The organism is Marinactinospora rubrisoli (assembly GCF_042664915.1).
GTDB lineage: Bacteria > Actinomycetota > Actinomycetes > Streptosporangiales > Streptosporangiaceae > Marinitenerispora > Marinitenerispora rubrisoli.
The window spans coordinates 55096-112542 of sequence record NZ_JBHTBH010000004.1; the positions used below are offsets into that span (position 1 = coordinate 55096).

Below are 57447 nucleotides of genomic sequence, written 5' to 3' on the forward strand. Positions count from 1 at the left end.
AGCAACTCGTCCAGGAAGCGGCGGCGTTCCCCCGGATCGCCCTTGACGAGGGAAAGGTCCTCCGGCGCGAACAGCACGGTGCGCAGGATGCCGAGGACCTCGCGGGGCCGCGACACCGGGGAGCGGTTGAGGCGGGCGCGGTTGGCGCGGCCGGGCGTGATCTCCAGCTCGACCAGAGCCCGCCGGTCACCCCGGACCACCGCCGCGCGGATGACGGCGCGATCGGCCCCCTGACGGACCAGCGGAGCGTCGGTGGCCACTCGGTGGCTGCCGAGCGTGGCGACGTAGCCGATGGCCTCGACGAGGTTCGTCTTGCCCTGGCCGTTGGGCCCGACGAACGTGCTGATCCCGGGATCCATCGCCAGCTGGACGGACTCGTAGGACCGGTAGTCGGCCAGTTGCAGGTGCGAAACGTACATCTGGCCTCTCCCATCGTCGGCAGGTCGGGGGTTCCGGTGCGGGTGCGGCGCTGACAACCAATCACCCCGTGCCGGGCGGTGTCCTTGGTTTCACGTGAAACCGAAAACACCGCCCGGCACGGGGTCCGAGTCTCTGGCGCCCGGGTGCGGGCGAAGCGCCGCCCGGTGCCCGGCTACGCCGGGTCGCCGGCGCTCTTGGTCACCGCGTGGCCGCCGAACTGGTTGCGCAGCGCCGCGACCACCTTCATGGCCGGACTGTCGTCCTGGCGGGAGGCGAACCGGGCGAACAGCGCCGCGGTGATCACCGGTGCCGGGACCGCGTGGTCGACGGCGGCCTGCACGGTCCAGCGCCCCTCACCGGAGTCCTGGGCGTAGCCGCGGATTCCCTTGAGTTCGGGGTCCTCCTCCAGGGCCCGCACGAGCAGGTCGAGAAGCCAGGAGCGCACGACCGTGCCCTCGCGCCAGCTGTCGAAGGTGCCGACGACGTCGTCGACGACGTCCGAGGCGGCCATGAGCTCGTAGCCCTCCGCGAAGGCCTGCATCATGCCGTACTCGATGCCGTTGTGCACCATCTTCACGAAGTGCCCGGCGCCGACCCCGCCGGCGTGCACGTAACCGCCGCCGGAGTCGGGGGTGAGGGCGTCGAAGATGGGCTTGGCGTGCGCGACGTCCTCGGCCGCGCCGCCGACCATGATCCCGTAGCCGTTCTGCCGGCCCCAGACCCCACCGCTGACGCCCGCGTCGACGTAGCGGATGCCCTTGGCGCTGAGCTCATCGGCGTGCCGGCGGTCGTCCACGTAGTGCGAGTTGCCGCCCTCGATGATGAGGTCGCCCGGCGCCAGCAGTTCGGAGAGTTCGGCGATGGTGTTCGTCGTGGGACCACCGGCCGGGACCATCAGCCACACGGTCCGTGGGGCGGCCAGCCGGTCGACGAGCTCGGCGAGGGAGGCGACGTCGCGCTGGTCCGGAGAGCGGTCGTAGCCGACCACCTCGTGCCCCTTCTCGCGGAGCCGCGCGGCCATGTTGCCGCCCATCTTGCCGAGGCCGATCAAACCCAGTTGCATGCTCGTCACTCCCCCTGTGCGACCCGTGGCTTTGTGGACAAATCTACGTGGCGACCTGTCGCCGGATCGACTCAGCTCGACAGCCGGACCGGCATGATCAGGTACCGGTAGTCGGAGCTCGCGCCGTCCTCCACGGGCTTGCCGGTGATGATCGCCGGCTTGGTCGAGGTGGTGAACTGCAGGCGGGCGATGTCGGAGTCGATCGCGTTCAGACCGTCCAGCAGGAACGCGGAGTTGAAGGCGATCTGAATGTCGTCGCCCTCAAGTCCGGCGTCGAGCACCTCCACGGCCTGGGCCTCGTCGCCGGTGCCCGCCTCCAGGACCAGCTGGCCGTCGCTGAAGGCCAGGCGCAGCGGGGTGTTGCGTTCGGCGACCAGCGAGACGCGCTTGACCGCCTCCACGAACTCCGACTTCTGCACCTCGGCGACCGAGTTGAAGCTGTCCGGCAGCAGCGCCCGGTACTTGGGGAAGTCGCCGTCCAGGAGGCGCGTGGTGGTCCGGCGGCCACCGCCGGAGAAGCCGATCATGCCCTCGGCGGTCTTGGCGGTAGAGAGCGCGATGGAGACCTCGGCGCCGGTCGTGAGCGACTTGGCGGTGTCGGCGAGCGTCTTGGCCGGAACCAGGGCGACCGCGGAGAGGTCGGGGTTCTCCGGCTTCCAGGTGAGCTCACGAACCGCGAGCCGGTAGCGGTCCGTGGAGGCCAGCGTGACGGTGTCGCCCTCGATCTCGACGCGTACGCCGGTGAGCATCGGCAGCGTGTCGTCCCGCCCGGCCGCGATGGCCACCTGGCCGACGGCGGCGGCGAACACGTCGCTGCCGACCGAGCCGGTGAGCTGCGGCATGTCCGGAAGCGTGGGGTAGTCCTCGACGGGCAGCGTCAGCAGCGTGAATTTGGCGGACCCGCAGGCGACGACGACCTTGGCGCCGTCGGTGCTGATCTCCACCGTCTGCGGCGGCAGGTTGCGGGTGATCTCGGCCAGCAGCCGGCCCGAGACGAGGGTCGTGCCCGGTTCCTCGACGTCGATCTCGACCGACACCTGGGCGGAGACCTCGTAGTCGAAACTGGAGAGCTTCAGCCGCTGCTGACCGTCGTGCTCGCCGGCGTCCAGCAGCATCCCGGCCAGAACGGGGACGGAAGGCCGGACCGGCAGGGTACGAGCGGTCCAGGCGACGGCGTCGGCGAGCACGTCACGTTCGACCCGGAACTTCACTATCCGACTCTCTTTCCTCAAGGACGACAGGGCCGGAGGGCACGGCATACCCCCACGTCATCGCTGGACACACAGGGTGTGTACGGGTCGCGGCCCGATGGTGTGCGGTCCCGGGGTCGGGTTCCGCCACCGGATGCATCAGGGGGACAGGTCCCCACGGTACCCGGATTCCGGGGGCGGCGCTGCCCACCACACCCGATTGGCCGGTACGGAAACCCGCGAGCGGGGCGGGAACACCCGCAGGTGACCCGGGATGGCACCGAGGCGGCCACCGTGGACGCGGAGACCGGTGGCGCGTCGTCGTGCTCGGTGCCGATGTCCCCAAGGAGAGCCAACGGTTCCCCGTCGAGTCATCGGGTTGTCCACAGAAAGGGCCCAACCCTGATTTCCACGCGTCATCGGTCTATCTAAGGGGCGTCGTAGTAGTAGGGGCTGTGGATAATGTGGATAACCAGTGTTTCCGCAGGTCACCCCCTAGATTTTTGTCCACTGCCCCTGTGGGTGACGGCTGGGGACAACTCGTCCCGCTGTGGACGGCGGAGTTGTCCCCACAGTGGATCCACAGGTTATCCCCTGGTTATCCACCGGTTATCCACCGCCAATACACAGAGGTGGTGATCGGGTGATCGGATCTCCGGCCTGTCGGTCCACACCCTGTCCACAGGTTTCCCACAGCTTCGACGCGGTTATCCGCAGGGTTGTCCACCGGTTATCCACAGGGGTGGGGACAGTGGAACGCGCCTTCCCCCGGTGGAAAGGCGCGTTCGGCGCGGGATTCCGCACCCCTCCCGGCGCGGCGTGCGGGCCGCGGAACGGCGGCCCGCACGGGTCATACGTCCCGCGACTGCTGCTTGATGCGGTTGGTGAGTTCGGTGACCTGGTTGTATATCGACCGGCGTTCGGCCATGAGGGAGCGGATCTTGCGGTCGGCGTGCATGACGGTGGTGTGGTCCCGCCCGAACTGCTGACCGATCTTCGGCAGCGACAGGTCCGTGAGCTCCCGGCACAGGTACATGGCGATCTGCCGGGCGGTGACCAGCACCCGGGAGCGCGACGTTCCGCACAGGTCGTCGGTGGTCAGGCCGAAGTACGACGCGGTCTGCGCCATGATCGCCGAGGCGGTGATCTCCGGTCCCTCGTCGTCGGGGATCAGGTCCTTCAGCACGATCCCGGTCAGATGGAGATCCACCGATTGCCGGTTCAGGCTGGCGAACGCGGTGACCCGGATGAGCGCGCCCTCCAGCTCCCGGATGTTGGTGGAGATCTTGCTCGCGATGAACTCCAGTACCTCCGGCGGTGCGGCGAGACCTTCCTGGGCCGCCTTCTTGCGCAGGATGGCGATCCGCGTCTCCAGTTCGGGCGGCTGGACGTCGGTGATCAGGCCCCACTCGAACCGGTTGCGCAACCGGTCCTCCAGGGTGACCAGCTGCTTGGGAGGCCGGTCGCTGGAGATGACGATCTGCTTGTTGGAGTTGTGCAGGGTGTTGAAGGTGTGGAAGAACTCCTCCTGCGTCTGCTCCTTGTTCTCCAGGAACTGGATGTCGTCCACCAGGAGGACGTCGATGTCCCGGTAGCGCCGCCGGAAGCCATCGGCCTTTCCGTCGCGGATCGAGTTGATGAACTCGTTGGTGAACTCCTCGGAGCTGACGTAGCGCACCCGCGCGCCGTCGTAGAGGCGCTGGGTGTAGTGGCCGATGGCGTGCAGCAGGTGCGTTTTTCCCAGGCCGGACCCGCCGTAGACGAACAGCGGGTTGTACGCCTTCGCCGGCGCCTCGGCCACCGCGACCGCCGCGGCGTGCGCGAACCGGTTGCTGGAGCCGATGACGAACGTGTCGAAGGTGTACTTCGGGTTCAGCCGGGCCGGTTCGGTGGACGTCGGCTGCTGACCGGTGTCGGCGCCGTCACCGGTGAGAGGGCCGGGCGGCAGCGCCGTGCCGTCGGCCGGATCGGCGTCGCCCCAGCTTTCCGCCCCCGCTCTCTGGCCGGATCGGGGCGCACCACCGGAGCCGCCGGAGTTCGGCTGTTCCCAGGCCGGGGTCTCCCACCGGTTCGGCGCGTCCCACCGCGGCGGCTCGGTCCACCCGCGGTAGCGGGGATCCTGCGACTGCTGCGACTCGTGGCGCCGCTCATCGGCGAACCATCCGCTGCTCCCGTGCACTGCGGGGTCGGTGAGCCGCTGCGGGCTGGTGTCGGACGGGCCGGCGAGGAGGTCGTCGCCGCGGCGGTGCGCCGGGTAGCCCCCGGTGCCCAGCCGTGGGCCGGGGCCGGTGGCGTCGTTCCGCGGCTCGCGGTGGGAGCCGCCCTGCGGGTCCGGCTGACCGAACTGGCCGTCCGGCAGCGCCTCGGCGGCGGCGGAGAGGTCCGGAACGTCTTCGGACGCGATCGCGGGCTGCTGCCACCCGCGGGCGGGCGTGCCGGGGTCGTCGCCCTGGTCGTGGCCGCGGGTGGGGTCCGGCTCCGGACGGCGCATGGCGGGGGAGGGGCCGGTACGGGCGTAACCCGGCTGCGCCCCTGACGGTTCCGCGCCGGGGAGGCGGTGCGCCCCGGTGTCGGATCGAGGTGCCGGCTGCCCGGTGGCCGGCGTGGCCGGGCCGTAGCTCGATGGCGGCGGCGCGGGCTGGACAGCGGTGGGGTCGACGGTGACCGCGACCCGGATGTCCCGGCCGAGCGCGGCGGAGAGCGCCTGGCTGATGGCCGGGCGCAGGCGGGTCTCCAGGATCTCCTTGGCGAACTCGTTGGGGGCGGCCAGCAGGGCGGTGTCCTCGATCAACCCCAGCGGCCTGGTCTGCGGCAGCCAGGCCCGTTGTTGCGGAGGCAGCGTGCTGTTGTCCAGGGTCTCCAGCACGCTCGTCCACACCATTGCGAGGTTGACCGGTGCCTCAGACACGGTGACCTGCCATGGTTCGCCCCCTTCGTACGTTCTGCTGGTGCTGTTGGCCGCACGCCGACGTGTCGGCCGGCCGGGCCGACACGGTCACGGGACCGCGCTCCGTCCCCGCGTCCAGCGCCATGTGGGCCAGTGGAACCGATCGGCGCCGCTCACGCGGTCGCGGCACGGCCCGGCGTCCCATTCTCCCCGCATTCGCGGCGGGGGGACACGCTTCGGCCGCCCGGGTGGGGCGCACCGCGGGCGCCCTGTGGATGGCCAAGGGTATTTCTGTGGAGAGCATGTGCATGACCAATCAGCGTCGGCAGGGGACGATGTGCCGGGACCCCACTCGGATGTCCACAGGTTCGGGGCTTGTTCCACATGTTTTCCACGGGGTTGTGCACAGCCTCGCAGATCTGCCGCCGACCCGGTTCAGTTATCCACAAGTCGCAGGTCAGGGCGGTTATGGCCTGGGGGTAACCGGCGGAGGAGCGAGCGGTCGCCGCCGACGGTCCGGCCGTCGGTCGACTTCGAGGTTATCCACAGCCGGGGTGTTGCCGCTGCAAGCTCACCGCCTGTGGACAATGCGTTTCCTGCTTGTCCACAGGTCGCGTTCGCCTCCTCGCTCCGCTCCACCGGCGCCGCGGGAGGGGCCTGCGGCAGGGGGCGGCGCCGCCTGCGCTCGCTCGTCGGCTCACCGCTCCGTTGCCCACAGGTCGCGTTGCATCCACCAGAAGACGGAGGGGGACGGCGAACCGGCGAGGCGGAGCGAGGTGCGGGAACAGGTCGGCGCATGGGGCCCGAACCGCGCGGGGAGAGTGGGCCGGACGGGCGCGATCCCCGGTACCGTGGCGGGACCGCTCTGGTGCGTCGGCGCGTCGGCGCGGATTTGACCGGGCCCCAGGCAGCCCGTATGTTCTTTATGCTTAAGTCGCTATCTCTCTGTGCGGCCCTGGAGCGCGTGGCCATCGAGTCCCGCCCGGCAAGGACACGGAGACGGCGACCCGAGCGGGCGATGTTCCAGCTGAGCGTCCCCGCGACAGCAGCAGGAACAGGGTCCCGCCTCGGTGGGGCCGCAGTCGGTAGTACTTCACTCAACGCCCTGGAGCCCAGCAGTGAGCAAGCGTACCTTCCAGCCGAACAACCGGCGTCGCGCGAAGACCCACGGTTTCCGGTTGCGCATGCGCACCCGCGCGGGGCGCGCGATCATCGCCGCGCGCCGGCGCAAGGGGCGCGAGCAGCTGACCGTGAGCCACTAGTCGCTACGAGTCGATCGTCACAACGGACCGGTCTGCCCCTCCCGGCAGCCGGTCCGCTTGTTGTGTTCGAGGACTGATCCGATGTTGTCCCCTCAGCACCGCATGCGGCACAGCGCCGAGTTCGCCCTTGTGCTGCGCCGTGGCCGCCGTGCGGGGCGGGACGCGCTCGTCGTCGGATACCTGCCGCCGCGTGACGACGCCGGCGCCGGCGCCCCCCGGGTGGGGTTCGTCGTGAGCAAGGCGGTCGGCGGGGCGGTGGTCCGCAAACGGGTGCAGCGTCGGCTACGGCACCTGATGCGGGAACGGATCGGGCGACTTCCGGCAGGTAGCCTGCTAGTAGTGCGGGCGAAACCCTTGTCCGCCGACGTAGGGCACACCACGCTGGCCGCGCAGCTCGACAGCGCCCTGGACTCCGTCCTTCGCGCCCGCAGTGGCGGGACGCGCCGTCGCCGGGACCGGCGGGACCAGGAACGCCGTACGTCCGAGAGATCGTCGGACGGAGCGACCCGGCCCGGCGCCACCGAACCGGCCCCGGCCGCCGGGCGGCGGGACCCCGGAGGGCGAGCGAGACCATGACCGACGGCAGACCGACTCTCGCGGCGCGTGCGCTGATTCTGCCCATCCGTGGCTATCAGCGGTTCATCAGCCCGCTCTTCCCACCGGTCTGCCGGTTCTATCCCTCGTGCAGCGCGTACGCGGTTGAGGCACTGCGAGTGCACGGCGCGCTCCGGGGACTGTGGCTCGCCGCCCGCAGGATCGGGCGGTGCCACCCCTTCCACCCCGGGGGCATCGATCCGGTGCCGCCTCGTAAGGGCGAGAGCGCCCGGAAAGCGAACGACTCGGGACCCGGGACGGGCGGGTCAGCCCGAGCGGCTGCGGAGCGGGAGAATTCAGCCCGAGCGGCTGCGGAGCGGGAAGATAACCCTCCCGGCCCATCAGGCCTGTAGCTGGACTGAAGTAGAGGGAGTTGGCCGGTGCTGGACTGGCTGTACAACATCGTCGCGTGGGTCCTGATCCAGATCCACTCGGGTCTGACCTTCCTGGGACTGGATCCCGACAGCGGCTGGGCGTGGGGCCTGTCCATCGTCACGCTGACAGTGCTCATGCGGCTGATCATGGTTCCGCTGTTCGTGAAGCAGATGCACACGCAGCGGAAGATGCAGGAAATTCAGCCGCAGATGCTGAAGGTGCGTGAGCGCTACAAGAACGACAAGCAGCGCCAGCAGCAGGAGCTGATGAAGCTCTACCAGGAGAGCGGCACCAATCCGGTCATGGGCTGCCTCCCGTTGCTGCTGCAGATGCCGGTGTTCTTCGCACTGTTCAGCGTGCTGCGCAGCGTCGCCCAGGGCAACGCGCAGTACGGCTTCACCGAGGAGCTGGTCCACAGCGCGCAGGGCGCGCTCATCTTCCACGCGCCGATCGCCGCTCAGTTCACCAGCTCGGCGGCCGAGCTGGAGCAGTACGGCGCCGCGGACCCGATCATGGCGAAGATCGTCATCGCGATCGCCTGCGTGATCATGGGCACCACCACCTTCATCACCATGCGGCAGAGCATCAAGCGCAGCGCGGCGCAGATGGCCACCATGCCGGACAACCCCATGGTGCAGTCGCAGAAGATCATGATGTACATGGCGCCCGCGTTCGGCCTCTTCGGCCTGGGGATGCCGATCGGTGTGCTGATCTACTGGGTGAGCTCCAACATCTGGACCATGGGCCAGCAGCACTTCCTGTACAAGAGGATCCCGGCGCCGGGGGACGAGCCCGCGGCCGCCAGTGCGTCCAAGCGGGGACTCGGCCGGGCGAAGGATACGCAGCCGGAGCCGGGGGAACAGCCTAAGATCGAGCGTAAGCAGCCGAAGAAGCAGCCGCGGTCGAAGCGCAGCGGCGGTAACCCGCAGAATCGGCAGTAGAGACCACTGATCACGGGAATCACCCTGCGGGGGTCGGTGCGCAGGCGTTCGCCCCGGACGCGTACCGGCCGCAGGATCGCGACCGAAGGAGACATCCGCCTGTGAGCGACAGCAAGACCGACAGCGTGGCGGAGAGCCGCGCCAGCGTCGCCGTGGTCGACGCCCCCGAGTCGGATGACCCGGCCGAGCCCGGCACCGACATCGAGGCGCTGGAACAGGAAGGCGACATCGCGGCCGACTACATCGAGGGCCTGCTGGACATCGCGGACTTCGACGGCGACATCGACATGGATGTCGAAGGCGACCGTGCGATGGTCTCCGTGGTGGGCGCCACGTTGGACGAGTTGATCGGCGAGCGCGGCGAGGTCCTGGAGGCCCTGCAGGAACTGACGCGGCTGGCCGTGCACCGGACGACGGGCACCCGCAGCCGGCTGATGCTGGACATCGGAGGTTTCCGGGAGCAGCGTCGCAAGACGCTCACCCGGATCGGCGCGGACGCGGCCGAGGAGGTCAAGAAGACCGGTGAGGTCAAGCCGCTGCAGCCGATGACGCCGTTCGAGCGCAAGGTCGTGCACGACGCCGTCGCCGCGGCCGGTCTGCGGAGCGAGTCCGAAGGGGAAGAGCCGAACCGCTTCGTGGTGGTGTACCCCGCCGACTGACCCCGAGGCCGTCCACAGCCGCGGTTTCACGTGAAACATTCGGCGCCCCTCACGCATAGGATCGTGAGGGGCGCCGTTCCATGTATTGCGACGGTCGCCCGACGAACGCAGTTCCCGTGGCAGCAGGCGGATTTCCGGAGCCGCCTCGGCGACTCGGCCACGAGTCGACCTGTTGACATGGCGATCAGACGACCTGCGGATCTGGCGATGTGCACATCAGTCGATCTGGAACGAAAGGGCCTGGGTGGTAGTCGATGACCGCTCGTCGAGACTTCGCCGCGCGAGATCTCGGGGTGGGGCCGCACCACCGGGGGGACGAGAAAGCCGGCCAAGAGAACGTATCCGCGGGGGAAGACCGGCCCGGCGACGCGGCCCGGCCCGTCGAGAGCACCCCGGAGGGTGAGCCGCAGTCCGGCGCGGGGCCCGCGCCGGAGGCGGCGCGTGGGCTGTTCGGCGCGGCGCTGCCGCTCGCGGAGCGCTACACCGAACTGCTCGCCGACGCCGGGGTGCAGCGCGGCCTGATCGGACCGCGCGAGGTGCCGCGCCTCTGGGAACGGCACGTGATGAACTGCGCGGTCGTGACCGAGTTGGTCCCCGAGGGAGCGGACGTCATCGACATCGGGTCGGGCGCCGGTCTTCCGGGGGTGGTCCTGGGGCTGCTGCGCCCTGATCTCTCCATCACACTGCTGGAGCCGTTGCTGCGCCGCACCGTTTTTCTGGAGGAGTGCGTCTCGCTGCTCGGCCTGGAGAACGTCGCCGTGCGGCGCGGCCGGGCTGAGGACGTACGCAAGGAGTTGCGAGCGGATGTGGTGACCGCTCGCGCGGTGGCCCCGTTGCCGCGGCTGGCGGGGTGGGCGCTGCCGCTGCTGCGGACCGGTGGCAGCCTGCTGGCGCTCAAGGGGGAGCAGGCGGAGGCGGAACTCGCGGCCGCCCGGGCAGATTTGGCCGAACAGCGTCCTTGCGTCGCCGATGTGATTCGGGTGGGGCACGGTAAAGTCGTTCCGGCTACCACGGTCGTTCGTGTCACGGTGACCACCGCGAGCGATCCGGCCGCCTCACCCAGGACGCGGCGTGCGCCGGGTGGGAGGAAGAAGCGCGGACGGAAGAGGTGAACTCATTCGTGCCCCAGAACCAGTCCGATGGCGCCTATGTTTCACGTGAAACCAGCCCGGTTTCACGTGCGGAATTCTCACTGGGGTCACCTCCGGACCCCTATGTTTCACGTGAAACATCCAACTGGGATGGTGCGCCCTCGGTCGAGGTTTCACGTGAAACCGTCGTCGAGAACGGCGGCGGTGCCCCGGAATCGGGGTACAGCGGAGAGCTTGACACCCCCATCGCGCGGGCGGCTCGTGCCGCAATGTCGGTTCGGGGGCGTGGCGAGGAGTCGTGGCCGCGTCCCGATCGCTGCCGCATCGTCAGCGTCGCCAACCAGAAGGGCGGCGTGGGGAAGACCACGACGACGGTGAATCTCGCCGCGTCGCTGGCCATGCACGGTAACCGAGTGCTCGTGGTGGACCTGGACCCGCAGGGCAATGCCTCCACCGCGCTGGGGATGGAGCGCGGTACCGACGCGCGTTCCATCTACCACTGCCTGGTAGAGGACGAGGAGCTGCGCGATCTCGCCCGGCCGGTCCCCGACATCCCGAACCTGTGGTGCGTGCCGGCCACCATCGACCTCGCCGGTGCGGAGATCGAGCTGGTCTCCCTGGTAGCCCGGGAATCCCGGCTGAAGCGGGCGTTCGCTGCGTACGACTACAGCGACCTCGACTACATCTTCATCGACTGCCCGCCCTCGCTGGGGCTGCTGACCGTGAACGCGATGGTCGCCTGTGAAGAGGTGCTGATCCCTATCCAGTGCGAGTACTACGCTCTGGAAGGGCTCGGCCAGCTGCTGCGCAACGTGGAGCTGGTGAAGTCGCACCTGAACCCGCACCTCACCATCTCCACCATCCTGCTCACGATGTACGACGGACGGACCCGGCTGGCTTCACAGGTCGCCGATGAGGTTCGGTCGCACTTCGGCGACCTCGTGCTGAGCACGATGGTGCCGCGCAGTGTCCGGGTGTCGGAGGCGCCTAGCTATGGGCAGTCGGTGATGACGTACGACCCGGGTTCCACCGGTGCCGTCGCCTACATGGAGGCGGCACGTGAGATCGCCTTCCGCGCGAAGGCGGTCGTCGGAAGCTGATGTTGCCTCGTGAAGGGAGTCGGTGGTGAGCCAGCAGCGGCGCGGTCTGGGTAAGGGACTGGGCGCGCTTATCCCCCAAGGGCCGGTGAACGGAAACGGAGCCGGGCCGACGCCGCCTGGGCCGCAGCCCGTGGCGGCTCCAGAACCGGTCGACGGCGCGTATCTGGAGGAGATCGCGCTCAGCTCGGTCACCCCCAACCCGCGTCAGCCACGCCAGCACTTCGATGAGGAGGCGCTCGCCGAGCTGACCGCCTCCATTACCGAGGTCGGGCTGCTCCAGCCGATCGTGGTGCGCAAGCTGGACGGCGGCCGCTACGAACTCATCATGGGGGAGCGGCGCTGGCGGGCCAGCCAAGCGGCCGGCCTGCGGCAGATCCCGGCCATCGTGCGGGAGACCAGTGACGACGACCTGCTTCGGGACGCGCTGCTGGAGAACCTGCACCGCCAGCAGCTCAACCCGCTGGAGGAGGCGGCGGCCTACCAGCAACTGCTCGACGACTTCGGCGCGACGCACGACGAGCTCGCGAAGCGGATCGGCCGGTCGCGTCCGCACATCACCAACACCCTGCGGCTGCTCAACCTCTCGCCGGCGGTGCAGCGTCGAGTGGCGGCGGGCGTCATCAGCGCCGGCCACGCGCGGGCGCTGCTATCGGTCGACGACACCGAGGCCCAGGACCGCTTGGCGCAACGGATCGTCGCCGAAGGTCTCTCCGTTCGGGCGGTGGAGGACATCATCACGGTGGGGGACGACACCCCCGCGCCGACCGATCGGCGGAAGCCGGTGCGACAGGAGACTTCTCCGCAGATCGAGGAGTTGGCAAGTCGACTTTCCGACGTCTTCGACACCCGGGTGAAGGTCAACATGGGCCGGACGAAGGGCAAGATCGTGGTCGAATTCGCCACGATGGAGGACCTGGAGCGCATCATCGCCACCATGGCTCCGCCGACCCAGGAGGACTGACGAGGCACGACCGGTGGCGCCGTCGGCACGGTGACCTGTCGACACGGCGACATGTCATTGCGCCGTCCGGCGCAGCGTCGGCCTGAGCAGGCGGATGAGGGAGGGGCACCACCGCAACGACGCGGTGGTGCCCCTCCCTCATCCGCCCACCGAATGGCCGGAGCCGGTCGTGTAGCCGAACCGTCACTTTGCACTGCCATTCTCGGCAGCGGCTCCTGGCTCGGCCGGAGCCGCTGCGCGGGACCGCCGCCGGGGCGGTGCTCGGGCAGCCTCCGCTCTACCCCAACAGAACGGACGGGCGATGCGACGACGACAGTTCATGACCCTCGGGGCGGCGGCAACGGTGCTCACGGTCGGTGGCGGACTCGACCTGGCGGCACCTGCTCCCGTCGCGGCCGGAAGCGGTCGCACCTTTCCGCGGACCGTGACGGAACGCCAGGGCGCGGCCTCCGGCCGGGTCCGGCCGGAAGCCGCGTTCGACCACGTGGCGGTTCGGGCCGACCCGGCCCTGCACGGCGGGCGGATCAGGTTCGACCAGGCGAACGGGGACGCGGAGTGGCGTCCGCTGCATTTCGCCGACCACGCGCGCGACGACCGCCCGGCCGAGCCGGTCGCCTTGGTGGCGGCTCCGGCGGGAGCGGTGGCCTACGAGGTCCGGCTGCCGGACGGTGCACCGGCCGAGACGCTGGCGATCAACACCCGGGACGGTGCCGCGCTGCGTGTGAGTGGAGAAGCGACCGGACGGCTGTCCGCCACCGGTGGTGGGGACGGCCGGGCGGGTTTCCGTTACCTCTCCCGCGCCGGCTGGGGCGCCGACGAGTCGCTGCGGTACGACGAGTCGGGTCAGGAACTGTGGCCCCGGGAGTACTACCCGGTGCAGGCGCTGACCGTGCACCACGCCGCCATGCCGGTGGCCGCTGATCCCCGTGAGTCGGTGCGGGCGATCTACCACCTGCACGCGGTGGAGCAGGCATGGGGCGATATCGGATACCACCTGCTGATCGACCCGGCCGGCACGGTCTATGAAGGCCGCTACACGAGGGAAGGCGGGTTGCCGATCTTCGACACCTTCCCGGTGCCGGGCCGGGCCCGGTCGGTGACCGCCGGGCACGTCGGTGGCTACAACAGCGGGAACATCGGCGTCTGTCTGCTGGGCGATTTCACCGACTCGTTGCCGACTCCCGCGGCTCAGGACAGTCTGGTACTGGTGCTCCGGACCCTCGCGGGCCTCACCGGGGTGGACCCGGTGGCGCAGATCGAGTACGTCAACCCGGTGAACGGGGCCACCCGCACGGTGCAGGGTCTCTCGCGGCACCGCGACTGGCTGACGACGGAATGTCCCGGCAACACCTTCGCGGAGGAGTTCGAGGCGATCCGGGACCGGGTCGCCGGCTGACCGCCGATTCGCGCGTCAGCTGGGCGACGTGCGAGTGGGGACGCCCACCGATGTTTCACGTGAAACGGCGACCTGTCGGTGAGTCGACTCACCGATCTGACGATCCGTCGCCGGTCAGGCGATGAACTCTTCGAGTGCCTTCAGGAGCTGCCGCTTGGGGTGCGCGCCGGTGATCTGCTTGACCACCTGACCGTTCTGGTACACGTTCATGGTGGGGATCTGCATGATCCCGTACTCTCGCGTCACGTTCGGCTGCTGGTCGGTGTTCAGCTTGACGATGGTCAGCTTGTCGCCGTGCTCGGCGGCGATCTCCTCAAGGATGGGGGTGACCATCCGGCACGGCCCGCACCACTCGGCCCAGAAGTCGACCAGGACGGGCTTGTCGCTCTTCAGGACATCGGCGGCGAAGCTGTCGTCGGTGACCTCTTTGAGGTTGGCCACGGAAACTCCTTACAAACGGGTGGACATGGAACAGCGGTGACGTCCCCACCGGCCGCACCGACGGTCGACCCGAGCGGCTGCGGTGCGGGAGGGACGTCCGGACATGTCAGTCGGTGAGTTCGGCGAGGTACCGCTCGGCGTCGATCGCGGCGGCGCACCCGGTGCCGGCGGCGGTGATGGCCTGCCGGTAGCGGTGGTCCACGACGTCGCCGCAGGCGAACACTCCCGGAATCTTGGTGTGCGTGGTGGGAGAGGCGACGGCCAGGTAGCCCTCGTCATCGAGATCGAGCTGGCCCTGGAACAGCTCCACCCGAGGGTCGTGCCCGACCGCGATGAAGAGGCCGGTGATGTCCAGCGTGCTCACCTCGCCGGTGACGCGGTTGCGCACGCGGACTCCGGAGACCTTCTTGTCGCCCAGGACCTCGACGACCTCGCTGTTCCAGAGGAACGAGATCTTGTCGTTGCTCATGGCGCGGTCCTGCATGATCTTGCTGGCGCGCAGTTCGTCACGGCGGTGGATGACGGTCACGGAGCGGGCGAACCGGGTGAGGAACGTGGCCTCCTCCATAGCGGTGTCACCACCGCCGACCACGGCGATGTCCTGGTCGCGGAAGAAGAATCCGTCGCAGGTGGCGCACCACGAGGTGCCCCGGCCGGAGAACTCGTCCTCGCCCGGGACACCGAGCTTGCGGTGCTGCGAACCGGTGGCGACGATCACGGACCTGGCGAGGTAGGTTTCGTCGCCGACCTTCACCACCTTCGGGTCGGCGGTGAGGTCGACCTCGGTGACGTCGTCGGCCCGCAGTTCGGCGCCGAACCGCTCGGCCTGCTTGCGCATGTTGTCCATGAGGTCGGGACCCATGACGCCGTCCGGGAAACCGGGGAAGTTCTCCACGTCGGTGGTGTTCATCAGCGCGCCGCCAGCGGTGACCGAGCCCTCGAACACGAGCGGCCGCAGTTCGGCGCGCGCGGCGTAGACGGCTGCTGTGTACCCTGCCGGCCCCGACCCGATGATGATCACGTTTCGGACGTCGCTCACGTGCGCAGGCCCCTCACTCGTACGGTCGCTCGGCAGAGCGACGGGAAAGTCGTTCACTTCCAACAGATGGTAGGTCCCGGCCATTCCCGTGGTGGTGGGGCCTGGAAGAACACCACCGATCGGTGCGGCCCGGGTCCGGCCGATCGCCGGACCCGGGCCGTGACGCGACGCGATTCCGTCGTGTCCCGCCCCGGGCACACGCGAGAAGTCGCGCCCGGCGCCCTCAGTAGCGCTGTGCCGGACCGGGAGCCGGACGGGGAGCCCGTGTGACCGCTGACGGGGATGGGGTTGCCGCAGCGGCGCTCTCAGGAGCTCCAGGCCGGTCAGGTCAGGAGACCGGGACGGTGGCCTCGGCGAGCACGGCGTCGTCGGCTCCGCCCGCGGTACCGCACTCCGGCGCGACCACCCGCACGGTGTACTCGTGCGGCGTCCCGGTGCCGTCCGGCGGTGTGCCGAAGACCATGATCCACGCGGGGGCGCCCTCGTAGCTGGCCAGATCGATCACCTTGGGACGCTGCTGGCCGTCGACGTCGATGCGGTGGACGCACGCCGAGAGGTCGGAGGGCAACGCGGTCGGGGACGGCAGCGGATCCGTACCCGGCGCGCCGCCGGTGCCGCTCTCGTCCGCGGCGCCCTGCACGCCCGCGCGCTGGATCAGCACGCCGCCCTGGTCGGCGAGCGTGGCGGCGGTGTAGTCGGTGCCGGTGCTGACGACAATGGGATAGTAGGCGAGCGCGGCGTCGGGCCCGGTACTGCTTCCGGGTTGCGGTGCGGACAGCGGGGCGTTGGCGGAGTCGGGTGTCATGACTTCCCGCAGGACCGCGGTTCCGCCCCCGATGACGAACACCGCGGCGGCGGCCGCCGCCAGGTAGGGCAGCCACCTCGTGGGACCGCTCCGGCGGCGCAGCGGGACGACGGGGGCGATGTCCTGGGCCGGCGGTGCCGCCTCGTCCGGCGGAGCGGCCGCGCCGCGGTTCTCGGCCTCGGCGCGGAGCGCGTCGTCGATCCGGGCCACGACGGCATCGGGAAGTGGCGTCGCCGGCACCTCCGCCAGCACTCGTGAAACGTCGGCGAGCGCGGTCAATTCGTCGGCGCACCGCTCGCATTCGCCCACGTGAGCCTGAACGGAGTCCTCCTCGTCACCCTCCAGCAGTCCTTCGGCCAGTAGGGCGAGGGTCTCCGTGTCGACATGAGACGTCACGATTTCCTGCCACCTCCTCTCGGAGATGTGACGTCTTGCGGCGGCTCTGGGTTCCTCAGGTGGACGAGAAGTGGCAGAAGCCGCGCCCGTCCGCGGGCGCATCTGCTCTTCACGGTGCCGGCGGCGACCTCCAGGATCTCGGCCGCCTCGTCGACCCGGTAGCCCAGCATGTCGACCAGGACGAGGGCCAGGCGCTGTTCGGTGGGCAGCCGCTCCAGGGCGGCGTGCACGTCCAGCGCGGCGTCGGTGCGGCTCGTGGGATCGGGTGAGGTGCCCTTGTAGCGCTCGTTGGACAGAACGTCGAGGTTCGCGTCGTCGGTGGGGATGGCGGGGCGCACCATCTTGCGGCGCATGCGGTCGTGGCAGGCGTTGACGACGATGCGGTGCAGCCAGGTGCTCACCTGGGCTTCGCCGCGGAACCGGTGCGCACCGCGGAACGCGGACAGGAAGGCGTCCTGCAGGGCGTCCGACGCCTCCTCGGGATCTCCCAGGACGCGGATCGCCACGGCCCACATGCGTTCGCGATGACGGCGCACGAGCTCGCCGAACGCCTGGTCATCGCCTTGAGCATGTCTGGACAACAGCTCCTTGTCGGGGAGCTCCTGAACCGCGTCCATCACCGTTGTCACGTATTCCCGCGCAGCTCGACCTCGTTGATAGTGCCCCGGTACGCGCCGCCGCCGTCGGGGGGTAGCTCATTAGTGAACCACACCACCACATACCGTGCCGTAGTGGGCTCGGCCAGCTTAACGGTAACCTCGCCCGACGCCCCACTCTGTTCTGCCGCGGGAGTGAGCGCGCTCTGCTCGGGCTGGTCTCCCATCAGGATCTCGAAATCGTAGGGTCCACCCCCGAAGTCGATGGTGGCCTCGTGGACCTCCACGGGGTCGCCCATGTCGAGAATGAGACCGACTCCACTCTTGAGGCCGCCGAAGTCGGCCCGCATGTAGCCGGTGGTGTTCCATCGGGTGCTCGGGTCGCCGTCGATGGCGTTGGGGGCCTTGTCGGAGTGCTCGTCGTCGCCGGTCTCGGGATTGAATCCGGCCGCGCCCGCGGGTTCGAGCACGGTGAGTTCGACGTCGCCGTCGGTCGACGCCTGCTGTTCCTCCTCGTCCTGCGGCGTGGTGCCGGCCTCGTTGCCGCCGCTGCTCATCACGCTGCCCAGGGTCCACGCCCCGAGCACCACCGCGACGAACACCAGGAGCGCGACGACACCGACCAGCGCCTTGGTGATCCGGGAGGACGACGGGCTGGGGCGCAACGCGGCCCGGCGGGAGCCGGCCGGCCGTGCCGCGGGACGCGGGGGCGCCGGCTCGCCCACCTCACGGGCGGCGGCCTGTTCGCGGGGCGCGGGCGCGGGGCCCGCAGCGGGCGTCGTGGGCATGGGGACCAGCCGCGGCACATCGGCGAGGGCGTCGGCGATGGCCTGTGCGCTGCTCAGCGGTCCGCCCCGGCCGTGCGTCTGGAACGCGGCACGGCAGCTGACGTCGTTCAGGCGGCCGGGGATGCCGGCCCGGATCTGGCTGGGCTCGCAGGGACGGCCGGAGATGACCGGTGCCGGCCGCAGCCCACTCTGTTCACCGCCCGGCCAACGGGCGGTGAGGGCGGCGTACATGAGGCGGCCCAGTCCCTGGGCGTCGGCGAGACCGGGCTGCTGCGCGGTGATGCCGCGCAGAGCGGCGTCCACGCCGATACCGGTGACCTTCACCGCGCCGCCGGCACTCCACATGAGATTGCTCGGGGAGAGGCTCAGGTGGTAGATGCCGGTGGCGTTGGCCGCCGCGACCGCTTCGGCGGCCTCGGCGATCAGCCCCGCCGCACGCTCGGGCTCCAGTGGCCCCTGCGCGAGCAGTTCGGTGAGTGACTGGCCGACGACCCACTCCTCGACCACGTAGGCGGTGGGGCCGGAGTCGTCGGCGTCGAAGACCTGGGTGACGCGGGCGTCCGCGACGCGGCTGGCCGCACGGGCGGCGCGCACCACTTCACCGGTCCGGGGGAATCCCTCGGCGAACGTCCAGACCGCGACCAGGCGGGCCAGCGTCTCGTCGGTCGCCTTCCACAGCGTGGCGCCGCTGGTCTCGCTCACCAACTCGTCGAGTCGGTAGCGGCCGGCCAACCGCGCACCTGGCTCAATCATGAAGGTGCTCATACCGGGAGTGACGGACGCGAGGGCTGGGCAGCATGGGTGGGAGGTACGGCGGGGTGCATCGTGCCGACCGCCATGCACTGCTCAGCCATGTCGCCTGTCCCCAACCTCCCTTCGGGCAGCTCAGAAAAATGGGGGCGATGCGGCAGAGAATTGCCGTTCCATGCTAGGACGCTTGACGCACGCCTCCGGAGGACAAACGATTCCGACTTCACCTGCACGGCCATCCTTTCGCTGGTTACCCACGGTCATGCGTTCCTGGTGATCAGCGGCGTAGCAGCCGGGTGCGGACCATGTCAAGGAAGGTTGTGACTTCCGTCACACCACAACGTTTGGCGACCAGGATGAACAGCACCGCACCTCCGGCGCCGCCGACCGCCATTGAGAGCAGCGACGACCACACGACTCCGGGAAGCAGATCGAACGCCAGCACCATCGCGATGCCGAAGAGCGCACTCGGGATCGTAGCCACGTGCAGCAGGACCAGGGTGCGCAGGGTGCGGCGGCCGTCCAGGCCGTTCAGCGGCCGGCGCAGCATCCACCAGGCGAGGATCGCGCCGACGATGTAGTACAGGCCGTACGCCACCGGAAGGCCGATCACGACCCGCTCCGGCGGCGCCAGGAACAGCAGCGCGATCGCCGTCACCGCGTGCGCGACCTCCGCCGGGATCGCGATCAGCGACGGGGTGCGGGTGTCACCGAGCGCGTAGAAGACCCGCATGAGCAACTGGAACAGCGTGAACGGGATGAGCATCACGGCGAAGACCATGAGAATGAGCCCGATGCCGCGCGCGTCCTCCACCGACGTGCTGCCTCGCGCGTAGACCAGCACGCAGAACGGGATGGCGAACACCATCAGCGCGATCGAGATCGGCACGATGAGCACCGCGGACAGCCGGAATCCGCGGGAGAAGTCCGAGCGGACCAGGTCCTTGCGCCCTTCGGCCACGTGCGCGCTCATCCGCGGCAACAGCGCGGTGATCACCGAGACGGCGATGATCGCGTACGGGAGCTGGAACAGCTGTGAGGCGTACTGGTAGGCGGTGATGCCCGCGCCCGACGCCGACCCGCCGATCTCGGCCGCGCGGACCCCGGCGCGGGTCGCCACGTTGGTGGTCACCAGCAGCCCCGCCTGCGCGATGCCGATGTAGACCATCATCCACGAGGCCGTGCGCAGCGCCTCGCCGAGGCCGGAGCCGCGCAGGTCCAGCCGCGGCCGCCACCGGAACCCGGCCGCCGCCAGCGACCAGACCAGCACCGCGCACTGCGCGAGCTGCCCGGCGGTGGTGCCCAGGCCCAGCAGCGTCAGATCCGACCGGGTGACCGAGTCCGGGGTGCTGCCCGGCCCGGCCACCACCAGGAAGAGCACACCGACCGAGATGATGGCGATGTTGTTGAGCACCGGGGCCCACATCGGCGCGCCGAATCGGTTCCGGCTGTTCAGCATCGCGCTGGCGATGCCGCTCACCCCGATGAAGAAGATCTGAGCCAGCAGGAAGCGGGCGAGCGTCACCGCCACCTCGTGCTGGGCGGTGGCGAACTCGCCGGCGTACAGCCGGATCAGCCACTCCGCCGCCAGAATCGCCACCACGCTGAGCAGGAAGAGCGCCACGACGACGACGGTGAACAGGCGCTGCTCGGTGGCGGCGCCACCGTCGGGGTCGAGCTTCTTGCGCTTGACCAGGAAGGGCACGAACACGCTGGCCAGCAGCCCGCCGATCAGCAGGTCGTAGACGGCGAACGGCACCATGTTCGCGGTCTGATAGGCGTCGCCGAGCAGCTGCGTGCCCAGCGCCGCGGCCAGCACCACGGTCCGGATGAAGCCGGTGGCGCGCGAGACGACGGTGCCGACCGCCATGATGGCGCTGGACCGCATGAGGTCGGCCGGCGCGCTGTGGGCGGCCCCGCCGATCTCGTTGCCCTCTTCGCCCGGGCGGTCGGCGGTGCCGAGGTCCCCGACGTCACTGGGGTCCCGGCGCGGGACGAGGCCGGGCTCGGGGGCGCCGGGCGGCTCGGCGCGCTCGACGGCGTCCAGCACCTCCTCGGGCATGAGGAGGCGCCGCGGGCGGCGAGGGGCGGCGGCCGGGTCGGCGGTGGCGGAGTCGGCGGTGGGACGGGGGGTCCGGGGATGGTTCGACACCGTGTGCATCTTCCTCTTGTGGCCCACGGCGCCGTGTCGCGGGGGCAGGGAGGATCAACGGCGCCGATGTCGGCGGGGCCCGGAACGGCCCGGGTGCTGCGGAGCGGGTGGAATCGTTCAGCTGCTGGCCGCCGGTGGCGGGTGCGCCATGCTACGGCGCACCCGCGTTCGCCTGAGGTGCCGGACGACGCGGAGAACCGCTAGCCGCGCCGCAGCACGCGGGCGCGCACGAGGTCCGTCACCGACCGCAGCTCCTGGATCCGCAGCAGCCACGCGAAGAGCACGAACAGCAGCGCGCCCGCCAGGCAGCCGACGACCGGGGCGCCGATGTTCGTGACCAGCCCGTCACCGAACCGGCCCGTGAAGAACCACAGAATCCCGGCACCGGCGACGGCGCTCGGAACCGCGGCCAAGTGCAGCCGCAACAATGTGCCAACGACCCGCCGCCCGTCAAGCCCGCCGAGGCGGCGGCTGAGCACGAAGCCCGCGATGAGCAGGCCCGAAACGTATGACGTCATGAAGCCGGCCGCGACGCCGACCACCACCTGGTCGGGCGGCAGCAGCAGGTAGGCGGTGGCGGCCAGCAGGCCGTGCACCGCGACGTTGGCGATGCTGATCAGCGCCGGGGTGCGGGTGTCGCTCATGGCGTAGAACACCCGGAGCATGAGCTGGAAGATGGTGAACGGCACCAGGCCGAGCGCCATCACCGCGAGCACCACGCCGATGTTGCGGGCGTCATCGACCGAGGTGTTGCCACGGGCGAACACCAGCACCGACAACTGGGTGGCGTACAGCGCGATCGCCACCGCCAGCGGCACCAGCACCAGGGCCGACACCCGGAGCGTGCGCGAGAAGCCGTCACGGACCTCGTCCCAGCGGCCGTCGGCGGCATGCCCGCTCATCTGCGGCAGCAGCACGGTGATGAGCGAGACCGCGATGATCGCGTACGGCAACTGGAAGAGCTGGTAGGCGTAGTTGTAGGCGGTGATGCCCGCGCCCACGGCGGCGCCGCTCTCGACGCTGGCCACACCGGCGCGGGTGGCGATGTTCGTGGTGATGAGGAAGCCGAGCTGCGTCATGCAGGTGTAGAGGAACATCCAGCCGGCGGTGCGCAGCGCCTCGCCGAGGCCGGAGCCGCGCAGGTCCAGCCGCGGCCGCCACCGGAACCCGGAGCGCCACAGCGAGCCCAGCAGCACCACGGTCTGCAGCACCATGCCGCCGGTGGTGCCGAGCCCGAGCAGCGTCAGCTCGCCCTGCGAGACGGTGTCGGGCGTGCGGCCGGGACCGGCCACCCACAGGAAGGTGGCGCCGACCCCGATGATCACCAGGTTGTTCAGCACGGGCGCCCACACCGGCGAGCCGAACCGGTCACGGGTGTTCAGCATGGCGCTGACCAGCCCGCTCAGCCCGACGAAGAAGATCTGGGCGAGCAGGAAGCGGGCGAGGTAGACGGCCACCTCGGCCTGGGACGGGGCGAACTGTCCCGCGTACATCCGGATCAGCAACTCGGCCGCGGCGATCGCGACGACGGTCATCGCGCCGAGCAGCAGCACCGCGCCGGTGAACAGCCGGTTCTCGGTGGCCCGCCCGCCGTCGGCGTCGCGCTTGCGGCGCTTGACCAGGAACGGGACGATCACGCTCGCCATCAACCCGCCGATGAGCAGGTCGTTGATGATGAACGGGATCGTGTTGGCCGTGTTGTAGGCGTCGCCGAGCAACTGGGTGCCCAGCGCCGCGGCCAGCACGATGGTCCGCACGAAGCCGGTCACCCGGGAGACCATGGTGCCGACCGCCATGACGGCGCTGGACCGCAGCATTCCGCCGGCGGAACGCCGCGAGGTGGCGGCGGGAGCCGGCTCGCCGCTCGGGCGCGGCGGACTCGCCGGGCCGGCGCCCTGGTCGCTGCCGTCCGTGGTGTCGGTCGCCACCGGCATCGGCTCCTCTCGGATTCGGTTGCGTCCGCTGGCGCCTTCGCCGCCTACGCCTGGGGGTGAGGTCATGCGTCGTCCGTCTCGCTCATGGCCCCGCGGTCGGCCGGTGGGCACGGGGCGGGGGCGCGTCTCGGGCGGCGAACGCGAGGCCGGGAACGACTCAGGTCCGGGGGCCGTCCGCGGCGTCGCCGTCGGTGCGGCCCTGGTCCGAGTCGGCGCCGACCGGTTCGCCGGGCCCTCCGGCATCGGTGCGGCCGGTGGTCGCATCGCCGGTGGAGTCGGCGGGGCCGCTCTGCCACTCGCCGGACGGGCCACTGCCATTCTGCTGCATCCGGCCCCGTGCGGCGTCCCGGCCGGTGACGATGATGGTCGCGGCGTGGTACTCGGCGGGCTCGGCGTCGTCGCCGGCCGCGGCGGAATCGCCGGACGCCGCGCCGGTCTCGGCGCCGGGAGCGTCGCCGGCCTGCTCCGCCCGGCGGCGGGCCCACTTGCGCAGCGCACGGGGCGCCAGGGCGACGACCAGCACCAGAGCGGCGGCGCCGCTGATGAGCAGCGCGGTGGTGCCCATGCCGGTGACATTGACCGGGGTCAGGGTCTCCTGGGCGCTGATGGGCTCGCCGTCGGCGTTGTGCACGCTCATGTGCAGCACGGTGCGGCCGTTGACCCGGGCCGAGAGCGGGACGTAGACCGTGGTCTTGCCGCCCGGGCCGATCTCGAAGGTCTCGCGTTCGTCGTCAACGGAGAGACGTTCGGAGTTCTCGGAGAAGATCGACAGGCGCACGGTGACCGAGTGGTCCGGCAGGTCGTTGGCGACCAGGATGCCGAGCGTGCCGCTCTTACTGGCCAGAGTGACCGGTTCGCCGGGCATGACGCGCACCAGGGCGGTGGTCTCCTCCACCGCGGTCGCCAGCCGCTCACGTGCCCGGGCGATCTGGGACTCGTCGCGCCAGGCCGCCGACTCCACGCGCAGGACCGCCGGCCGGAACGGGTCGTCGTTCTCGGTGAGCACGCTGTTGAACAGCCGGATGTCCCGCCGGACCGCCTGCAGCTCGTCAAGGTGGCCGCCGGTGACCAGCGACCCGGTGCCGCGGTCGGGGAAGGTGAGACCGCGCCGCTCGTCCGCGGCGTCGGAGTCGGCCTCGACCTCGCCCAGCGCCACGGGGTCCAGCCAGGCCAGGCTGTCGGTGGCCTCCAGCAGGGATTGCGCGAGCTCCGGGCTGGGGTCCCAGTCCCGTGGCGGCGTGACGACGAGCGTCCGGTCGCCGCCGGGCTGCTCGGCGGCGATGAGCGCGGTCTCGGCGACGAACCGCTGCTGGGCGAGCGTTGCCGCGCCGGGGGCCCAGCTGTCGGTGTCGAGCGCGCGGGTGAGCCTGCTGTCCGTGAGCAGCGCGGTGCCGTTCTCGTCGTCGGGGAGCGCCAGCGGCGCGGCTCCGGTGGGCGTGTGCGTGACGTGCGCCTGTGCCGGCATCGCGGCGTCGCTGAGCAGGAAGTTCGTGGCGCCGTGCTCGGCGAGCAGGTCGCGGGTGGGGTCGTTCATGACGCCGGCGGCCGGCCAGGCGTAGTCGGGGTCGGCCGTGCGGCCGAGCGCCCGCTCGATCGTCTCGTCGCCGAGGGTCAGGGCGGCCTCGGCGTCCTTGCCGAGGTCCGCCGCGAGCAGGGCGGGCAGGTCGGCGTCGGCGTAGGGGGTGGCGATCAGGTGGGCGTCCTCGTTGCCGAGGACGGTGCGGGCCTGCGTCAGCCACGCCTGCGCGTCGGTGCTCGCCTCGCGGTCCACCAGGGCGTCCGCGGAGACGTCGGAGCCGGCCGTGTCGGGGTCGGGCAGTACCTGGTAACCGCCCTCGGCCGTGAGCCGTTCGACGTCGTCGAGCAGGGCGGGGTCCACCGCCCAGGTGATGGGCACGGCGTCGTCGGAGGGAGTGGGCGCCGCGCTGGGCTCGGCGTCGGGCTCGTCGGGGCGGCCGGCCTGCCGGACGTCGCCGGTCTGCACACCGGCCCACAGGAGGCGGCTCAGGCGGCCGTCCGTGGCGACGTCCTCGGCGAGCCCGTCGTCGACGAAGGTGTCGTCGTCGATCCGCTGCGGCTGGTCCATGAGCGGCCAGACCCAGGCGATGCGCAGCGGATCGACGTCACGCGACTGGGCCGCGTAGGGAAGGAAGGTGTGCTGGACGCCCACGCGCGAGCCCGCGCCGTCCACGGCGTCGACGGTCAGCGGGTAGACGCCGAATCCGCCCAGCCCCAGGTCCTCGGCCGGCACCTTCAGTTCGTATTCGGCCGAGGCGCCCGGAGCGAGGTCCTCCTCAAGCGTGATGGTGGGGCCGAAGGTGCGCGGCTCGCCGCCGTCGCCCTCGGCGTAGGCGGCGAGATCCGACCGGGAGGTGAAGGGCATGGTGGAGTACCGGAACCGGACGGTCACCTCCGAGAGCGGCCGTTCGGTGGTGTTGGTGATGCGGCCGGTCACCCGGACCGTGCTGCGCGTGCCGACGGCCTGAGGAGTGATCTCCTCGATGATGAGGGGCGCGGCACCGGACGGTCCGGTGGCCGCCGAGGGGTCGGCGGCGATGCTGCTCGCCGGCGCGGCGGCGGCCGCGGACTGGGCGGAAGGGCACGCGGCCAGTGCCGGTGCCAGTGCTACGGCCGTGGCCACGACCGCGCCAACATGAGCAAATCGACGCACGCCTCTGGGCTTCCGGGTCGGGTTCGACGATGGTCAGCCGCCGGCACACGGGATGACGACACGGTTCATCCCGAGCACACGGTCGACGGTCCGCAGAATACGGACACCGCCATAAGACCGCTGTGAGCCGCGGGCGAGCCGGACGGGACGGTCGTCGGCTGGACATCGCGTTCGAGTGGACAGGGCGGCACGTCGGGCCTCTCCCACGGGGACCGGACGAGCACCGCGTCGGCGTGCCACCGCCGAGGACGATCGCCGTCCGGAGAACACCGCGGGCCGATCGCGCCGGCCACGTCCGACGATACCGCTTCGGCCGCCGTCTTCCGAAGAGTTCTCGATTCGGCGGGTAGCGGTTCCGTGTCGATTCGCGCGACGAGCGGCGGCCGGAACCGCGGATGCGTCGGATCCCGGCCGGGCCGCGCGGCGGCCGATTCGCACGAGACCGCCCGGCCACCTAACCTCAGTGCCTGTGCCGAACAGTGTGTTTTCCGGGCAGGAGCCCGGCCGTTCCACCGGTGCCGCGGGCGCCGGGGCCGAGCTGACCGACGACCAGCGCACGGCGATCGGGGCGCTGCTGAGCGCGGTCGACTCCGTCACCGGCGAGTTGGGGGAGCGGTTCGCCGCCAGCGGGCACGAGCTGGCCATCGTGGGCGGACCGGTCCGCGACGCCCTGCTCGGCCGGCCGTCGCAGGACCTGGACCTCACCACCGACGCCGTCCCGCAGCGCATCCTGGAGATCGTGGACGGCTGGGCGGACGCCGTCTGGACCGTCGGGATCGACTTCGGCACCGTGGGGTTGCGCAAGGGCGGTCACCAACTGGAGATCACCACCTACCGCAGCGAGTCCTACCAGCCGAAGTCGCGCAAGCCCGAGGTGAGCTACGGCCATTCCCTGCACGCCGACCTGGAGCGCCGCGACTTCACCGTCAACGCCATGGCCGCGCGGCTGCCGGGGCACGAGTTCGTCGACCCGTTCGGTGGCCTGGCCGACCTCAGGGCCGGGCTGCTGCGCACCCCCGGACGCCCCGAGGACTCCTTCAATGACGACCCGCTGCGCATCATGCGCGCGGTGCGGTTCGCCGCCCAGCTCGGATTCACCCTCGCGCCCGAGGTCCGGGAGGCGGCGGCCGGGATGGCCGACCGGCTCACGATCGTGTCCGCCGAGCGCGTCCGTGACGAACTCACCAAGCTCATGCTCAGCCCGAACCCGCGCGTCGGCATCGAGCTCATGGTCGACCTGGGCATCGCGCGGCACGTGCTGCCCGAGGTTCCGAAACTGCGGCTGGAGATCGACGAGCACCACCGGCACAAGGACGTCTACGAGCACTCGCTGACCGTCCTGGACCAGGCCGTCGACCTGGAGCGGGCGCGCGGGATGGCGCCGGATCTCGTGCTGCGCCTGGCGGCGCTGCTGCACGACGTCGGCAAGCCCAAGACCCGCGCGTTCGAGGAGGGCGGCCGGGTCACCTTCCATCACCACGAGGTGGTGGGCGCCTCCATGAGCCGCAGCCGGCTCGGCGCCCTGCGGTTCCCCAAGGACGTGGTGACCGACGTAGGCAAGCTGGTCGCCCTGCACCTGCGGTTCCATGGGTACGGCAAGGGCGAGTGGACCGACTCCGCGGTGCGCCGGTACGCACGCGACGCGGGGCCGCTGCTGGAGCGGCTGCACGTCCTCACCCGGGCCGACTGCACCACCCGCAATCGCCGCAAGGCGGCGGCTCTGGCACGCGCCTACGACGACATCGAGCGGCGCATCGAGCGGCTGGCCGAGGAGGAGGAGCTTAACCGGATCCGGCCTGACCTCGACGGCAACGAGATCCAGGAGATCCTCGGCATCCCGCCCGGTCCGCTGGTCGGCAGGGCGTGGCGGTTCCTGCTGGAACTGCGCCTGGAGAACGGACCGATGGAGAAGGACGCCGCGGCGGAGGAGCTGCGCCGCTGGGCCCGGGAGCACGTGAAGTAGCGGCTGCGCCCGGCGCGGACGGTTCCGTCTGCCCCGGGCGGGAACCGGCCGGGGCACCGCCGCGTCTCAGGCATGCGGGCGCGGACGCGGCCCGCGTGGGCGCGGCCCGCCGGCGCGTGCCCACCGCTCACCTTCGGCAGAGAGGCAGGCAGCGCGATGGCGGACGACGGCCCCACGATCCGGACGGCTGCTCCGGGAGGCGCGAAAGCGGCGCCGGCCCCGGCTTCCCCGAAGGGACGCCCGCCCGGGCAGGGCACAGCGGCGGCCCGTTCCAGCGCGCGCCTGACCGCGGCCCGGATGCGCGCCCACCAGGCGGCCCGGCGCCGTCAGGGCCGAGGCCGGATCTGAGCTGATCCATGAACCGGGTCGCAGACCCGCAGGAGAGGCACCGGTGCACGAGAACGCGGACGAGACCAGAGACCACGGACTGCGCTTCGGGGTGATCGCCCATCGCACGGTGGCGGCCGGCGAGCAGCCGGTGCGCGGCGTGCTGCACGATCACGACGGCAGCTGGATCCTGCTGGACCACATCGACGCCGGATGACCCGGCGACACTGGTCCTCTGCCAGGCGGCGGCCTTGGTGGCCGCCGATCCGGCCCTGGGTGAGGTGTTCCGCCTTCCGGCCGGACACTACCTCGCGCGGGAGCACCCCGGGGCGCGGTGGACCTTCGGACGGCTCACTCCCACCGAGTGACCGACCGGCGGCGTCCGGAGCGGGCGCCGTACGACCGCCGCCCGTGACCGGTGAGACCGTACAGCGCACCGCGAGAACGGTATGGCGCCGAATCGATACGTCGGCGCGGCGCCATGTCGACCCGGGAAGTCGACCCGGGAATAGGTCAGGCCCGACGTCCGGTGACGGCGAACTGGGCGCCCAGGCCGATCATCACGGCCCCGGAGACGGCCCCGGTCACGGCCATCCGGCGCGGCACCCGGACGAACCACCGCCGCACGGTACCGGCCAGCAGCCCGTAGCAGGTGTCGGTGAGCACCCCGATGGTGACGGCGAGGGTGCCCAGCGCCAGCATCTGGACCGGGACCTGCCCGGCCCCCGGGTCGACGAACTGCGGGAGCACCGCCAGGAAGAACACCAGCGTCTTGGGATTCGTCGCCCCGACTACGAACCCGTCCCAGAAGGCGCGGCGCGGCCGACCGGCGGTTTCCGGCGCGGCGTCCAGCGACTCCGCCAGCCGGTGGCGGTGCCGGATCGCCTGAACTCCGAGGTAGATCAGGTACGCCGCTCCCACGAGTTTGACGGCGACGAAGAGCGGTGCGAACCGGGTGACGAGCGTGCCGAGGCCCACCGCGACCACGAGGACGGTGACCATCCCGCCGAGACCGTTGCCCAGCGCCGTCCGCACCGCCGTGCGGCGGCCCGCCACGAGGGCGCGGCTGACGACGAACAGCACGCTCGGTCCCGGGATCAGGACGATCACGAACACGGCCGCCACGAAGGCCAGTAGCGTGGTCGGTGTGGGCATGATCCCTCCTCGGTGACGCACGGAGCATAGCGAGGGGACAGCGGCCCGCGGCGCGCGGTATGTCGCTTGGCCTGCCTGCCGACACGTCGACATGACGCCACAGCGCCACGGCACCACGTCGACCTGACCGCAGGTCGCCACTCGGCTGGAGCGTGGACGTCGGCACGGTGGTGGCCGTGCTGACCAGGGCCAGGTACATGTCCGAAATCCGCCAGTACCACCCCGGGTGGATGGGTCAGGATGGGAGGCGTGATGGACGACGAGCACTGCTACCGCGCGATGAGCAGCAAGGACGGCAGGTTCGACGGCTGGTTCTACGTCGCGGTCACGAGCACCGGGATCTACTGCCGCCCGAGCTGCCCGGCGGTCACGCCCAAGCGAGAGAACACCCGCTTCTTCCCCACGGCCGCTGCGGCCCAGTCCGCCGGGTTCCGGGCCTGCAAGCGATGCCGGCCCGACGCCACGCCGGGCTCGCCGGAGTGGAACGTCCGCGCCGATGTCGTGGGCCGGGCCATGCGGATGATCGCCGACGGAGCCGTCGACCGGGACGGTGTGAGCGGCCTGGCGGCGGCGCTCGGCTACAGCGAGCGCCAGCTCCACCGGCTGCTCGTCGCGGAGGTCGGCGCGGGGCCGCTCGCGCTCGCCCGCGCGCGGCGGGCCCAGACCGCGCGGGTGCTCCTGGAGACCACCGACCTGCCGGTCTCGGAGGTCGCGTTCGGCGCGGGCTTCGCCAGCATCCGGCAGTTCAACGACACGGTGCGGGAGGTGTTCGCGCACAGCCCGACCGATCTGCGCCGGCGCGCCGGCCGGCACCGCACGGCCGGGCCGACCGGCGGGATCACGCTGCGGCTGCCATTCCGCCCGCCGATCGATCTGGACCTCATGTTCGGCTACCTGGCCGCCCGCGCCGTGCCCGGCGTGGAGGAGTACACCGACGGCCGGTACCGCCGCGTGCTCGCGCTCCCGCACTGCACCGGCGTCGTGGAGCTGTCCGGCGGGTCCGGCGCCCACGTCTGGTGCACGCTGCGGCTGGACGACATGCGAGACCTCGGCGCCGCCGTCCAGCGGTGCCGGCGGCTCCTGGACCTGGACGCCGATCCCGTGGCCGTCGACGAGCGGCTGGGCGGCCGCCCGGAGCTCGCGCCGCTCGTGGCCGCGGGCCCGGGGCGGCGGGTGCCCGGCGCCGCCGATCCCGCCGAGCTCGCGGTCCGGGCGGTGCTCGGCCAGCAGATCTCGGTCGCCGGCGCGCGTACGGTCGCTGGGCGGCTCAGCGCACGGTTCGGCAAGCCGCTGACGGCGCCCGCCGGATCGCTGACGCACGCGTTCCCGACGGCCACGGAGCTGGCCGCGGCCGATCCCGGCGACCTGCCGATGCCGGCCGCGCGGGGGAGCGCCCTGCTGGCCCTCGCCGAGGCGCTCGCCATCGGCGCCGTCGATCTCGGCCCCGGCGCGGACCGGGACGAGAGCGAGGCGCGGCTCCGCGAACTCCCCGGGATCGGCCCGTGGACCTCCGGCTACATCCGAATGCGCGCGCTGGGGGACCCCGACGTCTTTCTGCCGACCGACCTCGGCATCCGCCGCGGCCTGGAGCGGCTCGGCCTCGACGGCGCGCCCGCGGCGGCCACCGCGCTCGCCGAGTCGTGGCGACCGTGGCGGTCCTACGCCATGCAGCACGTCTGGGCGGTGCCGCGGCCGGACGCCCCCGCCGCGGCCGCCCGAGTACCAGCGACGAGGAGTTGACCGAGATGTCCACCCACGCCTACCCGTCCGCAGCGGTTCAGGACGCGCTGCCGCTACCCGTGCCGGAAACCGAGGAGGTGCCGGCGGTGGAGTTCGCCGCCCCGGCGCCGGGACCGGTCCGCTACACGCTGGAGCCGTCGCCCGTCGGCGAACTGCTGCTCACCGGCGACGGCGCCGCCCTGACCGGCCTGTACATGCGCCCCGAGAAGGGATGGGCACCGCCTCCGCCGGACTGGCGGCGCGACGACGCCCTCTTCGCCGAGACGAGGCGGCAGCTCGCCGCCTACTTCGCGGGCGAGCTGCGAGAGTTCTCGCTGCCGCTCGCCCCGAGCGGAACCCCGTTCCAGCTTCGGGTCTGGCGGGCGCTGACGACGATCCCGTACGGCCGGACCACGAGCTACGGCGAGATCGCGACCCGACTCGGCCGGCCCACCGCTTCGCGCGCCGTGGGCATGGCGAACGGCCGCAACCCGATCTCGATCATCGTGCCGTGCCACCGGGTGATCGGCGCCAATGGCTCCCTCACCGGCTACGGCGGTGGGCTGCCGCGCAAGGAGCGACTGCTCCGCCTGGAGCGCTCGCGGCACGACGCGGCGTCCGGCACCGTCGGCCGCTGACGGACGCGTCGGCACGGACCGGTCCAGCGGGCGGGCCGGCCCGGCCCCGCTCCGTCAGCGCTGGGGCGCCGCCGCTTCGCCGTGAACACTGCGACCACACGTTTCCCCGCTCTCCTGGCCCCGGGTGGACCACGGGCCGCGGCGGCCGCCATGACCGTGTCCGGTGGACGGCCACACCCGATGGGCATGGGTCCACTGTGCTCCTGGGCGGGAGAGTTTCCAGATCCACCCCAGGCGGCGCAGGCCCAGGCGGGCGGCGACCCGCTGGGAGGACGTGTTCTCCGCGGACGTGCTGTAGAACAGTCGGCGCCGGTCCTCGGCGAACTCGGTGGCCCAGTGCGCGGTCACGGACGCGGCGTGCCCACGGCCCCGGTGGCCCGGATCCACGTGGTCATCGCCGCGACTCGCCAGGTCGAGCACCTGGTCGGCGAGGGCGGGGGGCACCTCTTCGCCGACCGCGGTGGTCCGTCCGTCCTCGGCCACCCCCATGACCAGGTGGTGGCCCCCGCGAAGCCGCCCCTGCCGGTCGGTGTCCCACAGCGTCGCCATCTCGACGCGGAGGAGGTCGACGTCGCGGGGCTGCGTGCCGTGGTCCGTCTGCATGGCGGCCGAGAGTACCGAACCGGTCCACGACCGGCGATCCGCGTCCCGGGGACGGGCGCGTCCGGTCCGGCGCACTGCGCCCCGCTACCCGGCGTCCGCCGCCCTGACCGGATGGGTGGTCCGCGCGGCCCGGGCGGGCCGCAGCCACGCGGCGCTGAGGACCGCATACCCGGCCGCCATGGCGACCGCCACCGCCGCAGAGACCCCCGAAGGCGGCACCACGAGGGCGGCCACCGCGGCGGCGGCCACGAACATGGCGTTGAAGAGCATGTCGTAGCAGGAGAAGACGCGTCCCCGGTAGGCGTCGTCGACATGTCGCTGGACCAGTGTGTCGACCGAGACCTTGACCCCCTGCGCGACGATCCCGAGAGCACAGCCGGCCACCGGGAACAGCACCGGGGAGAACGGCAGCCCGAACAGCAGCAGCGCGGCGCAGCCGAACGCCAGCAGGCCGCCGATCCAGGTCTCGGTGCGGATCCGCGCGGTGGCCCACGGCGTGGCCACGGCACCGATGGCGTAGCCGGCCGCCGAGGTCGCCAGCGTGACCGAGAAACCGGCGAGACCGGCCACGCCGCCGGCCGTGAACGTGTTGTTGTACAGCAGCAGCGTCATGATGGTCGAGACGCCATAGAGGAACCGGTGCCCGCCGATGGTGGCGAGCGCCCCGGCGGCGGTCCGGCGGGCCCAGATGTGCCGGACACCGTCGGCCAAACCGGCGAGCACACCGCGGACGGCCTCGCGAACCTCGGGCGGCTCCGCGGTGAGGTCGGGGCCGAGTTCCGCGCGGCGCAGCGTCATAGCGAGCAGACCCGCCGCGGCGAAGCCGCCGCCGGCCGCCAGCAGGATCAGCGCGGTGCCTCCCGCCCCGTCGCCGCCCAGGATCCGCAGACCGGCGCCGATCCCCGCGCCGGCGAAGGCGGCGAAGGTCCCGCAACTCGGGGTGACCGCGTTGGCCATCATCAGCCGGTCCCCGGGGACCACGTGCGGCAGCGCGGCCGACAGGGCGGCGAGGAAGAACCGGTTGACACTGAGCAGGCAGAGCGCCGCGAGCAGGAACAATGGGCCGTCCGCGCCGGTGCCGACCATGACGGCGGTGAGCGCCGCGAGCACGGCCTTGACGAGCGCGGCCACCAGGAGCACCTGCCGCCGGGACCAGCGGTCGATGAAGACTCCGGCGAACGGTCCGACGACGGAGAACGGCAGCAGCAGCGCCGCGAACGCCCCGGCCACCGCCCCGGCGGTGGTGTGCTGCTCGGGGCTGAAGAAAACGTAGCCGGCCAGCCCGGCCTGGTACATCCCGTCGGCGCACTGCGAGACCAGGCGGGTGCCGAACAACCGGCGGAACCGCGGCCCCTTCAGGACGGCACGGAGATCTCCGTAGAAGGACACCCGGTAAGGGTAGGTCGGCGCGGCCGTCCTCGTCTCCGCTGGGGTTTCACGTGAAACGTGCGGGAGCTGAGACGCCGGTGCCGGCGCGGAACCCCCACCGCGCCGGCACCGGACGGCCGCACTCCGCCGCGATGACCCGCCGACGTATCGGCAGGCCGCCGGATCGGCGGTGCGATAGGGCGACGTGTCGACCGGCCGCCCCGCGATTCAGCTCTCGACCTCGCCGGCGATGAACCGCTCGACGAGGTCGTGCGCCTCGCTGTCGCTGTACTGGCGCGGCGGCGACTTCATGAAGTAGGAGGAGGCCGAGAGGATGGGGCCGCCGATTCCGCGGTCCTTCGCGATCTTGGCGGCCCGGATGGCGTCGATGATGATCCCGGCGGAGTTGGGGGAGTCCCACACCTCCAGCTTGTACTCCAGGTTCAGCGGCACGTCGCCGAACGCGCGCCCTTCCAGGCGGACGTAGGCCCACTTGCGGTCGTCCAGCCACGGCACGTGGTCGGAGGGGCCGATGTGCACGGAGCCGGCGTTCAGTTCGTGCGGGATCTGGGAGGTGACGGACTGGGTCTTGGAGACCTTCTTGGACTCCAGTCGCTCCCGCTCCAGCATGTTCTTGAAGTCCATGTTGCCGCCGAAGTTCAGCTGGTAGGTGCGGTCCACGATGACCCCGCGGTCCTCGAACAGCTTGGACAGCACTCGGTGCGTGATCGTCGCGCCGACCTGGGACTTGATGTCGTCGCCGACGATCGGCACCCCGGCGTCGGTGAACTTCCGCGCCCACTCCGGGTCGGAGGCGATGAACACCGGCAGGGCGTTCACGAAGGCGACGCCGGCGTCGATCGCGCACTGGGCGTAGAAGCGGTCGGCCTCCTCCGAGCCGACCGGGAGATAGCTCACCAGCACGTCGGCCTTCGCGGCCTTGAGGACGGCCACGACGTCCACCGCGTCCTCCGCCGACTCCTCGATCGTCTCGCGGTAGTAGCGTCCCAGACCGTCGAAGGTGGGGCCGCGCAGCACGGTGACGCCGGTGGGCGGTACGTCGCAGATGGTGACGGTGTTGTTCTCGCTGGCGGCGATCGCGTCGGCGAGGTCCTGGCCCACCTTCTTGGCGTCGACGTCGAAGGCGGCGACGAACTCGACGTCGCGCACATGGTAGGGGCCGAACTCCACGTGCATCAGCCCCGGAACACGCGCGCCGGGATCGGCGTCCCGGTAGTAGTGCACGCCCTGCACGAGTGAGGCCGCGCAGTTTCCCACGCCCACGACGGCTACGCGTACCGAACCCATTGGCCCAGCTCCTTTTCGTCTGCTGACTTCACCTGTACGGCGCGGCCGGCTGGCGCGCGCCGCGGCCGGTCAGGACGCAGGCGCGGGTCACGACGCAACCGGCCGGCCGGGGTGCCGTCGGGACACCCGGTGGGCGAAGCGTGGTGATTGCATACGGTTTGTAGGTTGTTGTACGACGTTGTACGTCGTGCACCTTATCGAAGCGGTTCTTCGCGTCCGGGGATTCCCTCGCCGACCACTCCGCCCGGACATTCGGAAGGGTGACCTCGATCACGCCCGCGTGAGCTGGTGGGACGCGCATCCGTCCGAACTTCCCCGCGACCGACGCCCGGCGGCCAGCCGACACGCCGTACGCTGGCCCAGTGGGTTCGCGGTCATCGACACGGAACGAGGGCGCCGCGCCTGCCGGTACGCTCGCGCTGGGTTGTGCTATAAGGCGGGACCGCCCTAACGTAACGATCGTTTTCGTCGCGGGCCCCACCCCCGGTGCCCCGGTGTGAACCGGGGCGCGTCGCCCTGCCGCGGCCGGCGGGTCCGTCGTACGGCGGACCGATCCAGGAGGGAGCGACGGCGAGGTAACCACGCCGGATGGTGACCTACCCCCACGGAGAATCCCGCATACCTGGCCGTCGACCCGGCGGTGCGGGGCGGGTGACGGTTCTCTCACCACACCCGGTGTGGAGCCGGCGTATCGACCAGTCCATCGACCATGGGGCCGAGAACAACGAGGAGGCACGAGGAGCAGCCGCTTCGGCGGCACGAACAGCGAGGAGCACCAGCGTGCAGCAGTGGGGGACCACTCCCACTCGCAAGGAAAACCCCCAGAGTGCGTGAGGCGTCTTTACAACGCCTGGACTCCCCACCCCCGGGGCATTCTGGCTGCATCGCCGCATTGTTCATCAATGGTCGGATCTGTGCCACCCGGGGCAACCACTTGCCCCGCCCCCGCAGTCGAAAGGCCGATCGGCCGTATCACTAGGTAACGAGGACGCGTGAGTACCGAAAGACGACGGAGCGCTGGCGGTCGCCGCCGGGCCGATGGCCCGGCCGGGGACCCGCGCGGCAACGGCGGCAGGCGCGGCTCGGGTAGCCGCGTCGAGGACGAGCGCGCTGCCGGTCGCCGCAGGGCCAGGGAAGACGACGGTTTCTGGGACGACGACCGAGAGCGTCGCCCACGCCGTGCACGTGACGATCACGACGACCACCGGGAGCGCCCGCGCCGCCGGGCCGCGGCGGCGGCCGGTGCGGCCGCCGCGGCCGAGGGGGTCCGGCGGCGTCCCCGCGACGACGAGGACGACCTCGGCCCCCGCCGGTCGCGCCGGGCCCAGGAGGAGCGCGGCGGCCGGCGCCGCGCCGGGGCGCACGGGGCCAGGTCCGAAGGGGCCCGCCGGGCCGCCGGCGGCCGCCGGCGCGCCGACCACGACGATGAGGAGCACGACGAGCGCGGCCCGGTCCGCCGGTTCTTCGCCAAGGTGTGGAAGCCGGCGCTCATCGTGTGCGGTGTCGGTTTCGTCGCGGCGGTGGTGGCCTTCGGCGTCGCCTACGCGCAGATGCCCGACGCCACCGAGATGGAGGCCCAGGCCAGCGTCCGGACCGCGTCCAGCTCGATCCGGTACGCCGACGAGGAAGAGGCCACCACTTTCGGTGAGGTCAACCGGTTCCTGGTGACCCGGGAGCAGATTCCGGAGACCGTCGTCAACGGTGTGCTCGGCTCCGAGCAGCGCACCTTCTACGAGGACCCCGCCATCTCCCCGGTCGGTCTGGGCCGCGCCGTGCTGTCCGGCGGCTCGGCCGGTGGTGGTTCCACCATCACCCAGCAGATGGCGCGGAACTACTACGACGGCCTGTCCCAGGAACGCTCCTACCTGCGCAAGATCAAGGAGATCCTGATCTCGCTCAAGGTGGAGCAGTCCCTGAGCAAGGACCAGATCCTCACCCAGTACCTCAACACCATCTACTTCGGCCGGAACGCCCACGGAATCCAGGCCGCCGCGCAGGCGTACTTCGGCAAGAACGTCGAGGACCTCGACGCCGCGGAGGGCGCCTTCATCGGCGCCATCATCCAGCAGCCGAGCAACTTCCAGAACGTGCAGCCGGGCTCCGAAATGGAGGACGTCCTGCGCGAACGCTGGGAGTACTCGGTCAACGGCATGGTCGTCATGCACGAGGACAACCCCGAGCGCGGGATCTCCCAGGAGGAGGCCGACCAGCTCGAATTCCCGGAGGTCCTCCCCTACGAGCCCGGTGACAACTACGCGGGCTACAACGGCTACATCATCGAGGCCGTGAAGCGCGAGTTGCGGGTGCGCTACGACCTCACCGACGAACAGATGGCGGGTAACGGCTACACCATCAGCACATCGCTGGAGCAGAAGTACATGGACGCCGCCGTGCAGGCCGTCCAGGAGGAGGTCCCCGAGGGCACGCCCGAGGAGACCAACTTCGGTCTGGCCGCGGTCGTCCCGCAGACCGGCGAGATCAAGGGCTTCTACGGCGGCGATAACGCGCTCACCGACACCGACAACTCGCTGATCCAGCGCGGGCAGGCGGGTTCGGCGTTCAAGCCGTACGTGCTCGCCACCGGGCTCGCACAGGGCATCGGCCTGCGGAGCACCTTCGACGGCGACTCCCCGCAGGAGTTCCCCGGCGTCGGCGAACCCATCCAGAACGACAGCAACGAGTCGCACGGCACCGTCGACCTCATCTACTCCACGGCACGCTCGGTCAACACCAGCTTCGTGGAGCTGGCCATCCGGGTCGGGCCGGAGAACGTGGTGGAGACCGCGCGGGCCGCCGGCATCCCGGACGCGCAGTTCGAGACCGCCGAGCTCGGCCCGAACATCGCACTGGGCACCTACCAGGTCACCGCGCTGGACCAGGCGGCCGGCTTCGCCACCTTCGCCAACGAAGGCGTGCACGTCCCGCAGCACATGGTCACCGAGGTCCGCAACAGCGAGGGCGAGGTGATCGAACCGAACGACGCCGACCAGCTCGATGGTGAACGCGCCTTCGACGCCGACGTCGCGGCCGACGCCACGTACGCCATGCAGCAGGTGGTCTCGGAGGAGGGCGGTGCCTCCAGCGCCGCGCTGCCCGGCCGTCCGGTGGCCGGCAAGACCGGTACCTCCAACGAGGCGCGCTCCGCGTGGTTCGTCGGATTCACCCCGCAGCTCTCCACCGCGGTCGGCCTGCACCGCAGCGACGGACAGCAGCTGGTGATCCCCGGCGTGCAGGACGTCTACGGTAGCCGGACACCCGCGGCCATCTGGAAGAACTTCATGCTGCAGGTGATGGAGGGCGAACCGGTCGAGCAGTTCCCGGAGCCGGCCTGGGTGGGCGACCCGCAGAACTTCGCGCCCACGCCATCGCCGGACCCGACGCCGTCGAACACGCCGGACACGACCCCGTCGAACACGCCGGACCCGACGCCGTCGAACACGCCGGACACGACCCCGTCGAACGAGGAGACGCCGCCGTGCATGCCGTTCGGTGGGGAGAACTGTGAGGAGGAGACCCCGGAGTCCCCGTCGCCGCCGGACGACAACGGCAACGGCAACGAAGGGGATCCGCCCTGGTTCACCGGCTCCAACAACGCCGACGAGCGGTTGGCGCGTAACGAGAACGAGTGACAGTGGTTCCTGACGAACCGGCGGGTGCCGGCGACGATGTCGCCGGCACCTCGCGTATGAGCGCCGGCACGCCCCGCTCCGCGGCGGCTCGGGCCGTCGTCCCCTGGCTGCCGCTCATCGGCCTCGCCCTGCTCGGCGCGGTGCTCGGCTACCTGGCCAAGTACCCGTGCCGGTTCGGCGAGGGCTGGGTGAACGGCACCCAGTTCCAGTACGGGTGCTACAGCGACGTGTTCCCGCTGTACTTCCGGGATGAGCTCGACACCGGCGTCGTCCCCTACCTGGACCGCGCGGTGGAGTACCCGGTGCTCACCGGCGCGCTCATGTACCTCCTGGCCGGTGCGGTCTCCTGGCTGCCGGACCCCATGGCGCGCGGCCTCGGATACTTCGACGCCACCGCGGTCGTCCTGGGCATCTGCCTGGCGGCGGGGGTGCTCGGCGTCGGGTACCTGGCCGGGCGCCGCGGCGGCGGCGCGTTCGACCGCCGGGCGGCGCTCGCGGCGGGGGCGTTCGTGGCGCTGACCCCGCCCGCCCTGCTCACGGCGTTCATCAACTGGGACCTGCTGGCGGTGGCGCTGGCCACCGGGGGACTGGCCGCGCACGCGCGCGGCCGGCACGGGTGGGCCGGTGTCCTGATCGGCCTCGCGGTCGCCGCCAAGTTCTACCCGTTGCTCTTCCTCGGTCCGCTCCTGGTACTGGCCGTGCGCGATCTGGTGCGGGACCGCGACACCGGCGGCCTGCGGGCGTTCGGGCGCACGCTCGGCGCCGCGGTGCTGGCCTGGGCGGTGGTGAACGCCCCGGTGGCGGTGGCCGCGCCGGAGGGGTGGGCGACGTTCTTCCGGTTCAGCCAGGAGCGCGGCGCGGACTGGGGGTCGGTCTACTACCTGCTGGGCATGGCCGGTCTGATGCCGAGCGGCGACCTGGACCTGCTGAACCGGGTGGGCACCGGCGTGCTGCTGCTGGCCTGCGTGGGCGTGGCGCTGCTCGGCGTGTTCGCGCGGCGCCGGCCGCCGGTGGAGCAGCTCGTCTTCCTGGTGGTCGCGGCGTTCCTCATCACGAACAAGGTCTGGTCGCCGCAGTTCGTGCTGTGGCTGCTTCCGCTCGCCGCGCTCGCCTGGCCGCGGGCGGTGCCGCCGCTGCCCGCGCTCGTGGTGTTCGGACTGTGGCAGCTCGCCGAAATCGGGTACGTCCTGGGAGTGTGGCAGTACCTGCTGTTCGTCACCCAGCCGGACGGGGCGACCGCTCCCGGGATCGAGGCGGGGACGTACGCGGTGCTGTCCCTCGGCCGGCTGTCGACGCTGGTCATGATGTGCGCGCTCATCGTTGTGGATTGCCGGAGAAGCGGCCATTTCCGTCCTTGACGGCTGGTAGCCTTTGCTTTCGTCTGGCTCAATGCCCTCCTGCCATGGAAAGACCATGGCCGCGACAGTCCAGAGGAGGTACGAACGCCTATGCGTCGTTACGAAGTCATGGTCATCCTCGACCCCAGCCTCGACGAGCGCACGGTCTCCCCGTCGCTGGAGCAGTTCCTCGGAGTCGTCCGCAACGACGGCGGCTCGGTCGAGAAGGTCGACGTCTGGGGCAAGCGTCGGCTCGCCTACGACATCGCCAAGAACTCCGAGGGGATCTACGCGGTGATCGACCTCACCGCCACGCCCGCCACGGTCAAGGAGCTGGACCGCCAGCTCAACCTCACTGAGGCCGTCCTGCGCACCAAGGTCCTCCGCCCCGAGGTGCACTGACGCCCGCGGCGTCGCACCCCGCACACGCCTTCCGACTCACCAACCGGAGCTAGCCATGGCAGGCGAAACTCAGATCACGCTCGTCGGCAACCTCGTCGACGACCCGGAGCTGCGGTTCACCCCCAGCGGTGCCGCGGTCGCGAACTTCCGCGTCGCCTCCACCCCGCGGCAGTTCGATCGCCAGAGCGGGGAGTGGAGGGACGGCGAGTCCATGTTCCTCAGCTGCTCCGTCTGGCGGCAGTACGCGGAGAACGTGGCCGAGAGCCTGCAGCGCGGCATGCGCGTCATCGTGCAGGGCCGGCTCAAGCAGCGGTCGTACGAGACCAAGGAAGGTGAGAAGCGCACCGTCTTCGAGGTCGACGTCGAGGAGGTCGGCCCCGCGCTGCGCAGCGCCACCGCCAAGGTGACCAAGACGCAGCGCCAGGGCGGTCCCGGCGGCGGCTTCGGCGGTGGCGGCGGTGGTTTCGGTGGCGGCGGTGGCGGCTACGGCAACCAGGGCGGCGGCTTCGGCGGCCCGCAGGGCGGCCGTTCCGGCCCGCCCGCGGACGACCCCTGGGCCACCGGCGGCGGTGGCGGCGGTGGTTTCGGCGGTGGCGGTGGCGGCTACTCCGACGAGCCGCCCTTCTGACCCCGCCGGTCCGCGCAACTCGTTCAACTGTCCGAATTGACCATCCCCGGATGATCCGGGGCTCTTGCGAAGGAGCACCACGATGGCGAAGCCGGCAGCGCGCAAGCCCAAGAAGAAGGTTTGCCTGTTCTGCCAGGAGAAGCTGTCCTACATCGACTACAAGGACGCGATCCTGCTGCGCAAGTTCATCTCCGACCGCGGCAAGATCCGCGCGCGTCGGGTGACCGGCAACTGCACCCAGCACCAGCGCGACGTCGCCACGGCGATCAAGAACGCCCGCGAGATGGCGCTGCTGCCCTACACCAGCACCGCACGCTGACCGGGATCCGAGGGAGGTAATCGTGAAGCTGATTCTGACCCACGAGGTCAATGGCCTCGGTGCCCCGGGCGACGTGGTCGAGGTGAAGGACGGCTACGGCCGCAACTACCTGCTGCCGCGCGGGTTCGCCATCCGGTGGACGCGCGGCGGGCAGAAGCAGATCGACTCGATCCGCCGCGCCCGTGCCGCCCGCGAGATCCGGAACCTGGACGACGCCAAGCAGATCGCCGGCCAGCTCGGCGGGCTCAAGGTCAAGCTGGTGCAGCGCGCCGGCGAGAGCGGCCGGCTGTTCGGCTCGGTCACCGCGGCCGACGTCGCCGAGGCGGTCAAGAGCTCCGGCGGCCCGCAGGTCGACAAGCGCCGGATCGAGATCCGCAACCCGATCAAGTCGGTGGGCCAGCACAAGGTCGAGGTGCGGCTGCACCCCGAGGTGAGCGCCACCATCGCGCTGGAGGTCGTCGGTAGCTGACCGCCGGGCGGCTCCGCTTCCAACACCGGGACGGTCCCGGTTCCCCTTGAGGGAACCGGGACCGTCCGCGTTCCGGCGGCTTCCGCGAACCCCGGCGGACATCCCCGGGGACACGCCCAGTCGCGGTACGTAATCATTTAATCACCGTTTGTCACTTATCTTGACCAGTGGGGTTGTTACTCACTGGAAGGATGAGGCCGGATGTCCACTCATGAGCAACCTGCGGCGCCCGGACAGTGCAGCAGAAGGAGCGTGGTCCGCGGCACGGTGGCGGTGGCCGGTGGTGTCCTCCTCGGAGGCGCCGTCGACCTCGGCCTGGCCGCGCCGGTCCACGCCGGCCCCGCCGGCTTCCCGGTGTACAACCGGAAGGAGTGGGGTGCGCGGCCCTACCGGCGCCGCGCCCAGGTGCTCGACAACGGGCCCACCCACATCGTCGTGCACCACACGGCCACGGCGAACAGCACCAACTACTCCAAGGAACACGCCTTCGAGCTGTCCCGGTCGATCCAGCGGTACCACATGCGGGCCAACCGCTGGGACGACACCGGGCAGCACCTGACCATCAGCCGGGGCGGCGTCGTCATGGAGGGACGCAACGGCACACTGCCGGCCATCCGGCGCGGCGGACACGTGCTGGGGGCGCACACCGCCAACCACAACTCGCACACCATCGGCATCGAGAACGAGGGCACGTACACCAGCGCGCTGCCGACCACCGAACTGCTCAACGCCCTCGTCGAGACCTGCGCCTGGCTGTGCGTGGCCTACGGCCTCAACCCGTCGCTGGCCATCGTGGGGCATCGTGACTACAACGCCACGGCCTGCCCCGGCGACCAGCTGTACGCGATGCTGCCCCAGTTGCGCACCGATGTCGGCGCCCGGCTCGCCCGGCTGGAGACCCGGCTCGCCCAGCTCGGCGCCGAGGACATCGCCGAGGAGCAGTGGCCGTCCTACCCCGATGTCCCCACCGGGGAGCGCAGCGTACCGTTCGAGCACGGACCGGGCATCGGTCACGACGATCTGACGTTGTGACGCCGGCCCCGCCCAACGTCGCGTTCACGGGCGCGTGGCGCCGGTGACCAGCCACGCGCCCCCACGCGCCCGCAGGCCCAACGTGAGGCCGCGGGCGAGCATCCACATCCCGAACGCCAGCCACAGGCCGACCAGGCCGGGCAGCGCGGTGTGCTCGGCGGTCCAGGGCAGCACCAGCACGAACGGGATGAACGCGAGCATCGCCCAGAAGCTCGCCCACGCGAGGTATCGCTGGTCACCGGCGCCCATGAGGATGCCGTCCAGCACCATCACCACACCGCTGACCGGCTGTAGCACCGCCACCACCACGAGGACGCCGGCCAGCAGGGCGGCGACTTGCGGGTCGGTGGTGAACGGCACGGCGGCCCATGGCCGGACCAGCAGCACGAGCAGGGTGAAGACGGCGCCCAGCATGACGCCCCACTCGACCATGCGCCGGGTCGCCGCGCGGGTCCCCGCGATGTCGGACGAGCCGAGATGGCGTCCGATGATCGCCTGTCCCGCGATGGCGATGGCGTCCATCGAGAACACCAGCAGCGACCAGAGCTGGAACGCCACCTGGTGCGCCGCGATCTCCGCATCGCCGAGCCGGGCCGCCACCGCCGTGGTCATCACCAGCACCACCCGCAGGGAGACGGTGCGGACGAACAACGCGAACCCCGCGGTGGCCGCCGTGTGCAGGCCCGCCAGGCTGGGGCGCAGCGTCACCGCGTGCCGGCGTGCCGCGCGGGCCACCACGACCACGTACACGAGGGCTCCCGCCGACTGGGCGATGACCGTCGCCCACGCGGCCCCGGCGACACCCCAGCCGAAGCCGAGGACGAAGGTCAGGCACAGCACGATGTTGGCCAGGTTCGAGCTCACCGCGACGAGGAGCGGAGTCCGTGCGTCCTGCAGGCCGCGCAGCACCCCGGTCCCGGCCATGACGATGAGCAGCGCGGGGATGCTCAGCAGGCTGACGCGCAGGTAGACGAGCGCGTACGGCGCGACGGCCGGCGACGCGCCGAGCCACTCGACCAGCCAGGGCGCCATGGGCCAGCCCGCGGCGACGATGGCCGTGCCGATCAGCACCGCGAGCCACAGCCCGTCGACGCCGTGCCGGACACCGGCCGGAACGTCCCCGGCACCGAATCTGCGGGCGACCGCCGAGGTGGTTCCGTAGGCAAGGAACACGCACAGGTTGGCGAGCGTCATCAGGACCTGGCTGGCGACCCCGAGACCCCCGAGTGGTGCGGTGCCGAGGTGCCCCACCACGGCGGAGTCGGTGAGCAGGAACAGCGGCTCGGAGACGAGCGCGAAGAAGGTGGGCACGGCGAGCCGGACGATCTCGCGGTCGTGGGCGTGCCGGAACGGTGCGGCGGACAGCAGACGGGGCATGACGCAGCAACGGTACCCGGTACCCCGCCGGGGCACCGGACCGGGGCCACGCCCCTGTGGACAGGCTGTGGAAAACTATCCGCGAACTTTCTTTCGTGCACAGCTGTGGGGGGCTGTTTTTGCAGGTGAAACGGCATATGGCAGGGGGGTGCACAAGTTATCCACAGGCGTTGTGCACAAGCTATCCGCAGGAATTCGCCAGTCATGCACAGGCTGTCCCCAGAGTTATCCACAGGCTGCTTTGCGCGGGACGCTCGCTAGCCTTCACACTGGTGCGACGAGAGTGGCTGATCGGCCGGGCCGACGGGCCGAAGCAGCCTTCGACGACTGGCGCGACGCCATCCCGTGCACGCCGCTCGACGTTCGTCCCCCAGCTGATTTCGGGCTGACCGGCTTCGCGGCCCCGCGTCGCTCGTCGCTGGTGGGTACTACTGGCCGGGGTCGGCCGCGGCCATAGGGGGAGAGTCTGTGAGCGTCGCTGAACATGCGCCGCAGGAGGGCGGGTTCGAACGCACGCCACCGCACGACATCATGGCCGAGCAGTGCGTGCTGGGGGGAATGCTGCTGTCCAAGGAGGCCATCAGCCAGGTCGTCGAGATCGTCCGATCCGCCGACTTCTACCGGCCGGCCCACCAGACCATCTACGACACGGTCATCGACCTGTTCTCCCGTGGCGAGCCGGTCGACGCCGTCTCGGTCAACGCCGAACTCACCAAGCGCGGTGAGATCACCCGCGTCGGCGGCGCACCGTACCTGCACACCCTCACGGAGGCCGTCCCCACCGCGGCGAACGCCGGCTACTACGCCCGCATCGTCGCCGACCGCGCCGTCCTGCGCCGCCTGGTCGAGGCCGGGACCCGCATCGCCCAGATCGGCTACTCCGGCGACGGCGAGGTCGACGACCTGGTCGACCGCGCACAGGCCGAGATCTACCGTGTGGCCGAGAAGCGCACCGGCGAGGACTACCTCCCGCTGAGCGAGGTCATGCCGGGCGCTCTCGACGAGATCGAGGCCATCTCGTCGCACGACGGCTCGATGACGGGCGTGCCCACTGGTTTCACCGACTTCGACCAGCTATCGAACGGGCTGCACCCCGGACAGATGATCATCATCGCGGCGAGGCCGGCGGTGGGCAAATCAACGCTCGCACTGGATTTCGCCCGGGCCGCGTCGATCAAGCACCAATTGACCAGTGTGTTCTTCAGTCTGGAGATGGGCCGCAACGAGATCGTCATGCGACTGCTCTCGGCCGAGGCCCGGGTTCCACTGCACACGATGCGCTCCGGGCTCATGACCGACGATGACTGGACCCGGCTGGCGCGACGCATGGGCGAGGTGGCCAGTGCGCCGCTGTTCATCGATGATTCTCCGAACCTGTCGATGATGGAGATCCGGGCGAAGTGCCGGCGGCTGAAACAGCAGCACGACCTGAAGCTGGTCATCGTCGACTACCTGCAGCTGATGAGCTCCGGCGGGCGGGCCGAGAGCCGGCAGCAGGAGGTCTCGGAGATGTCCCGGTCGCTGAAGCTGCTCGCCAAGGAACTGGAGGTTCCGGTCATCGCGCTGTCCCAGCTCAACCGAGGACCGGAACAGCGAACCGACAAGAAGCCCCAGGTGAGCGATCTACGTGAATCGGGCAGCATCGAGCAGGACGCCGACATGGTCATCCTGCTGTACCGAGAGGACGTGCACGAGAAGGAGTCGCCGCGTGCGGGGGAGGCCGACCTCATCGTCGCCAAGCACCGCAATGGCCCCACGGCGACGGTCACCGTGGCCTTCCAGGGGCACTACAGCCGGTTCGTCGACATGGCGCCGGGGTGACATGGCGCCGAACCGGCATGTCGCCGGGTCGGCAGGTCGACACGGCCAGCGGGTACGGCCGGCCACCTCTCTTCAGGTGGCCGGCCGTACCCGTTCGGTCGTGGCCGTCAGCTCCAGTGCGCCTCGGGGCGGGTACGGCCGTCGGGGCCGGTGGTCAGCACCCAGGACAGCAGCGGGCGGTCGAGCTCGGACGGTTGCGGTGTCGGCGCGGCCACCGGGCGGGGCTCCGAGGCGACCGGGCGGACCGGGACGCGGGCGGCGCCACGGCGGAAGGCGGGTGTGCGCCGACGGCGGGATGGAGCGGAGCGGGTGGACTGCGGCGCCTCGCTCAGCTTGCGAGCCATGGCGGCACCCCCTTTGTTGACGTTGTCAGACGCTAAGTTAACCTTCCGTTCACCTTTGAGTCAACTAAATTCCACTTTAAGGTCGTTGATATCCCGCCGCGCCGTCAGGCCGGAACAACGAAAAGCGCCCGCTCAGGCGGGCGCTTCCTCTCTCGTGAGATCGCGGATGTCGTGTGCGTCACCCGTCCCCGGGGAAGATGAGACCCACGACCTCCAGGTAAAGCTGTTCGGGGTAGGGAACGAAGTTGATCCGGCTGAGGGCCTGGTCCTGACCCGCGGACTCCATGACGAACGTGCCGTATCCGAGCAGCCGGCCCATGAGCGACCGTTCGAACCGCATGTCGGTCACCTTGCCCAGCGGCATCATGTTCACCTGACGGGTGATCAGGCCGTTGGTGGCCAGCAGTCGCGCCGAGGTGATCACGAAGTAGTCGACGGACCACTCGGCGACCCGCCAGACGAACCAGACGAGGACCAGCAACCAGACCCACCAGATCACGGCGAGCGCGGTGGCGTTGGCCGCGATGGTCGTGTTGCTGAGGATTCCGGCGAAGATCAGACTGCCCAGCACCAGGCCGACCGGCCCCAGCAGGATCGCGGGATGCCGGCGGATGGTGATGACCTGCTGCTCGTGCGGCAGCAGGTACCGGTTGACGGACGCGGGTGCGGCATCGCCCGGGGTGACGAGCTTCATGCTGGGCATGACCTGGTCAGACCGCGACCGCGTTGACGAAGCGGGACAGGGAATCGGCGGCGGACATCAGGCCGCCGAGGCCGGCCTGGATGACACCCGCAGCGGATTCGGGCTGAGTGAGTAGATAGAAGGCGACGAAGGCGATAAGCGCATATTTCAGCCATTGTTTCAACTTCGCCATGATCGACTCCCCAAGAATGCAACTGACCCACTAACCCATGCTGATTGTGGCATCGGGAATCGTCTTCGTAAAGACGACAGCCCGATATCGGCGTGCCGCCCCAGTTCAGGGGGGTGTGGCGCTGATCACGGTGGTGTGCCGTGCTGTGTGGCGGGAAGGGGTCATCCGTTCTCGGCGAAGGCCAGCGCGAGTACCCGCAGGTGCTGGCGGGCGATCCGCTCGACCAGGTCGGCGGTCGCGCTCCCGGTGACCTCCAGGGCACCCTGCCGCGCGGCCTGTACGCACCGCTGGACCGTCTCCTCGCGATGGACGCCCTCGAACTCGGTCCGCAGCCGTCGGATCACGGAGGAGAGCTCGCGTGGTGCGACGTCGGTGTTCTGGGACATGTCACTCCTCGGGGCGTTGGACGTACATGGGAGCGCGGGCCCGGTCCCCACTGCGGGTGGCGAGGGCGAGGAGCGGCGGGCTGCTGGAGGGGAGGGCGACGGGGGATACGGGCCGTAGGAAAACCGGGGGCGGCGGTGTTCGGTCGTGGGCTGTTTCGGTCGGGTTGTGGAGCGGAGTTAGGGGGCGCCTGCAACCAGGATCACTCTAATGTGTCACATCTTCATCTCGGGACGAATTCGGCTCGCACAAAAAAATGTCGCAAGGGTCCGTTTCGTGACAAGATGGTGCGGTGCTGTTCCGGTGATCGTTGCAATCCGGACATGTATTTACCGGTAATCGCGACGGGCCGTTCCGCCTCCATAACACACCGGCTGACCTGCGGTAACGCGACAGCGCCCGGTCGGTGGACCGACCGGGCGCTGGAGGGGCGAGGTTCCGTGCCGTCACACGCACCCGTACAGCCGGTCACCGGCGTCGCCCAGGCCGGGGACGATGAACCCGTGCTCGTTCAGCCGCTCGTCCACGGCCGCCGTGACGACGCGCAGGGTGGCGCCGTTGTCGTCGCCGAGGCTCTCGGCGAGCCGCTTCTCGACCGCGCGCAGGCCCTCCGGGGCGGCGAGCAGGCAGATGGCGGTGATGTGGTCCGCCCCGCGCTCCACCAGCAGCCGCATCGACGCGGCGAGCGTGCCCCCGGTCGCCAGCATCGGGTCGAGGACGTAGCACTGCCGCCCGGAGAGGTCCTGCGGCAGGCGGTCGGCGTAGGTCGCCGGTTGGAGGGTCCGCTCGTCGCGGGCCATGCCGAGGAAGCCGACCTCGGCGGTCGGCAGCAACCGGGTCATGCCGTCCAGCATGCCCAGCCCGGCGCGCAGGATCGGGATGACGAGCGGGGTCGGCCGCGTCAGTTGCACGCCGGGGGCCGGGGCCACCGGGGTCTCCACCGTGACGTCGGCGACCCGCACGTCCCGCGTGGCCTCGTAGGCGAGCAGGGTGACCAGCTCGTCGGTCAGCCGGCGGAACGTCGGGGAGTCGGTGCGCACGTCGCGCAGCGTGGTGAGCTTGTGCGCGACCAGCGGGTGGTCGACGACGTGGATCTCCATCACAAGGACACACTCTCTGATGAGCTGGGGAAACGGGGTGAATTCCGGCGCCGAGTCTAACGGCGGGCCCGCGTCCGGGGTCGGCCCGGTCCTGGGGGTGCGCCCGGGAGCGGTGCGGCGGGCGGACCCCGGCCGATGTGTCGCACGCGGGTGCGGCGAATTCCAGCTTTCGAAGGAAAGCACGATTTGTTCACCCAGTGCGATCGGGGTGTAGCGCTGCGCGTACACGACCAGCGGCTTTGCGATGAGCGGCCGTCCGGAAGGTGTCGCCCCGCGTCACCCCGGTGGGAATGCGGCGGGTGCGAACGACGACGAACTTCGCGATCGCGTTCTGTTCAGGACGGGGCGTCCGTTCTAATAGGACGTGTGAGCGCGGACTTCTATCACGGAGACGGGTCCCCCTGGGGAGACCGAGTCACGGGCGAGAGCGGCCGTTACGGTGACGCGACCCCGAACGATCTGCGATCCTGGCCCGGCCAGATCCATCCGGGCGGGGTGACGATGACGGGACTCGAAGACGATGACGACGGCTCCAGCGACTTCGCCGCCGTCGCCTATCGCGAAGAGGACTACTGGGACGTCGACCTGCTCCCGGTCGCCCTGACGGAGGACCTCAAGGGGCTACTGCACGCCCTGCGGCAGCAGCCGAGCATCAGCGGGGCCATCGGCCTGGTGGCGATCGGCGACGACTTCTTCATCGTCGCGCGGGTGTACGGCCGCGACGATGTCAGTCTCTTCCTCTCCGACGTCACCGCCTCCGTCGACTGGCCGGTGGCGCGCCAGGTCCTGGAGTACCTTGACATCGACGTACCCGAGGACGAGGACCTCGACCAGGTGCTGCCGGCCGGCGACCTGTCGATCCTGGCCGACCTGGGGCTGGACGAGATGGAGCTCGGCGCGCTCGCGGGCGACCTCGACCTCTACCCGGACGAGGTGCTGGCGAGCATCTCGGAACGGCTCGGGTTCCAGCAGGCATTCCAGCGGGCACTGGACGCAATGGGCTAGCAGGAACGGCGCGGGACTCCCCCCGCCTGACGCCCCGAAGAGAGGACGGGAAGCCACGGTGTCGATCTTCTCAGCGGTCTTCTCCCACTCCGACGGCGAATGGAGGGGGACCGAGGTCGACCTGGCGGATGTCGGCGGTATCGACGACGTCGCGGATCTCATGCGCGACGTCGTCGGGTCGTGGGACCCCGCCGCGGTCGCCGGCACCATGCTGCTGGTGCTGGAGGCCGATGACGAATGGTTCGGGATCGTGCGGGTCGACGACCACGCCGACCCCCGGGTCTTCCTCTCCGACCGCAGGGTGGTGCACGGCTATCCGGTGGTGGCGCTGCTGCTGGAGACCGCCGACCCCGACGTCGCGGAGGACGTCGAGGGGACCGGGCAGACACCGTATCCCGAGCCGGTGGGCGACCCGGAGGTGCTCGCCGAACTCGGTACCCCCGGCGCGGATCTTCTGACGCTCACCCACCGCGAAGGGGTGCTGCCGGCCGACGCGCTCGCGATTCTGGCCGAACGGGCGGGCTTCGCCGAATCGCTCGACACGCTGAGGGGGTGACCGCGGCGGCCATGACCTCCCCGGGAACCCGGGCCGGGCACGACGCCGCGCTGCGGCTGGCCCTGGAGCAGGCCCGCACGACGGAGGCCACCGGCGACGTTCCGGTCGGCGCGGTGGTCCTGGACGCGTCCGGCACCGTCATCGGCACCGGCCGCAACGAACGGGAGGCCACCGGCGACCCGACCGCGCACGCCGAGATCGTGGCCCTGCGCGCGGCCGCGGCGCACGTGGGAGAGTGGCGGCTGACCGGCTGCACGCTGGCCGTCACGCTGGAACCCTGCACGATGTGCGCCGGAGCGATCGTGCTGGCCCGCATCGACCGGCTCGTCTACGGCGCCCGCGACACCAAGGCCGGAGCGGTGGGCTCCCTGTGGGACGTGGTCCGCGACCGCCGCCTGAACCACCGCCCCGAGGTGATCCCCCCGGACCTGGTCGCCCCCGACCTCGCGACCGCCTGCGGTGAGGTGCTTATCCGGTTCTTCGCACGCCGCCGTCTCCGGTAGAGTGACTCCCGGTGGAGTCGCCTAGCGGCCGAGGGCGCTCGCCTCGAAAGCGAGTGAAGGGCAACCTTCCGTGGGTTCAAATCCCACCTCCACCGCCAGCGACGGGCGTTCACCTGGGTGAACGCCCGTTTCTCATTCCCGGGGGCATCGCCGTGCCCTCTGCCGGCACGGATTCCGTGCACATGCCTGGGGCCGTCGTCGCGTCCACGCCGATGGCGGCGTCCCTCCGCGCGACGCGGCCGAGGGACACGTTGGTGCACGGGACGGCGGGCCGGTCACCTCGGCCCGGCATGACCCTGCTCAGCGGCGTGAGTCGGTGGTGTCCCCGATCGCGATCCACGCGGCCTTCCACTGGGCGATGTAGGCCCGGCCGGCGGGGCCGTGCGCGTCGAGGAGCAGGGCGATCAGGCAGGCGGTGACGAAACCCTCCAGAGTCTTCCAGGACGGGAGCTTCCGGGCGTCCTTCCCCGGGTTGGTGACCCCGTGCAGGGAGCCGGCCGAAGGGGCTCCCTGCACGTAGGAGGAGAGCTTCTCGTACGGGACGTCGCCGGTACGCCGGCGCAGGCGGCGGGCGATGAAGCGCAGCTCCGCGACGCCCTCGGCCGCGCGGGGGTCCGGGAGCTGGCGATAGTCGACGGCCGTGGTCACGGCGGCGATGAGACCCGGGTGGGCGATGTTGGCCTCCGCCAGGACGCGGACCGCCTCGTCGGTGCCGGCCGGATGGGCGAGCATGCGGCACAGCAGGATGGCCAGGTGCTGGGCGTCCCGTGAGACGGCGAGGGACGGGCAGCACCGGCAGTGCGCGGAGTGCGGCGTCGGCGGCATGGCGAGGTCGCGTTGCGGATTCTCGCCCACGGTTCAGTGCTCCGCACGGTGCGCGGTCCGGGACGCGTCCCGGACCGGGTCGGCGACCCCGGACGGGCGGGAGCCGTGCACGGCGTGCGGCCGCGTCGCGCGGGGGAGAGGGCGGCGTTCGACAGGGGGCATTGCGTGCGTTCCTCGGCGGATCGATGTCGGTTCTGGCGTACACGTCCCGGGACATGGCCTCCCCGGGGGCGGCGGCCCGGCTTGGCGCGGCAGCGGTCGCGACGCAATGTGCGCCGTGCCAGCCGGATGGGCCCTTCCGGGGAGGAGATTTTCTCTAAGTTACCCGCATCTGTAATCAAAATCCGAGGAGTTCGGGATCGGAGGCGGAAGGGTGGTAAGTGATGGTCGTGGGGCACAAAGAACCTTGTGCTGATTCAATGATGTTCAGCGTTGTTTATGGCATCTGTGCAGGTCAAATGATGTTCGATGGGGTGTGTCGCTGGGGGGTCCGCACTTCTTCAGAAATCTTCACCGATCTTTGAATATCGCCAAGTATTTCGGTCGGCGTCGGTTCGCCGGGCTGGTAGCCGGTCACTGGGATGTTTCATGAAAAAGGGCGGTTTGGCGGCCGGTGATTTCCGGTGTCCCGTCTGGGAGGGTTGTCGGGGAGGCCGCCACGGGAGAACTTTGATGGAAGTAACTGCCGCGACAGTGGTTGTAAGTGCAGTCACATGTTAGCTTTGCGGAGTCCCCGGCCGAGCCCCGTCGGGTGCGCAGCCGCGGGGTCCGGCACCACCCCCGTGGTCCCGGACGACCGCGGACCGACGCCCCGGAGCGGCACGTGTGGAACGACGCCCCCTCAGCCGCCCCCGCACCGCATGACGCAGACGGCGGGTGGCCTCCGAGACCCGGCAGCACGACAGAAGCCCGACCGCAGGCCCCGGCTCCGGCTCCATCCTTCGACGACGGACGGGCCGTCGTGTTCCGCGGCGCGACCGTCGTCACGGGCGATCCGGTCCTCGGAGTGCGGCCGGAGACCGACGTACTGGTCGCGGGCCCGGTCATCCGCGCCGTCGGCCGGAACCTGAGCGTCCCCGACGACGCCGCCGTCATCCACGCGCGCGGCTCGATCCTGATGCCCGGCATGATCGACACCCACCGCCACATGTGGCAGACCGTGCTTCGCGGGGTCGGAGCCGAGTGGACCCTCCACAACTACCTGCACTGGATCTACCAGGAGTGGGCGCGGCACTGGCGGCCCGAGGACGTGTACGCCGGCAACTACCTGTCCATGGTGGAGGCCATCGACAGCGGTGTGACGACGAGCCTCGACTGGTCGCACGGCCTGCGCACACCGGACCACGCCGACGCCGCCGTGGACGCCCTCGTCGACTCCGGCGGCCGCGCGCGGCTCGCCTACGGCAACATCTTCGCCGCTCCGCAGGACTGGGTGACCGGCGGCGACGTCGACCGGTTGCTCCGTGAGCGGTTCCCGTCCCGGGACCGGCTGGTGACACTGCAGCTCGCCTGGGACGGCGGCGGCTCCGACCCGGCGTTCCCCGAAGGCCCCGCGTGGGAGTTCGCGCGGGACCGCGACCTCCCGGTGACGCTGCACGCCGGTGTGTGGGGCCATCCGCGCGACGTCGCGATCAAGAACCTGCACGACAACGGTTGCCTGCTGCCCACCAACACCTACGTGCACGCCGCGTCGCTCGCCGACGAGTCGTACCGGATGATCGCCGACAGCGGCGGCAACGTGTCGATCGCCCCCGAGAGCGAGCTCAACGCTGGCCAGGGGTACCCGCCCACCGGCCGCGTCCGGGCGCACGGCATCCCCGTCTCGCTCTCCACGGACACCAGCGTGTGGTGGAGCGCCGACATGTTCGCCGCCATGCGGGCCGCCCTCAACGCCGACCGCGCCATGGGCCACCTGATGGCCCACCGCGCGGGCCGCACCGTCATCAACAACGATCTGCGGACCGAAGACGTCGTCCACCAGGCCACCCAGGCCGGCGCCGACGCCCTGGGCCTGGGCGACCGCCTGGGATCCATCACCCCCGGAAAACTCGCCGACCTGGTCCTGCTCCGCACCGACACCCCGTCGATGGTCCCGCTCAGCGACCCCCACCACCAGATCGTCTTCCAGGCGACCCGCGCGGAGGTCGACACGGTGATGGTCAACGGCCGCGTCCTGAAACACGCCGGCCGCCTCCGCACCCCGAACGCCACCCGAGCCCGCCACTTGGCGGAGGCGGCCCGCGACCACATCCGCGCCGCGGTCGGCGAGGAACAGTGGACACGAGCGCTGGAACCGCCGGGGTACGAGGTGGAGTGAGGCGCTCTTCGGGCCGCCGAGGACCGACGCCCGCTGGCGCGGCGACCCGGTCCCCATGTTCGCCGAGGAGCGGGCGACTACTTCATGGCGGCGATCTGGATCAGGTTGCCGCAGGTGTCGTCGAAGACGGCGGTGACCACCGGACCCATGTCGGTCGCGTCCTGGGTGAACTCGACTCCCAGGCCCTTCAGCCGCTCCACCTCGGCGTACACGTCGTCGACGGCGAACTGGGTGAACGGGATGCCGTCCGCGACCAGCGCCTCCTTGAACGAGCGCGCCGCCGGGTGGCCGGTCGGTTCCAGCAGGAGCTCGACGCCGTCCGGGGCGGCGGGGGAGACCACGGTGAGCCAGCGGGCACCGCCGGCGGGAACGTCGGTCTTCTTGATGAAGCCGAGTTTCTCCGTGTAGAAGGCGAGCGCCTTGGCCTGGTCGTCGACGTACACGCTGGTGATGTTGATACGGATCACGGGTTCGGTTCCTCTCGGTGTGTGGGCCACCGCTCGGCGATCGAGCGCAGCGGGCTCGTGTCGATGTGGTGGAACTTGTACCGGCCCTGCCGCCGGGTATGCACCAGGCCGGCCTGTTCGAGCACCGCGAGGTGCTGCGATATGGCCTGGCGCGTGGAGGACAGGCCGTGCTTCATGGTGAGCCGTCCGCAGATCTCGAACAGCGTCTGACCGTCCTTGTCGGTCAGCTCGTCCAAGATGGCGCGGCGCGTCGCGTCGCCGATGGCCTTGAACAGGTCGGGGTTCGCGTCCACATGGCCAGTTATAGGCAAGTGGTCACTTGCGTGTCAAGGTGAGTCGTCGGCATGCGGAGTCGGTCGATCGAGTCGGTGGCTCGTCCGGTCCGTGACGAGGTGCGCGATCCGCAGCGCCTGGGAGCAGGTGGCCGTGTCAGTCGGCGGGAATGAGCCGATTCGCTACGGTCTCGCAGGCGAGACGCGCCACGGCCCGCAGTTCGGCGTCCGATGCGCCGGCGCGGCTGAGCACGGCGAGGGCCTGGTTGACCGCGACGATGTAGGTGGCGAGGTCGTCGAGCATCGCTGGATCGGCGTGCGGATCGTCGAGCGCGGCCCGGATCCGCGCGTGCTGGAGGTCGAGCAGGCCGCGGACGTGGGCGGCGCTGTTGGAGGTCAGCACGGCCGCCTGAGCCGCCGATTGGGCGATGAGGCATCCCTTCGGTACGGCAGGGTCGTCGATCCTGGCCAGGATGACTTCGAAGAACGCTTCGATGGCGCGGACCGGGTCGCCAGGGTGTGCGGTGAGCGCGTGCTCGTAACGGGCGCCGTACGTCGCGGAATAGCGGTCCAGCGCCCGGCGGAACAGCTCGTCCTTGCTGCCGAAAGCACCGTAGAGGGAGCCCCGGCCGAGGCCGGTGGCCGTGCCGAGCACATCGAGCGAGGCGTCGGCGTATCCACGCTGCCAGAACACCGCCATGGCCTTGTCCACGGCTTCGTCGACATCGAACTGCTTGCGGCCCGACACGCCGTGCCTCCCGTCCTCGCCGACTCGGTGTGAGCCTACCTACTTCTTGGAACGAACGGTACAAGAATCATGGACTGATCGGTCAAAGATGACCTACGGTCGACGCATGTCCGTTGTCGATGACGCGTCAGCTGCCGTCTCCAGGCGCGCGAAGCGGGGTTTCCGGCTTGTGGCCTCGGTGTACGTGCTCGCCGGTTCGCGTCCTGCTTTCTGGCCGCCTATGCGGGAACGATCGGCCCGCCGCTCGCCCTCGGCCTCCTCGACCAAGTGATCGATCAGAACGTCGCGACGCTCCTGCTGGCCGTCGGCGTCGGTGCGATCGCCCTGGCCACCACGTTCACTCGCTCCACGACAACCGGCCGGGCAGCCGGCCCTGACCGAATCAGCCGTCAGCCACGATCTGGAAGGACGTGCTATGACAGACCAAGAGAACACCCCGGCCGAGCCCGCGGGCCGCGGCTCGGTGCGCGGCGCCCCCGGGCTGTCCGACGCTTTCACCGACACGTTCCGCAGCCGCTGGGTGCACGTCGGCGACCTGCGCCTGCACGCCGTGACCGGCGGCGACGGACCGCCGTTGTTGTTGCTCGCTGGCTGGCCGCAGACCTGGTACGCGTGGCGCGAGCTGATGCCCGCGCTGGCACGGGATTTCTCGATCGTCGCCCCTGACCCTCGGGGCGTGGGCCTGTCCGGAAAACCGGACGACGGCTACGACACCGGAACCCTCGCCGCCGACATGGTGGGCCTGATGAGCGCGCTGGGCCACGATCGTTTCGCGATGGTCGGGCACGACGTCGGCATGTGGACCGGCTACGCGCTGGCCGCAGACCATCCGGAGCGCCTGGACCGCCTGGCGCTCGCCGAAGCCGTGATCCCCGGCCTGGCCCCCTCTCCACCGCTCTTCGCGCCACAGGAGACCATCGACCGACTGTGGCACTTCGGGTTCAACCGACTCGGCTCGCTGAACGAGCACCTCGTCGAAGGCCGGGAACGACTGTTCTTCGGGCACCAGTTCGCGACCAAAGCGGCTCGGCCGTTGCCGCGGCACGCGGTCGACCTCTACGTCGAGACCCTGGCTTGCGACCGCGACGCGCTGCGCGCCAGTTTCGAGGTCTACCGCGCGATCGACACCACCATTGAGCAGAACCACCGGCGCCGGCAACGAAAGCTCACGATGCCCGTGCTGACCATCGCCGGCGCCCGTTCCGTGGGCGAACTGGTCGGCAGCAGCCTGGCACCGGCCGCCGAAGACGTCACCGCCATCGTCCTTCCCGACTGCGGACATTACCCAGCCGAGGAAGCCCCACAGGACATGCTCGCCATCCTGACCGACTTCCTGGCCCCATATCGCGGGACGCCGGAACGGCATCAGGACCTGGAGGTCCGCACCGACGTGGCCGATCGAGTCGGCGGGCTCAGCTGGAAGGCGCCGGACGGCGACGATCAGCCCGCGGAAAAGACCGACTGAGACTAAAACTGAGACCGGAGAACGACGTAGCCCCCGACCGGACTCCGGTCGGGGGCTACGTTCTGCCTGGTCAGTGCCAGCGGAGGATACGAGATTCGAACTCGTGAGGGGTTGCCCCCAACACGCTTTCCAAGCGTGCGCCCTAGGCCACTAGGCGAATCCTCCGCGACCAACTGTACAGGGCGGCGCGCTGTGGTTCGAACGGTTTCGGGACGGTCCGGGCAGCGGCTACACTGGCACGCAGACCCCTCGTGTGGCGTCATCTTACGAACCTCCCCAGGGCCGGAAGGCAGCAAGGATAAGTAAGCTCTGGCGGGTGCGCGGGGGGTCCCTTGTTTTTCGGGGACCAGGGGGAAGGTGGCGCGCGCTGTCCTTCGTACGGGGTTGAATGGGGGCGTGGACACCGGGGTCGGTCCGCGGAGGGAGCAGTGAGCGCGCCGTGAGCATCGCGCTGTATCGCAAGTACCGGCCGGCGACGTTCGCCGAGGTGCGCGGTCAGGAGCACGTCACCGAGCCGTTGCGCCAGGCGCTGCGCAACGGGCGGATCAATCACGCCTACCTGTTCAGCGGGCCCCGGGGGTGCGGTAAGACATCGAGCGCACGCATCCTGGCGCGGTCGCTGAACTGTGAGAAGGGGCCCACGCCCGATCCGTGCGGGGTGTGCGACTCCTGCGTGGCGCTCGCGCCCGACGGGGCCGGCAGCATCGACGTCATCGAGATCGACGCCGCCTCGCACGGTGGCGTGGACGACGCCCGTGACCTGCGGGAACGCGCGTTCTTCGCGCCGGTGAACTCGCGCTACAAGGTCTACATCATCGACGAGGCGCACATGGTGACCCGCGAGGGGTTCAACGCGCTGCTGAAACTCGTCGAGGAGCCGCCGCCGCACCTGAAGTTCGTCTTCGCCACCACCGAGCCCGAGAAGGTCATCGGGACGATCCGGTCCCGGACCCACCACTACCCCTTCCGGCTGATCCCGC

At 70.6% G+C, this 57447-nt stretch carries 54 protein-coding genes, 2 tRNA genes and 1 other RNA gene (2 of these 57 cut by a window edge); 29 read left to right on the forward strand and 28 right to left on the reverse strand.

Annotated elements, in window-relative coordinates; genetic code table 11:
* From recF to dnaA, 4 genes are all read right to left on the reverse strand, one after another.
* Positions 1–419, reverse strand: partial view of a DNA replication/repair protein RecF gene (gene recF, locus ACFQRF_RS09310; protein WP_379870524.1) — the beginning only. The gene continues 715 nt to the left of window position 1, outside the view; the window shows 419 of its 1134 coding nt (coding positions 1–419); the start codon lies at positions 417–419; its stop codon lies beyond the left edge, outside the window.
* 173 nt (positions 420–592) lie between these two features.
* Complete coding sequence (gnd, locus tag ACFQRF_RS09315; RefSeq protein WP_379870526.1) at positions 593–1492, reverse strand: phosphogluconate dehydrogenase (NAD(+)-dependent, decarboxylating); 900 nt, start codon at positions 1490–1492, stop codon at positions 593–595.
* 62 nt (positions 1493–1554) lie between these two features.
* Complete coding sequence (dnaN, locus tag ACFQRF_RS09320) at positions 1555–2694, reverse strand: DNA polymerase III subunit beta (protein WP_379870527.1); 1140 nt, start codon at positions 2692–2694, stop codon at positions 1555–1557.
* Between the two features lie 829 nt (positions 2695–3523).
* Positions 3524–5554 (reverse strand): chromosomal replication initiator protein DnaA, encoded by a 2031-nt coding sequence (gene dnaA / locus ACFQRF_RS09325; protein WP_379870985.1) that lies wholly within the window; start codon positions 5552–5554, stop codon positions 3524–3526.
* Positions 5555–6678: 1124 nt separating this feature from the next.
* Here dnaA and rpmH point away from each other — a divergent pair.
* The 9 genes from rpmH (at position 6679) to ACFQRF_RS09370 (ending at position 13939) form a co-directional block, all read left to right on the forward strand.
* Entirely contained in the window at positions 6679–6822 is a 144-nt protein-coding gene (gene rpmH / locus ACFQRF_RS09330; protein ID WP_114396229.1) for a 50S ribosomal protein L34, read from the forward strand.
* Positions 6823–6903: 81 nt separating this feature from the next.
* Positions 6904–7398 (forward strand): ribonuclease P protein component, encoded by a 495-nt coding sequence (rnpA, locus tag ACFQRF_RS09335; RefSeq protein ID WP_379870529.1) that lies wholly within the window; start codon positions 6904–6906, stop codon positions 7396–7398.
* Entirely contained in the window at positions 7395–7769 is a 375-nt protein-coding gene (gene yidD / locus ACFQRF_RS09340; protein ID WP_379870530.1) for a membrane protein insertion efficiency factor YidD, read from the forward strand. Before rnpA ends, yidD begins: the two co-directional genes overlap by 4 nt.
* A 27-nt stretch (positions 7770–7796) precedes the next feature.
* Entirely contained in the window at positions 7797–8732 is a 936-nt protein-coding gene (yidC, locus tag ACFQRF_RS09345; protein ID WP_379870531.1) for a membrane protein insertase YidC, read from the forward strand.
* Between the two features lie 152 nt (positions 8733–8884).
* Positions 8885–9391 carry a Jag family protein gene (locus ACFQRF_RS09350; protein WP_379870986.1) on the forward strand — a complete coding sequence of 169 codons (507 nt, stop codon included), beginning with the start codon at positions 8885–8887 and terminating at the stop codon, positions 9389–9391.
* Positions 9392–9837: 446 nt separating this feature from the next.
* Complete coding sequence (gene rsmG, locus ACFQRF_RS09355) at positions 9838–10503, forward strand: 16S rRNA (guanine(527)-N(7))-methyltransferase RsmG (RefSeq protein ID WP_379870987.1); 666 nt, start codon at positions 9838–9840, stop codon at positions 10501–10503.
* A gap of 248 nt (positions 10504–10751) precedes the next feature.
* Positions 10752–11582 (forward strand): ParA family protein, encoded by an 831-nt coding sequence (locus tag ACFQRF_RS09360; protein WP_379870532.1) that lies wholly within the window; start codon positions 10752–10754, stop codon positions 11580–11582.
* Positions 11583–11607: 25 nt separating this feature from the next.
* Entirely contained in the window at positions 11608–12543 is a 936-nt protein-coding gene (locus tag ACFQRF_RS09365; protein WP_379870534.1) for a ParB/RepB/Spo0J family partition protein, read from the forward strand.
* 301 nt (positions 12544–12844) lie between these two features.
* Positions 12845–13939 carry a peptidoglycan recognition protein family protein gene (locus tag ACFQRF_RS09370; protein WP_379870536.1) on the forward strand — a complete coding sequence of 365 codons (1095 nt, stop codon included), beginning with the start codon at positions 12845–12847 and terminating at the stop codon, positions 13937–13939.
* Between the two features lie 114 nt (positions 13940–14053).
* On the opposite strand, the gene trxA is transcribed toward ACFQRF_RS09370, so the two are convergent.
* From trxA to ACFQRF_RS09410, 8 genes are all read right to left on the reverse strand, one after another.
* A complete protein-coding gene (trxA, locus tag ACFQRF_RS09375; protein ID WP_379870537.1) occupies positions 14054–14380 on the reverse strand; it encodes a thioredoxin in 327 nt (108 codons plus the stop codon).
* Positions 14381–14486: 106 nt separating this feature from the next.
* On the reverse strand, positions 14487–15419 hold the full coding sequence (gene trxB / locus ACFQRF_RS09380; RefSeq protein ID WP_379870539.1) for a thioredoxin-disulfide reductase: 933 nt from the start codon (positions 15417–15419) through the stop codon (positions 14487–14489).
* A gap of 328 nt (positions 15420–15747) precedes the next feature.
* Complete coding sequence (locus tag ACFQRF_RS09385) at positions 15748–16620, reverse strand: hypothetical protein (protein WP_379870540.1); 873 nt, start codon at positions 16618–16620, stop codon at positions 15748–15750.
* The gene (gene sigM / locus ACFQRF_RS09390) at positions 16617–17237 is read right to left on the reverse strand and encodes an RNA polymerase sigma factor SigM (protein WP_379870988.1); all 621 of its coding nucleotides are present in this window, start codon (positions 17235–17237) and stop codon (positions 16617–16619) included. The genes ACFQRF_RS09385 and sigM overlap by 4 nt, the downstream gene beginning before the upstream one ends.
* Positions 17238–17245: 8 nt before the next feature.
* Entirely contained in the window at positions 17246–18757 is a 1512-nt protein-coding gene (locus ACFQRF_RS09395) for a protein kinase family protein (protein WP_417498557.1), read from the reverse strand.
* A gap of 274 nt (positions 18758–19031) precedes the next feature.
* The gene (murJ, locus tag ACFQRF_RS09400) at positions 19032–20816 is read right to left on the reverse strand and encodes a murein biosynthesis integral membrane protein MurJ (RefSeq protein ID WP_379870989.1); all 1785 of its coding nucleotides are present in this window, start codon (positions 20814–20816) and stop codon (positions 19032–19034) included.
* 290 nt (positions 20817–21106) lie between these two features.
* Entirely contained in the window at positions 21107–22840 is a 1734-nt protein-coding gene (gene murJ / locus ACFQRF_RS09405) for a murein biosynthesis integral membrane protein MurJ (RefSeq protein ID WP_379870544.1), read from the reverse strand.
* A gap of 157 nt (positions 22841–22997) precedes the next feature.
* Complete coding sequence (locus ACFQRF_RS09410; protein ID WP_379870545.1) at positions 22998–25481, reverse strand: DUF6049 family protein; 2484 nt, start codon at positions 25479–25481, stop codon at positions 22998–23000.
* Between the two features lie 499 nt (positions 25482–25980).
* On the opposite strand from ACFQRF_RS09410, the gene ACFQRF_RS09415 reads away from it, so the two are divergent.
* Together ACFQRF_RS09415 and ACFQRF_RS09420 are read left to right on the forward strand one after the other, a co-directional pair.
* A complete protein-coding gene (locus ACFQRF_RS09415) occupies positions 25981–27474 on the forward strand; it encodes a CCA tRNA nucleotidyltransferase (protein ID WP_379870547.1) in 1494 nt (497 codons plus the stop codon).
* A gap of 391 nt (positions 27475–27865) precedes the next feature.
* Entirely contained in the window at positions 27866–28018 is a 153-nt protein-coding gene (locus tag ACFQRF_RS09420; RefSeq protein ID WP_379870548.1) for a hypothetical protein, read from the forward strand.
* Positions 28019–28314: 296 nt separating this feature from the next.
* Here ACFQRF_RS09420 and ACFQRF_RS09425 read toward each other — a convergent pair whose 3' ends face one another.
* Complete coding sequence (locus ACFQRF_RS09425; protein ID WP_379870550.1) at positions 28315–28956, reverse strand: LysE family translocator; 642 nt, start codon at positions 28954–28956, stop codon at positions 28315–28317.
* A gap of 252 nt (positions 28957–29208) precedes the next feature.
* Here ACFQRF_RS09425 and ACFQRF_RS09430 point away from each other — a divergent pair, with 252 nt between their 5' ends.
* Together ACFQRF_RS09430 and ACFQRF_RS09435 are read left to right on the forward strand one after the other, a co-directional pair.
* Positions 29209–30696 carry an AlkA N-terminal domain-containing protein gene (locus ACFQRF_RS09430; protein WP_379870990.1) on the forward strand — a complete coding sequence of 496 codons (1488 nt, stop codon included), beginning with the start codon at positions 29209–29211 and terminating at the stop codon, positions 30694–30696.
* A 5-nt stretch (positions 30697–30701) separates the two neighbouring features.
* Positions 30702–31313: a methylated-DNA--[protein]-cysteine S-methyltransferase gene (locus ACFQRF_RS09435; protein WP_379870551.1), complete on the forward strand. Its 612-nt coding sequence runs from the start codon at positions 30702–30704 to the stop codon at positions 31311–31313.
* Positions 31314–31367: 54 nt separating this feature from the next.
* Here the strand turns inward: ACFQRF_RS09435 and ACFQRF_RS09440 are convergent, their stop codons facing one another.
* From ACFQRF_RS09440 to ACFQRF_RS09450, 3 genes are all read right to left on the reverse strand, one after another.
* Complete coding sequence (locus tag ACFQRF_RS09440; protein ID WP_379870553.1) at positions 31368–31916, reverse strand: GNAT family N-acetyltransferase; 549 nt, start codon at positions 31914–31916, stop codon at positions 31368–31370.
* An 84-nt stretch (positions 31917–32000) separates the two neighbouring features.
* On the reverse strand, positions 32001–33305 hold the full coding sequence (locus ACFQRF_RS09445; RefSeq protein ID WP_379870554.1) for an MFS transporter: 1305 nt from the start codon (positions 33303–33305) through the stop codon (positions 32001–32003).
* 207 nt (positions 33306–33512) lie between these two features.
* Entirely contained in the window at positions 33513–34592 is a 1080-nt protein-coding gene (locus tag ACFQRF_RS09450) for an inositol-3-phosphate synthase (RefSeq protein WP_379870556.1), read from the reverse strand.
* A gap of 992 nt (positions 34593–35584) precedes the next feature.
* Here ACFQRF_RS09450 and ACFQRF_RS09455 point away from each other — a divergent pair.
* From ACFQRF_RS09455 to ACFQRF_RS09485, 7 genes are all read left to right on the forward strand, one after another.
* Positions 35585–38221: a transglycosylase domain-containing protein gene (locus tag ACFQRF_RS09455; RefSeq protein ID WP_379870557.1), complete on the forward strand. Its 2637-nt coding sequence runs from the start codon at positions 35585–35587 to the stop codon at positions 38219–38221.
* Positions 38218–39579, forward strand: coding sequence for a glycosyltransferase family 87 protein (locus tag ACFQRF_RS09460; protein WP_379870559.1), 1362 nt, complete (start codon positions 38218–38220; stop codon positions 39577–39579). Before ACFQRF_RS09455 ends, ACFQRF_RS09460 begins: the two co-directional genes overlap by 4 nt.
* A 90-nt stretch (positions 39580–39669) precedes the next feature.
* The gene (gene rpsF, locus ACFQRF_RS09465) at positions 39670–39960 is read left to right on the forward strand and encodes a 30S ribosomal protein S6 (protein ID WP_379870560.1); all 291 of its coding nucleotides are present in this window, start codon (positions 39670–39672) and stop codon (positions 39958–39960) included.
* Between the two features lie 55 nt (positions 39961–40015).
* Positions 40016–40588 carry a single-stranded DNA-binding protein gene (locus tag ACFQRF_RS09470; RefSeq protein ID WP_379870561.1) on the forward strand — a complete coding sequence of 191 codons (573 nt, stop codon included), beginning with the start codon at positions 40016–40018 and terminating at the stop codon, positions 40586–40588.
* 82 nt (positions 40589–40670) lie between these two features.
* The gene (rpsR, locus tag ACFQRF_RS09475) at positions 40671–40907 is read left to right on the forward strand and encodes a 30S ribosomal protein S18 (protein ID WP_114396204.1); all 237 of its coding nucleotides are present in this window, start codon (positions 40671–40673) and stop codon (positions 40905–40907) included.
* Between the two features lie 22 nt (positions 40908–40929).
* Positions 40930–41376 (forward strand): 50S ribosomal protein L9, encoded by a 447-nt coding sequence (gene rplI, locus ACFQRF_RS09480; protein WP_379870563.1) that lies wholly within the window; start codon positions 40930–40932, stop codon positions 41374–41376.
* A 201-nt stretch (positions 41377–41577) separates the two neighbouring features.
* Entirely contained in the window at positions 41578–42408 is an 831-nt protein-coding gene (locus ACFQRF_RS09485; protein WP_379870565.1) for a peptidoglycan recognition protein family protein, read from the forward strand.
* Between the two features lie 24 nt (positions 42409–42432).
* Here the strand turns inward: ACFQRF_RS09485 and ACFQRF_RS09490 are convergent, their stop codons facing one another.
* Entirely contained in the window at positions 42433–43785 is a 1353-nt protein-coding gene (locus ACFQRF_RS09490; RefSeq protein WP_379870566.1) for an MATE family efflux transporter, read from the reverse strand.
* Between the two features lie 468 nt (positions 43786–44253).
* Here ACFQRF_RS09490 and dnaB point away from each other — a divergent pair, with 468 nt between their 5' ends.
* Positions 44254–45606, forward strand: a complete 1353-nt coding sequence (gene dnaB, locus ACFQRF_RS09495; RefSeq protein ID WP_379870568.1) for a replicative DNA helicase — start codon at positions 44254–44256, stop codon at positions 45604–45606.
* Between the two features lie 107 nt (positions 45607–45713).
* Here the strand turns inward: dnaB and ACFQRF_RS09500 are convergent, their stop codons facing one another.
* From ACFQRF_RS09500 to upp, 5 genes are all read right to left on the reverse strand, one after another.
* Entirely contained in the window at positions 45714–45950 is a 237-nt protein-coding gene (locus ACFQRF_RS09500; RefSeq protein WP_379870570.1) for a hypothetical protein, read from the reverse strand.
* A 178-nt stretch (positions 45951–46128) separates the two neighbouring features.
* Positions 46129–46644, reverse strand: coding sequence for a PH domain-containing protein (locus ACFQRF_RS09505; RefSeq protein ID WP_379870991.1), 516 nt, complete (start codon positions 46642–46644; stop codon positions 46129–46131).
* Positions 46645–46660: 16 nt separating this feature from the next.
* The gene (locus ACFQRF_RS09510; RefSeq protein WP_181874194.1) at positions 46661–46825 is read right to left on the reverse strand and encodes a hypothetical protein; all 165 of its coding nucleotides are present in this window, start codon (positions 46823–46825) and stop codon (positions 46661–46663) included.
* 161 nt (positions 46826–46986) lie between these two features.
* Positions 46987–47211: a hypothetical protein gene (locus ACFQRF_RS09515; RefSeq protein WP_379870572.1), complete on the reverse strand. Its 225-nt coding sequence runs from the start codon at positions 47209–47211 to the stop codon at positions 46987–46989.
* 444 nt (positions 47212–47655) lie between these two features.
* Positions 47656–48309, reverse strand: a complete 654-nt coding sequence (upp, locus tag ACFQRF_RS09520) for a uracil phosphoribosyltransferase (RefSeq protein WP_379870992.1) — start codon at positions 48307–48309, stop codon at positions 47656–47658.
* A 501-nt stretch (positions 48310–48810) separates the two neighbouring features.
* On the opposite strand from upp, the gene ACFQRF_RS09525 reads away from it, so the two are divergent.
* From ACFQRF_RS09525 to ACFQRF_RS09540, 4 genes are all read left to right on the forward strand, one after another.
* A complete protein-coding gene (locus ACFQRF_RS09525; RefSeq protein WP_379870574.1) occupies positions 48811–49314 on the forward strand; it encodes a tRNA adenosine deaminase-associated protein in 504 nt (167 codons plus the stop codon).
* A 58-nt stretch (positions 49315–49372) separates the two neighbouring features.
* Positions 49373–49870 (forward strand): tRNA adenosine deaminase-associated protein, encoded by a 498-nt coding sequence (locus ACFQRF_RS09530; RefSeq protein WP_379870575.1) that lies wholly within the window; start codon positions 49373–49375, stop codon positions 49868–49870.
* A gap of 11 nt (positions 49871–49881) precedes the next feature.
* Positions 49882–50373, forward strand: coding sequence for a nucleoside deaminase (locus ACFQRF_RS09535; protein WP_379870576.1), 492 nt, complete (start codon positions 49882–49884; stop codon positions 50371–50373).
* A gap of 10 nt (positions 50374–50383) precedes the next feature.
* Positions 50384–50471 (forward strand) — tRNA-Ser (locus ACFQRF_RS09540).
* A 202-nt stretch (positions 50472–50673) separates the two neighbouring features.
* On the opposite strand, the gene ACFQRF_RS09545 is transcribed toward ACFQRF_RS09540, so the two are convergent.
* A complete protein-coding gene (locus ACFQRF_RS09545) occupies positions 50674–51228 on the reverse strand; it encodes a hypothetical protein (protein ID WP_379870578.1) in 555 nt (184 codons plus the stop codon).
* A gap of 3 nt (positions 51229–51231) precedes the next feature.
* Positions 51232–51360, reverse strand: coding sequence for a hypothetical protein (locus ACFQRF_RS09550; RefSeq protein WP_379870579.1), 129 nt, complete (start codon positions 51358–51360; stop codon positions 51232–51234).
* Between the two features lie 799 nt (positions 51361–52159).
* Between ACFQRF_RS09550 and ACFQRF_RS09555 the strand changes: the two genes are divergently transcribed.
* The gene (locus ACFQRF_RS09555) at positions 52160–53515 is read left to right on the forward strand and encodes an amidohydrolase family protein (protein ID WP_379870581.1); all 1356 of its coding nucleotides are present in this window, start codon (positions 52160–52162) and stop codon (positions 53513–53515) included.
* Positions 53516–53592: 77 nt separating this feature from the next.
* On the opposite strand, the gene ACFQRF_RS09560 is transcribed toward ACFQRF_RS09555, so the two are convergent.
* From ACFQRF_RS09560 to ACFQRF_RS09570, 3 genes are all read right to left on the reverse strand, one after another.
* Positions 53593–53979, reverse strand: a complete 387-nt coding sequence (locus ACFQRF_RS09560) for a VOC family protein (protein ID WP_379870993.1) — start codon at positions 53977–53979, stop codon at positions 53593–53595.
* On the reverse strand, positions 53979–54275 hold the full coding sequence (locus tag ACFQRF_RS09565) for an ArsR/SmtB family transcription factor (RefSeq protein ID WP_379870582.1): 297 nt from the start codon (positions 54273–54275) through the stop codon (positions 53979–53981). Before ACFQRF_RS09565 ends, ACFQRF_RS09560 begins: the two co-directional genes overlap by 1 nt.
* A 136-nt stretch (positions 54276–54411) precedes the next feature.
* Positions 54412–55002, reverse strand: coding sequence for a TetR/AcrR family transcriptional regulator (locus ACFQRF_RS09570; RefSeq protein WP_379870584.1), 591 nt, complete (start codon positions 55000–55002; stop codon positions 54412–54414).
* Between the two features lie 415 nt (positions 55003–55417).
* On the opposite strand from ACFQRF_RS09570, the gene ACFQRF_RS09575 reads away from it, so the two are divergent.
* Positions 55418–56467, forward strand: a complete 1050-nt coding sequence (locus ACFQRF_RS09575; protein ID WP_379870586.1) for an alpha/beta fold hydrolase — start codon at positions 55418–55420, stop codon at positions 56465–56467.
* An 80-nt stretch (positions 56468–56547) separates the two neighbouring features.
* On the opposite strand, the gene ACFQRF_RS09580 is transcribed toward ACFQRF_RS09575, so the two are convergent.
* Positions 56548–56632, reverse strand: a tRNA-Ser gene (locus tag ACFQRF_RS09580).
* 75 nt (positions 56633–56707) lie between these two features.
* Between ACFQRF_RS09580 and ffs the strand changes: the two genes are divergently transcribed.
* Together ffs and ACFQRF_RS09590 are read left to right on the forward strand one after the other, a co-directional pair.
* Positions 56708–56803: signal recognition particle sRNA small type (ffs, locus tag ACFQRF_RS09585), an RNA gene on the forward strand.
* Between the two features lie 103 nt (positions 56804–56906).
* Positions 56907–57447: the 5' end (the start) of a DNA polymerase III subunit gamma and tau gene (locus ACFQRF_RS09590; protein ID WP_379870587.1), read on the forward strand. The gene runs 1505 nt beyond the window's last position; the window shows 541 of its 2046 coding nt (coding positions 1–541); it begins with the start codon at positions 56907–56909; the stop codon falls past the right edge of the window.

Coding starts and splice junctions, on each gene's coding strand:
- dnaA (WP_379870985.1), bottom strand. CDS start 5,554: ATGGTGTGGACGAGCGTGCTGGAGACCCTGGACAACAGCACGCTGCCT.
- rnpA (WP_379870529.1), top strand. CDS start 6,904: ATGTTGTCCCCTCAGCACCGCATGCGGCACAGCGCCGAGTTCGCCCTT.
- yidD (WP_379870530.1), top strand. CDS start 7,395: ATGACCGACGGCAGACCGACTCTCGCGGCGCGTGCGCTGATTCTGCCC.
- ACFQRF_RS09360 (WP_379870532.1), top strand. CDS start 10,752: ATGTCGGTTCGGGGGCGTGGCGAGGAGTCGTGGCCGCGTCCCGATCGC.
- ACFQRF_RS09370 (WP_379870536.1), top strand. CDS start 12,845: ATGCGACGACGACAGTTCATGACCCTCGGGGCGGCGGCAACGGTGCTC.
- sigM (WP_379870988.1), bottom strand. CDS start 17,237: ATGGACGCGGTTCAGGAGCTCCCCGACAAGGAGCTGTTGTCCAGACAT.
- ACFQRF_RS09395 (WP_417498557.1), bottom strand. CDS start 18,757: ATGATTGAGCCAGGTGCGCGGTTGGCCGGCCGCTACCGACTCGACGAG.
- murJ (WP_379870989.1), bottom strand. CDS start 20,816: ATGCCCGAGGAGGTGCTGGACGCCGTCGAGCGCGCCGAGCCGCCCGGC.
- murJ (WP_379870544.1), bottom strand. CDS start 22,840: ATGCCGGTGGCGACCGACACCACGGACGGCAGCGACCAGGGCGCCGGC.
- ACFQRF_RS09425 (WP_379870550.1), bottom strand. CDS start 28,956: ATGCCCACACCGACCACGCTACTGGCCTTCGTGGCGGCCGTGTTCGTG.
- ACFQRF_RS09430 (WP_379870990.1), top strand. CDS start 29,209: ATGGACGACGAGCACTGCTACCGCGCGATGAGCAGCAAGGACGGCAGG.
- ACFQRF_RS09435 (WP_379870551.1), top strand. CDS start 30,702: ATGTCCACCCACGCCTACCCGTCCGCAGCGGTTCAGGACGCGCTGCCG.
- ACFQRF_RS09440 (WP_379870553.1), bottom strand. CDS start 31,916: ATGCAGACGGACCACGGCACGCAGCCCCGCGACGTCGACCTCCTCCGC.
- ACFQRF_RS09450 (WP_379870556.1), bottom strand. CDS start 34,592: ATGGGTTCGGTACGCGTAGCCGTCGTGGGCGTGGGAAACTGCGCGGCC.
- rpsF (WP_379870560.1), top strand. CDS start 39,670: ATGCGTCGTTACGAAGTCATGGTCATCCTCGACCCCAGCCTCGACGAG.
- ACFQRF_RS09470 (WP_379870561.1), top strand. CDS start 40,016: ATGGCAGGCGAAACTCAGATCACGCTCGTCGGCAACCTCGTCGACGAC.
- rpsR (WP_114396204.1), top strand. CDS start 40,671: ATGGCGAAGCCGGCAGCGCGCAAGCCCAAGAAGAAGGTTTGCCTGTTC.
- ACFQRF_RS09485 (WP_379870565.1), top strand. CDS start 41,578: ATGTCCACTCATGAGCAACCTGCGGCGCCCGGACAGTGCAGCAGAAGG.
- ACFQRF_RS09490 (WP_379870566.1), bottom strand. CDS start 43,785: ATGCCCCGTCTGCTGTCCGCCGCACCGTTCCGGCACGCCCACGACCGC.
- ACFQRF_RS09500 (WP_379870570.1), bottom strand. CDS start 45,950: ATGGCTCGCAAGCTGAGCGAGGCGCCGCAGTCCACCCGCTCCGCTCCA.
- ACFQRF_RS09505 (WP_379870991.1), bottom strand. CDS start 46,644: ATGAAGCTCGTCACCCCGGGCGATGCCGCACCCGCGTCCGTCAACCGG.
- ACFQRF_RS09510 (WP_181874194.1), bottom strand. CDS start 46,825: ATGGCGAAGTTGAAACAATGGCTGAAATATGCGCTTATCGCCTTCGTC.
- ACFQRF_RS09515 (WP_379870572.1), bottom strand. CDS start 47,211: ATGTCCCAGAACACCGACGTCGCACCACGCGAGCTCTCCTCCGTGATC.
- upp (WP_379870992.1), bottom strand. CDS start 48,309: ATGGAGATCCACGTCGTCGACCACCCGCTGGTCGCGCACAAGCTCACC.
- ACFQRF_RS09525 (WP_379870574.1), top strand. CDS start 48,811: ATGACGGGACTCGAAGACGATGACGACGGCTCCAGCGACTTCGCCGCC.
- ACFQRF_RS09535 (WP_379870576.1), top strand. CDS start 49,882: ATGACCTCCCCGGGAACCCGGGCCGGGCACGACGCCGCGCTGCGGCTG.
- ACFQRF_RS09550 (WP_379870579.1), bottom strand. CDS start 51,360: ATGCCCCCTGTCGAACGCCGCCCTCTCCCCCGCGCGACGCGGCCGCAC.
- ACFQRF_RS09575 (WP_379870586.1), top strand. CDS start 55,418: ATGACAGACCAAGAGAACACCCCGGCCGAGCCCGCGGGCCGCGGCTCG.